At 37.5% G+C, this 57,671-nt stretch carries 47 protein-coding genes and 1 tRNA gene (2 of these 48 running past the window's edge); 21 read left to right on the plus strand and 27 right to left on the minus strand.

The features are described from left to right. Positions 1–864, minus strand: the 5' portion of a protein-coding gene (locus AAGF08_RS02685) for an efflux RND transporter periplasmic adaptor subunit (RefSeq protein ID WP_343509397.1). Its footprint begins 252 nt before the window's first position; the window shows 864 of its 1,116 coding nt (coding positions 1–864); its start codon is at positions 862–864; the stop codon falls past the left edge of the window. 155 nt (positions 865–1,019) lie between these two features. On the opposite strand from AAGF08_RS02685, the gene AAGF08_RS02690 reads away from it, so the two are divergent. Continuing rightward, positions 1,020–1,910, plus strand: a complete 891-nt coding sequence (locus AAGF08_RS02690) for an alpha/beta hydrolase (RefSeq protein WP_343509398.1) — start codon at positions 1,020–1,022, stop codon at positions 1,908–1,910. On the opposite strand, the gene priA is transcribed toward AAGF08_RS02690, so the two are convergent. Genes priA through AAGF08_RS02705 form a run of 3 tightly spaced genes read right to left on the minus strand, consistent with a single transcriptional unit; the run spans position 1,907 to position 7,460 of the window. Then, entirely contained in the window at positions 1,907–4,429 is a 2,523-nt protein-coding gene (priA, locus tag AAGF08_RS02695; protein ID WP_343509399.1) for a primosomal protein N', read from the minus strand. The genes AAGF08_RS02690 and priA overlap by 4 nt on opposite strands. A gap of 4 nt (positions 4,430–4,433) precedes the next feature. Next, positions 4,434–6,470 (minus strand): thioredoxin domain-containing protein, encoded by a 2,037-nt coding sequence (locus AAGF08_RS02700; protein ID WP_343509400.1) that lies wholly within the window; start codon positions 6,468–6,470, stop codon positions 4,434–4,436. Between the two features lie 9 nt (positions 6,471–6,479). Further along, positions 6,480–7,460 (minus strand): GSCFA domain-containing protein, encoded by a 981-nt coding sequence (locus AAGF08_RS02705; protein WP_343509401.1) that lies wholly within the window; start codon positions 7,458–7,460, stop codon positions 6,480–6,482. Positions 7,461–7,617: 157 nt separating this feature from the next. Here AAGF08_RS02705 and AAGF08_RS02710 point away from each other — a divergent pair, with 157 nt between their 5' ends. Next, on the plus strand, positions 7,618–8,124 hold the full coding sequence (locus tag AAGF08_RS02710; protein WP_343509403.1) for a sigma-70 family RNA polymerase sigma factor: 507 nt from the start codon (positions 7,618–7,620) through the stop codon (positions 8,122–8,124). Next, positions 8,115–8,708, plus strand: coding sequence for a hypothetical protein (locus AAGF08_RS02715; RefSeq protein ID WP_343509404.1), 594 nt, complete (start codon positions 8,115–8,117; stop codon positions 8,706–8,708). The genes AAGF08_RS02710 and AAGF08_RS02715 overlap by 10 nt, the downstream gene beginning before the upstream one ends. Before the next feature lie 12 nt (positions 8,709–8,720). On the opposite strand, the gene AAGF08_RS02720 is transcribed toward AAGF08_RS02715, so the two are convergent. After that, positions 8,721–9,467: a DUF1835 domain-containing protein gene (locus AAGF08_RS02720; protein ID WP_343509406.1), complete on the minus strand. Its 747-nt coding sequence runs from the start codon at positions 9,465–9,467 to the stop codon at positions 8,721–8,723. Between the two features lie 253 nt (positions 9,468–9,720). Next, positions 9,721–9,894, minus strand: a complete 174-nt coding sequence (locus tag AAGF08_RS02725) for a hypothetical protein (protein WP_343509407.1) — start codon at positions 9,892–9,894, stop codon at positions 9,721–9,723. Positions 9,895–10,322: 428 nt separating this feature from the next. On the opposite strand from AAGF08_RS02725, the gene AAGF08_RS02730 reads away from it, so the two are divergent. Further along, complete coding sequence (locus AAGF08_RS02730; protein WP_343509408.1) at positions 10,323–13,460, plus strand: TonB-dependent receptor; 3,138 nt, start codon at positions 10,323–10,325, stop codon at positions 13,458–13,460. A 12-nt stretch (positions 13,461–13,472) separates the two neighbouring features. Then, the gene (locus AAGF08_RS02735; protein ID WP_343509409.1) at positions 13,473–14,966 is read left to right on the plus strand and encodes a RagB/SusD family nutrient uptake outer membrane protein; all 1,494 of its coding nucleotides are present in this window, start codon (positions 13,473–13,475) and stop codon (positions 14,964–14,966) included. Positions 14,967–15,016: 50 nt separating this feature from the next. On the opposite strand, the gene AAGF08_RS02740 is transcribed toward AAGF08_RS02735, so the two are convergent. The 5 genes from AAGF08_RS02740 to AAGF08_RS02760 all read right to left on the minus strand — a co-directional run bounded on the left by AAGF08_RS02740 (position 15,017) and on the right by AAGF08_RS02760 (position 22,329). Further along, positions 15,017–15,403: a VOC family protein gene (locus tag AAGF08_RS02740; RefSeq protein ID WP_343509410.1), complete on the minus strand. Its 387-nt coding sequence runs from the start codon at positions 15,401–15,403 to the stop codon at positions 15,017–15,019. Next, positions 15,404–17,401 (minus strand): prolyl oligopeptidase family serine peptidase, encoded by a 1,998-nt coding sequence (locus AAGF08_RS02745; RefSeq protein ID WP_343509411.1) that lies wholly within the window; start codon positions 17,399–17,401, stop codon positions 15,404–15,406. Between the two features lie 124 nt (positions 17,402–17,525). Continuing rightward, a complete protein-coding gene (locus AAGF08_RS02750) occupies positions 17,526–18,833 on the minus strand; it encodes a D-alanyl-D-alanine carboxypeptidase (RefSeq protein WP_343509412.1) in 1,308 nt (435 codons plus the stop codon). 191 nt (positions 18,834–19,024) lie between these two features. After that, entirely contained in the window at positions 19,025–21,232 is a 2,208-nt protein-coding gene (locus AAGF08_RS02755) for a sodium-translocating pyrophosphatase (RefSeq protein WP_343509413.1), read from the minus strand. Positions 21,233–21,459: 227 nt separating this feature from the next. Next, entirely contained in the window at positions 21,460–22,329 is an 870-nt protein-coding gene (locus AAGF08_RS02760) for an SdiA-regulated domain-containing protein (protein WP_343509414.1), read from the minus strand. Positions 22,330–22,386: 57 nt separating this feature from the next. Between AAGF08_RS02760 and AAGF08_RS02765 the strand changes: the two genes are divergently transcribed. From AAGF08_RS02765 to AAGF08_RS02780, 4 genes are all read left to right on the plus strand, one after another. Continuing rightward, positions 22,387–23,010: a hypothetical protein gene (locus AAGF08_RS02765; protein WP_343509415.1), complete on the plus strand. Its 624-nt coding sequence runs from the start codon at positions 22,387–22,389 to the stop codon at positions 23,008–23,010. 432 nt (positions 23,011–23,442) lie between these two features. Continuing rightward, on the plus strand, positions 23,443–23,736 hold the full coding sequence (locus tag AAGF08_RS02770; RefSeq protein WP_343509416.1) for a hypothetical protein: 294 nt from the start codon (positions 23,443–23,445) through the stop codon (positions 23,734–23,736). 157 nt (positions 23,737–23,893) lie between these two features. Next, complete coding sequence (locus tag AAGF08_RS02775; RefSeq protein ID WP_343509417.1) at positions 23,894–24,118, plus strand: hypothetical protein; 225 nt, start codon at positions 23,894–23,896, stop codon at positions 24,116–24,118. A 69-nt stretch (positions 24,119–24,187) separates the two neighbouring features. Further along, a tRNA-Pro gene (locus AAGF08_RS02780) sits at positions 24,188–24,262 on the plus strand. Between the two features lie 153 nt (positions 24,263–24,415). Here AAGF08_RS02780 and AAGF08_RS02785 read toward each other — a convergent pair. Genes AAGF08_RS02785 through AAGF08_RS02795 form a run of 3 tightly spaced genes read right to left on the minus strand, consistent with a single transcriptional unit; the run spans position 24,416 to position 28,796 of the window. Continuing rightward, a complete protein-coding gene (locus AAGF08_RS02785) occupies positions 24,416–25,690 on the minus strand; it encodes a cation:proton antiporter (protein ID WP_343509418.1) in 1,275 nt (424 codons plus the stop codon). A gap of 2 nt (positions 25,691–25,692) precedes the next feature. Beyond that, positions 25,693–26,403 (minus strand): hypothetical protein, encoded by a 711-nt coding sequence (locus tag AAGF08_RS02790; RefSeq protein ID WP_343509419.1) that lies wholly within the window; start codon positions 26,401–26,403, stop codon positions 25,693–25,695. A 2-nt stretch (positions 26,404–26,405) separates the two neighbouring features. Next, positions 26,406–28,796, minus strand: a complete 2,391-nt coding sequence (locus AAGF08_RS02795; RefSeq protein WP_343509420.1) for an ATP-binding protein — start codon at positions 28,794–28,796, stop codon at positions 26,406–26,408. Between the two features lie 484 nt (positions 28,797–29,280). Here AAGF08_RS02795 and AAGF08_RS02800 point away from each other — a divergent pair, with 484 nt between their 5' ends. The 6 genes from AAGF08_RS02800 (at position 29,281) to AAGF08_RS02825 (ending at position 37,909) form a co-directional block, all read left to right on the plus strand. Then, positions 29,281–31,071: a DUF1080 domain-containing protein gene (locus AAGF08_RS02800; protein WP_343509421.1), complete on the plus strand. Its 1,791-nt coding sequence runs from the start codon at positions 29,281–29,283 to the stop codon at positions 31,069–31,071. Between the two features lie 16 nt (positions 31,072–31,087). Beyond that, complete coding sequence (locus AAGF08_RS02805; protein WP_343509767.1) at positions 31,088–32,995, plus strand: c-type cytochrome; 1,908 nt, start codon at positions 31,088–31,090, stop codon at positions 32,993–32,995. Between the two features lie 147 nt (positions 32,996–33,142). Further along, positions 33,143–34,633 carry a sulfatase gene (locus AAGF08_RS02810; RefSeq protein WP_343509422.1) on the plus strand — a complete coding sequence of 497 codons (1,491 nt, stop codon included), beginning with the start codon at positions 33,143–33,145 and terminating at the stop codon, positions 34,631–34,633. A gap of 512 nt (positions 34,634–35,145) precedes the next feature. Further along, on the plus strand, positions 35,146–35,775 hold the full coding sequence (locus AAGF08_RS02815) for a hypothetical protein (RefSeq protein WP_343509423.1): 630 nt from the start codon (positions 35,146–35,148) through the stop codon (positions 35,773–35,775). Positions 35,776–35,831: 56 nt separating this feature from the next. Beyond that, positions 35,832–36,143, plus strand: coding sequence for a hypothetical protein (locus AAGF08_RS02820; RefSeq protein WP_343509424.1), 312 nt, complete (start codon positions 35,832–35,834; stop codon positions 36,141–36,143). Positions 36,144–36,238: 95 nt separating this feature from the next. Continuing rightward, positions 36,239–37,909, plus strand: a complete 1,671-nt coding sequence (locus AAGF08_RS02825; RefSeq protein ID WP_343509425.1) for an FAD-dependent oxidoreductase — start codon at positions 36,239–36,241, stop codon at positions 37,907–37,909. Here the strand turns inward: AAGF08_RS02825 and AAGF08_RS02830 are convergent, their stop codons facing one another. The 6 genes from AAGF08_RS02830 to AAGF08_RS02855 form a co-directional block, all read right to left on the minus strand. Next, positions 37,910–38,497 (minus strand): hypothetical protein, encoded by a 588-nt coding sequence (locus tag AAGF08_RS02830; RefSeq protein WP_343509426.1) that lies wholly within the window; start codon positions 38,495–38,497, stop codon positions 37,910–37,912. It lies immediately after the preceding gene. A gap of 68 nt (positions 38,498–38,565) precedes the next feature. Further along, positions 38,566–39,543, minus strand: coding sequence for a hypothetical protein (locus AAGF08_RS02835; protein ID WP_343509427.1), 978 nt, complete (start codon positions 39,541–39,543; stop codon positions 38,566–38,568). 10 nt (positions 39,544–39,553) lie between these two features. After that, positions 39,554–39,925, minus strand: coding sequence for a hypothetical protein (locus AAGF08_RS02840; RefSeq protein WP_343509428.1), 372 nt, complete (start codon positions 39,923–39,925; stop codon positions 39,554–39,556). Between the two features lie 425 nt (positions 39,926–40,350). Then, on the minus strand, positions 40,351–40,491 hold the full coding sequence (locus AAGF08_RS02845) for a hypothetical protein (protein ID WP_343509429.1): 141 nt from the start codon (positions 40,489–40,491) through the stop codon (positions 40,351–40,353). Between the two features lie 136 nt (positions 40,492–40,627). Beyond that, the gene (locus AAGF08_RS02850) at positions 40,628–42,964 is read right to left on the minus strand and encodes a glycoside hydrolase family 95 protein (protein ID WP_343509430.1); all 2,337 of its coding nucleotides are present in this window, start codon (positions 42,962–42,964) and stop codon (positions 40,628–40,630) included. Positions 42,965–43,051: 87 nt separating this feature from the next. After that, complete coding sequence (locus AAGF08_RS02855) at positions 43,052–43,624, minus strand: TlpA disulfide reductase family protein (protein ID WP_343509431.1); 573 nt, start codon at positions 43,622–43,624, stop codon at positions 43,052–43,054. A gap of 204 nt (positions 43,625–43,828) precedes the next feature. Here AAGF08_RS02855 and AAGF08_RS02860 point away from each other — a divergent pair, with 204 nt between their 5' ends. Then, positions 43,829–46,075 (plus strand): Tex family protein, encoded by a 2,247-nt coding sequence (locus AAGF08_RS02860; protein WP_343509433.1) that lies wholly within the window; start codon positions 43,829–43,831, stop codon positions 46,073–46,075. A gap of 33 nt (positions 46,076–46,108) precedes the next feature. On the opposite strand, the gene AAGF08_RS02865 is transcribed toward AAGF08_RS02860, so the two are convergent. Then, entirely contained in the window at positions 46,109–47,095 is a 987-nt protein-coding gene (locus AAGF08_RS02865; RefSeq protein ID WP_343509435.1) for an LLM class flavin-dependent oxidoreductase, read from the minus strand. A 306-nt stretch (positions 47,096–47,401) separates the two neighbouring features. Here AAGF08_RS02865 and AAGF08_RS02870 point away from each other — a divergent pair, with 306 nt between their 5' ends. After that, positions 47,402–47,725: a hypothetical protein gene (locus tag AAGF08_RS02870; protein WP_343509437.1), complete on the plus strand. Its 324-nt coding sequence runs from the start codon at positions 47,402–47,404 to the stop codon at positions 47,723–47,725. A gap of 49 nt (positions 47,726–47,774) precedes the next feature. Here AAGF08_RS02870 and AAGF08_RS02875 read toward each other — a convergent pair whose 3' ends face one another. After that, positions 47,775–50,558 carry an outer membrane beta-barrel protein gene (locus tag AAGF08_RS02875; protein ID WP_343509438.1) on the minus strand — a complete coding sequence of 928 codons (2,784 nt, stop codon included), beginning with the start codon at positions 50,556–50,558 and terminating at the stop codon, positions 47,775–47,777. A 333-nt stretch (positions 50,559–50,891) separates the two neighbouring features. On the opposite strand from AAGF08_RS02875, the gene AAGF08_RS02880 reads away from it, so the two are divergent. Together AAGF08_RS02880 and AAGF08_RS02885 are read left to right on the plus strand one after the other, a co-directional pair. Next, entirely contained in the window at positions 50,892–51,149 is a 258-nt protein-coding gene (locus tag AAGF08_RS02880; RefSeq protein WP_343509440.1) for a hypothetical protein, read from the plus strand. After that, positions 51,146–51,919 carry a LexA family transcriptional regulator gene (locus AAGF08_RS02885; RefSeq protein WP_343509441.1) on the plus strand — a complete coding sequence of 258 codons (774 nt, stop codon included), beginning with the start codon at positions 51,146–51,148 and terminating at the stop codon, positions 51,917–51,919. Before AAGF08_RS02880 ends, AAGF08_RS02885 begins: the two co-directional genes overlap by 4 nt. Here AAGF08_RS02885 and AAGF08_RS02890 read toward each other — a convergent pair. Together AAGF08_RS02890 and AAGF08_RS02895 are read right to left on the minus strand one after the other, a co-directional pair. Beyond that, positions 51,909–53,009 carry a toll/interleukin-1 receptor domain-containing protein gene (locus tag AAGF08_RS02890; protein ID WP_343509442.1) on the minus strand — a complete coding sequence of 367 codons (1,101 nt, stop codon included), beginning with the start codon at positions 53,007–53,009 and terminating at the stop codon, positions 51,909–51,911. The two genes, AAGF08_RS02885 and AAGF08_RS02890, sit on opposite strands and share 11 nt — an antisense overlap. Before the next feature lie 70 nt (positions 53,010–53,079). Then, a complete protein-coding gene (locus AAGF08_RS02895) occupies positions 53,080–53,838 on the minus strand; it encodes a hypothetical protein (protein ID WP_343509443.1) in 759 nt (252 codons plus the stop codon). 73 nt (positions 53,839–53,911) lie between these two features. Between AAGF08_RS02895 and AAGF08_RS02900 the strand changes: the two genes are divergently transcribed. Continuing rightward, positions 53,912–54,523 carry a 2OG-Fe(II) oxygenase gene (locus AAGF08_RS02900; protein ID WP_343509444.1) on the plus strand — a complete coding sequence of 204 codons (612 nt, stop codon included), beginning with the start codon at positions 53,912–53,914 and terminating at the stop codon, positions 54,521–54,523. Here the strand turns inward: AAGF08_RS02900 and AAGF08_RS02905 are convergent. Beyond that, the gene (locus AAGF08_RS02905; protein WP_343509446.1) at positions 54,520–54,882 is read right to left on the minus strand and encodes a DUF2141 domain-containing protein; all 363 of its coding nucleotides are present in this window, start codon (positions 54,880–54,882) and stop codon (positions 54,520–54,522) included. The genes AAGF08_RS02900 and AAGF08_RS02905 overlap by 4 nt on opposite strands. A 59-nt stretch (positions 54,883–54,941) precedes the next feature. Beyond that, positions 54,942–56,009 carry an AMP-binding protein gene (locus AAGF08_RS02910; protein ID WP_343509447.1) on the minus strand — a complete coding sequence of 356 codons (1,068 nt, stop codon included), beginning with the start codon at positions 56,007–56,009 and terminating at the stop codon, positions 54,942–54,944. 105 nt (positions 56,010–56,114) lie between these two features. Here AAGF08_RS02910 and AAGF08_RS02915 point away from each other — a divergent pair, with 105 nt between their 5' ends. Further along, positions 56,115–56,948, plus strand: coding sequence for a 1,4-dihydroxy-2-naphthoyl-CoA synthase (locus tag AAGF08_RS02915; protein ID WP_343509448.1), 834 nt, complete (start codon positions 56,115–56,117; stop codon positions 56,946–56,948). Between the two features lie 68 nt (positions 56,949–57,016). Here the strand turns inward: AAGF08_RS02915 and AAGF08_RS02920 are convergent, their stop codons facing one another. Next, a protein-coding gene (locus AAGF08_RS02920; RefSeq protein WP_343509449.1) for a serine hydrolase domain-containing protein crosses the window boundary here: on the minus strand, positions 57,017–57,671 show its 3' portion. The gene runs 569 nt beyond the window's last position; only the last 655 of its 1,224 coding nucleotides appear in the window; the start codon falls outside the window, past its right edge; it ends in the stop codon at positions 57,017–57,019.

The following is a 57,671-nucleotide window of genomic DNA, read 5'->3' on the forward strand; positions in this document are numbered from 1 at the left end:
GCTTTTGGTTTGGGTATCCATGATAGGGTAGACTTTGGTCACAACAGCCTTAAAAACCTCCCCCTTATAACTGTCCATGGATACGGATACTTCTTGCCCAACTTTTACTTTGGCGATATCATATTCGTCAACCTGAAGCTCCAATAGGAATTTATCAGCACTTCCGAGGACCGCCAATACTACCTGCGGTGTCACCATTTCTCCTCTTTCTTTTAATAATGCATAGACTTTCCCGTTGATTTTGCTTTTTAGGACATAATCACTCTCCAGAACTTTGCTGATGGCCAAATTTTTGGAAGCGCTATTGGAATTGAATTCGATTTCACGCTTGAGGTCATTGTATCGGATCAAGGCAGATTCATAGGCAGTTTTAGAATTTTCCCAATTCAATTTCCTCTGTTCAAATTCTACTTCTGTACCGATATTCTGATCGTGAAGGGCTTTCTGGCGAACGTAGAGTAGCGAGTCATTCTGCATTTTGCTTTTATTGACATCGATTGTGAGTTGCAAATCCCTAAGTCTGGACTGGTTTGCCTGTAAGCCTGCATAAGCTTTTGCAATTTCCGCATTTTCCCGACTAAGCTTTTCCCGTTCACTAAAGACTGCTAGAAGGGGTGTTCCAATGGAAACGGAATCACCTTCCTGAACAAAAATTTCCTGAATTGGGCCGCTTGCATTGGTGAATGCATCATACTGATCTACCGCCTTGATGTTTCCAGAAGCATAAACTGATTCTGTAATTGATTTTATTTCAGGCTTGATTGATTCATCGGAGTCTGATCCGCAGCTAAACATACTGAGACAGAAAACTGTTGAATAAAAAATCAGAAAATAATTTGAGTGCTCAGGAAAGCGTTTGTTCATACCGTTGTTTTGAGTGTATTCGGGTTTTGTTTCTTTGAAAATAAGGACAATTACTAGATAAGTCCAGTTTAATTGATCTTTGCTGTCATTTTATTCCAATTTGTATCGAATTGAACTAACTTAGTTGACCGATTAATTATCTATTTCATTCGCTAATGAGAAGTATCTTTTTGAAGTTCAGCGTTTTTTTAGGATTTGTGCTGATTTTAAATTCTTGTGCATTTAAAGGGATTCATCGAGATAAGGGATTGATTTTTACAGATTCTGGCATTAATCCTTCCATTCCAAGTAAGGAATTGAATGTTTTCTCTCCCAAGAAATCCAAAAAGAATCTACCGGTATTGGTCTTTTTATATGGAGGAAGCTGGGAAAGTGGTAGAAAGGAAATCTATGATTTTTTGGGGAGTAGGATGGCAAGGAGGGAGGTAGTAACAGTCATAGCAGATTACCCGCTTTCTCCGGAATTTCAAATAGAAGATATGGTGGAAACTGCCGCTCAGGCAGTTCTCTGGACAAAAAATAATATTGAAAACTATGGTGGAAATCCGGATCAGATATTTATTTCTGGACATTCTGCAGGAGCCCATCTGGCAGCAGTATTAGCTACCAATAATGAGTATTTTGAAGAAATGGGCATTGGAAATCCGATTCAAGGCGGGATTCTAATTGATCCAGCGGGATTGGATATGAACTGGTTTTTGAGCGATTACCCAAAGGAAGGAGAAAAATATATAAAAACGTTTACTAAGGATCCGGAAGTTTGGAAAGCTTATTCACCCATCTATTTTCTAGAAAGTCAAAAAATCCCATTACTTATTTTAGAAGGTGAAAGAACCTATCCAAGTATTGAAGTAAGCATAGATCGATTTTTAGCGAAAGCACAAGAGGAAAATGTGGAGGTAGACTATGAATTTTATCGGCATAAAAAGCATATTCCTATGATCACTCAATTTTTCTGGACGGGAAGTAAGGGATATGATGATGTGCTTGGGTTCATTAAAAAGGAGGTAGGCGAGGCTAGAAAATCAACCAGTTTAAAACCTTAATTAGGATCTACATCCACAATAAATCGAACCGATCGGAATTCCTGATTGGCTTTGATCGTTTCCTGAATGCTGGCTAATTGATTCTTAAAGTCAGTTTGCGACGCCCCGGATTTTTCAAGTTTGATCAAACTCTCGAATTGATATTGATTTTTTATCCTGCCGATGATCGCTTTTTCAGGTCCAAGTACAATTTTCTTTACCGCAATTTTTGACATATGTTGGTGGAGCGCCAAAGCTGCTTTTTCTGCTGTTTTAAAATCCGTGTGACGGGTGGTGATTTTGATCAGTTTTACAAATGGGGGATAATAAAATTGCCTCCGCTCATGCATTTCCTGTTTATAAAACTCAAAATAATCTCCTTTAATAACCTGATTGTAAATTGCCTCATCAGGTTTTCGGGTTTGGATGATTACATTTCCCTTCGCTTCTCTTCTTCCAGCTCTTCCGGCTACTTGGGTGATTTGCTGATAGGCTCTTTCACCAGACCGGAAGTCGGGAAAGTTTAAAATCCTGTCTCCGTCCCAAACCCCGACTACAGTCACATTTCCAAAATCGAGTCCTTTGGTGATCATTTGAGTTCCGACCAGAATATCAATATGTCTTGCACCAAATTCATCCAGAAGTTTTTGATAGCCATATTTACTTCGGGTGGTATCAAGATCCATTCTTCCGATCCGAGCTTCAGGAAAAAGCAAACCTAGGGACTCCTCAATCCGCTCTGTTCCCATTCCCATGGTCGCCAATTGGGTACTTCCGCAGGCAGGACAAGAGGAGGGGACTTTTTCCTTGTATCCACAATAGTGGCATCGCAACTCTTCCGAAAATTGATGGTAGGTCAGACTTACATCGCATTGGATACATTGTCCTGTCCAACCGCAATCTTCACATTGTATATAGGGTGAATAGCCTCTTCTATTTTGAAAAATCAAAACTTGCTCCTGCTTTCCTAATGCATCTTGAATTTTCTCCCGCATCATACGTGTAGTGTCGACTTTCAGTAGGTTTTTTCTTTTGTCCGCACTTAGGTCAGCCAAATGAAATTCAGGAAGATTGGAATTCCCATAGCGCTCCGGTAGTTCGACCAAACCGTATTTATCAGTTTCAGTCGCATTGAAGTAGGACTCAAAAGAAGGTGTCGCTGAACCTAACAACGTTTTTGCCTGGTGAAAATAAGCAAGCATGATTGCAGAATCCCGCGCCTGAAATCTGGGAGCCGGATCAAATTGTTTAAAGCTTGATTCATGCTCCTCATCTACTATTATCATTCCCAAACTATCAAAAGGCAAAAAGATAGAGGAACGCACACCTACTACAAATGGGAATCTTCCTGAAATCACCCCATTCCAGACTTCCACCCGTTCGCTATCCGAGTATTTAGAATGATAAACGCCCATTTGGCTTCCAAAAACCTGCTTCAGTCTCGCTACAATCTGCGTGGTCAAAGCGATTTCGGGTAATAACATCAGCACTTGAGAGCCCGATTCTAAAACTTCTTGGATCAGCTGAATATAGATCTCGGTTTTCCCACTACCTGTGATTCCATGTAATAAGACTGTCTGTTTGGATTCGAAATGTTGTTTGATTTCAGAAACAGCGACCTCTTGCTTATCTGAAAGAATTAATTCTCCAGCAGTAACCTCAGTCTCATCAATTCGGTTGACTACTTGTTTAAAGGATTCAAAAACACCGTTTTTGATCAACGTTTTTAGAGAGCTTTCAGAATCACCTTCTTCCAATAGTTTTGCTTTATCCAGCCCTTTTTCATTCAAAGCAGGGTTATTAAAAACCGGAATGTCCCTTAGATATTTAAGTAGAATTGATTCTTGTTTAGCTTTCCCGGATAATTCCGAAAAAAGAGCCTCTAATGCTTTCTTATCCTGAGCTAATTCGTTTTTGAGCTTGATTCTGGTTTCAACTTTGGGATTATATTTTTCCTGAACCCTTTCAAATATCAAAATGGCCTCTTTGATGACCAAGCTTTTGAGAATCGGGTGGATAGTCTTGATTCCAAGAATTTTTTCGCAGTCATCATAGCTGAGTTCTGCTGAATTTTCCAGGGCATCAAGAATTTTTTCTTCCCGCTCATCAAGGGGGTAGGGACTCGTTTCAGGATTGAAATTGGGGTTTAACTGCACCTTACTTTCACTGCTTAGCCTTAGTCCCGAGGGTAAAGCTGCCAGCATGACTTCTCCAATGTGACAACAATAATATTCAGCCATCCAAACCCAAAAACGAATTTGGAGCGGATTTACTGTGGGCTGATCATCTAAAATATCTAGGATGGGTTTGGCTTCGTAAGCCTGTGGGGTTTTGTTATGTACTTTCCCAATAATTCCGGTCAATACTTTCTTTTTGCCAAATTGAACAATTACCCTTGCGCCAATCTGAACCTGATTTTCTAGGCTGTGGGGAATACGATAGGTAAACATGCGCGGGATAGGTACCGGCAGGATGATATCTGCAAAAGAATTACTTTCTTCTTCTGGGAATAAATCTTGATTACCAAACAAACTTTCCAAGGAATCAGCCTAAATAAGGGAGTTGAGAAATTGCTTCTTCATAAGCGCTGACAGGTTTTTGACAGGCATGATCAAAGCAAACATAAATTAAGGCATTTCCTTCGGAATCGGGAGTTTTTCCTTGAAGTATAGGGGCAGTTTCTGTCATTTCCTCAGAATAGGCGAGTAATAAATTCGGAAGGTAAGTTGCTTTAAATTTTTCAGCTAAAGCTTCAGCTCCTTTTCCCACGATTGCGATTTCTGCAGTCGGAACAAGATTTTCAAGATATAAATTTGCCCAATTACAAAGGAATCCAGGATCTTTAAGAATAAGATCCTTCATCCCACCAAGCATCTTTTTAGCTATCGAATCATATTTTTCATTATAGGTGAAAATAGAAAGCTGGTGCAGATTTCTTGCCATGATTGAGTTGGATGCAGGAATGACATTGTCAAATAGTTCCTTCTTATCGGCAATCAGTTTTTCAGCGTTTGGATTGTTGAAAAAGAAAAAGCCATCGCTTTCATCGAAAAACTCTTTGATACAGATTTCGGTAAGTTTTTCGGCAGCATTCAAATAGTCAGAATTTGCAGAGGCTTGAAAAAGCAACAAATCAGTTTTGATTATAGAAGCATAATCTTCCAAGAATGCAGGAGTGTAAGCCTTACCGTTTTTATAGGATCTGAAAAGTTTTCCAGATACAGTCATTTTTTCTTGAATAAATTTCCTGTTTGAAATAGCAAGATCTAATGCGGACTTATTCCCTGTTGCGAAGTAGGCTTGAATCAATCCAGAAGCCATTAAGCCATTCCAACCACTGAGTATTTTATCATCATTTCCAGGAAAGATCCTCTGATTTCTTACTTCGAGAAGCTTTCTCTTGATTTCAATTAGTTTCAGATTTAATTCTTTTTCAGTCATTCCGTGGCTTTCAGCAACTTCTTTATAACTATTTGTCTGAAATAGAATGTTGACTCCCTCTTCCCAATTTCCATTAGACTTTAGATTGTATAATTCTGTAATCCAGGATATGTCATTAGGGATTATTTTTTCAAGCTCTGCATAAGCCCAAGTATAAAATTTTCCTTCGACGCCTTCGCTATCGGCATCTTGAGCAGAATGGAATCCTCCTTCTTCCTGAAGCATTTCATCCTGAAGCCATCCGATAGTTTCCGTTACTTTTTCAAGGAAAAAATCATCTTTACTTATCTGATAAGCTTTCGAATAGAGTTCTAAAAGTTGCCCGTTATCGTAAAGCATCTTCTCAAAGTGTGGGGCAAACCATTCCCCATCCACAGAATATCTGGCAAATCCCCCTCGGATCTGATCATATATTCCCCCCATTCCGATTTTTCGAAGGGTGAAAAGGACTTTATCGATAAGGCTTTGACTTTTACTTAAAACAGCATAGTCTAAGACAAAACCCCAGATTGCAGGCATAGGGAATTTTGGAATTCTATTCATCCCTCCCCATTCTGGATCAAATTGGCTACTTAATTTAGCAATAGCTTCGGCAAGATCATCCGGATCCAATTCTGATTCTCCTGAACGGATGCCATATTTTTCAGTCTCTTTTTTTGAAATACTAATCCCAAAACTTGCAGCACTTTCAGCTAGCTGATCCTCATGCTTTGCAAATGCGTCTGCTATATTGGCCAAAAGATTTTTCCATTGGCTGTTTGGGAAATAAGTGCCCCCGTAAAATGGTTTTTGGTTTGGCATCAAAAAAACATTCAAGGGCCATCCTCCTTGTAGTCCCATGGCCTGCACCGCATCCATATATATATTATCTATATCCGGTCTTTCCTCTCGGTCGATCTTGATGCAGATAAAATTATCATTCATCAGATCAGCTGTGATTTGATCTTCAAAACTTTCCCGCTCCATCACATGACACCAATGGCATGCTGAATAGCCAATTGAAACGAGGATCGGTTTGTTCTCGATTTCAGCTCTTTTTAAGGCTTCAGGTCCCCAAGGATACCAGTCTACAGGATTATGCGCATGCTGAAGTAAATAAGGGCTTTGACTCGTGATCAGTCTATTGGTGGTTTGGCTCATGGTATGGATTCAAAAATTGGAAAGCTCGGTAGTTACTTTTTCCAGTTCACTTGAAAAATCAAATTGATCGTTTAATCGTTCCAGTTTTCCCTTTAAGTTTCTCAGGAATTTCTGATGTGCCTCGCTTTTAGGATTTAAGGGTCTATGCGCCAAGTCAAGATTAACGCTTTTTATTTGATCGAAAAGATTTTGGGTTTCTTTGGTAAAGAGAGAGGTTTTCCATTTTTCCCAGATATATTCTTCTGCCTGTTCAGTAGGGTGGATTAAATCAGGTTTATAAAATCGATAGTCCCGTAATTCATCCACCATGATTTCATAGGAAGGAAAATAATGGACTTGCTCAAACTGTTTTTCCAAATTACCACAAAGTACTCTCAGTAGACTTTTACTTAATTGGTTCTCAGGAACCCCATCTTTGATATGTCTCACCGGACTTACAGTTAGGATTAGTTTAAGGTGAGGGTTGATTTCGGATATTTCTGAAATTGTTGAGGTCAGTGCATCTGTCATTTCTTCTAAGCTAAGCAGACGCTTTTTAAACAAATTGCCAGGCTGTTTATGACAATTTGCTACTTGCTCACCCGATTCTACCAACTCATATATCCAGGCAGTTCCAAAAGTGAGGATCAGTAAATTTCCATTTTCCAGATAATCTTTTGTGAGGCTTAATTCGCCGCTTAGCTTTCCTCTTAATTCCTCTATTGAATATCCCATCACTTGCGAATGAGCTAAATAGTGGAAATGCATTGCTTCTCTTTCCAAATAAAGATTTTCTGGAAAAGAGGATGAATCCAGTGCCATTTTGAGGAGTCTTTGAATCGCAATTGGATTGAAAATTGTCCCAAAGGGATTGATGACGATGTCAAATTTAGAATCTTGCATTCGTTTGCCCATACTTTCTGCAAAGCAGGAACCCATACTTAGGATCTTATCCTCGTAAGAAACAAGATTAGGGTAGGAGGGAATTTCGAAACTTGTTGTCCATTGCATATTCGAAAATAAGCAATTGGTATCTTAGAAGGTAAGAAGCTTCCAAGAAGATGAGTGATTCCTTGTTTTTAGCAACATTTTATGGGGATTTGAAAATATTTTCGGAGGAACTGTGATTTTTTAGAAAAAGGAGAGACTAATAAAGAAAACCAAGTAAATGAGCAAAGAGGAGGAATTCATTCAATTGATCCAGGAGAATCAGGGGTTGATCTATAAGATCACGTTGATTTATTCCAAGGAAAAAGCTGAACAGGATGATCTGTATCAGGAAATAGTCTATCAGACTTGGAAGTCCTTCGATCATTTTAAAAAAGCTTCCAAACCTAGCACCTGGCTTTACCGGGTAGGTATGAACACAGCTATCACACATTTGAATAAGTCAAAAAAGAGGCCTTTGATGGTTTCCATGGATCAGACCTTGTTCAATTATTCTGAACCCATGGAAAGTGAAAAGGAGGAAAAAATCCAATGGCTCTATGCTCAGATTCGAAAATTAAGTCTCTTGGATAGGGGAATTATGTTTTTGTTCCTTGAAGGCAAAAACTACGAAGAGATTGGGCAGATAACGGGGATTACTACCAGTAATGTTGGCACTAGAATGTCCCGCATTAAACAAAAATTAAAGTCTGAAGCCACGCCTAAACCGACAAAAATATGGAACTAGAAGAAATGCAAACCCTTTGGGCTGATTTGACCCAGAAGATTGAAAAGCAGGATAAAATTCAAAAAGAACTATTAATGGAAATTACGAAACAAAAATTCAGAAAAAAGCTGGATGGTATCCGCTTACCCGAAATGATCGGATCCGTGGTATGTTATATCTATGCCATGTATTTACTATCGAAATTCCCAGATCTGGAAATATGGTACAATCAGATTTTCGCCATGATTACTATCCTGATCCTCACTTTACTTCCTCTGGCAAGTTTATCAGCTTTGAAAGGGATGCGAAATGTGAAAATTGAGGAAGATGCACCTGCTAAGATGCTCGAAAAATTCACGAAGAGCAAAATCAGATTTTTTAATGTACAGCGCTATGGGATGATCTTTGGAGGTCTTATGCTAATCACTATTTTACCTCCAATCTCGGAAATTCAAGGTAATACAAATCTTATTTCCAAACCGATTTTTTGGGCGATTTACTTGCCTGCTGGTATTTTGCTGATGTACTTTTTCAGTCGTTGGGCACTTGGGAAATATAGAAAAGTAATCGATTCCTCAGAGCAATTGCTTTCGGAATTAAAATAAAAAAAGAAGCTGCTAGACAGCTTCTTTTTTTACTTCGTCATAGAGTCTTTTGACTTGAAGGTCTCCAAATCCATAAATAGGAACTTGGTTTCGGAATTCTCGAAAGACTTTAGGAAAATCATCAGTACCTATTGTTTTTATGATTTCAATAATTGTGGCTTTTGGTTTTCCTGGATATTCCCCATGCGGAATGCTGTCTTTCCATGCTTGAACTGCAGGGAGAAGAAAAGGTAATTCAAAGACTACTTGTTTAGAAAGAGTCATTGCTTCATCGATATGATGCAATTGGTACATCTTCCAAAGATTTGCTAAAACTTCTCGTTGGTTTTTGGTCAGGAGCTTCGCATCTCTATAATGTTCTTCAATCTGGCGATCATTTAATTCTGCATATCCTAATCTAAGATCTGCTTTTTCCGGAAGGACCAGATAAATGTCACCTTTGTGCTTTTCCAAAAGGTGCATCACGAACCAGAAATTTACCTGGCAAAACAAGTCTAATTCAAACCAGCAGTAAACTTTAGTATTGGATGAGACCGTTAAAATTTTCTCAAATTCAGGGACTACTTTTTCAAAATAATTTTGGTCAGGGCTATTTCCGTATGCATTAGATAGAAATTCATCTCTCACTACCCATAATTCTTCCAGGGAATGTGCCTCCACAGGTCCATCGACTAAACATTCTCTTATAATAGCTCTGTCGCCGTGAATATCATTTGGGAATTTGTCAGCTAAGGAATCGCCATTGAGTATATGTAACATGCTAGGTTGATTTTTGGTCTTTTTTCAAGATATCGGTATAACATTCCCGAATCATTTGCCTAAGAACCGATTCATTTACTTCTATTAATCTTTTAATATTTAAATATCCCTTTGAAATTCGGGGTTTCCCAGGGATTTTTAATGAATTTCCAAATTCGGAAAAACTTTTCATCAAATAAAGACTTAAAGCTTTCTTTCTTGGAGAAAATCCCACGGGAAACCAGATTTCTTCACTACGGGATTTACACTTGTATTAAAATTTTCTAAAACCAATGATGCTTGGACCCCAGGGAACTGGTGTTTCATTGGTTTCTTTGGAGATTATTTTTAGAAGTCCAAAACCGTCTTTTTTCCTTTTGGGATTCTCGATCTCATTTAAAAAATCAATGGAGGAATCATTATAAGGTCCTGTTTTTAATTCTGCCATTTTTAAAAAAGATTATATTTTTTATCTAAAAAAAATAAAATAATTATATAAAATATCAATAATCATAAAATTTCAGATAAAGAACATTATATGTATATACATTGAAAGTTGTCTTAGTTCTACTAATTATTATCCGATCGTTATTATATTTTTATCAATTAAATTTCTAATTTTTGTTATATTATTTCTCTTAAAATAATTCAATTTTGACCGGACGTTCTATAACTGTCTCATAAACAGACACTTTATGATTTTGTCTGAAAACGATCTAAAATTCTTTTAAATTCATTTTTTACCGTTTTTATAAATTATTAATTCACTTTAAGATTATTATTTGTTTAATAAATTTAGTCATCTGTTATTGTTTGATTAATTTTGACATTCAGTTTACTGAGTCTTAAAATAATTGTAACTAACCAACAAAATTTATGAGAAAAGCATTACTAAGCCTACTCTTCGGTTTGTTGATTACTGTTTCAGCATTTGCGCAAAGTCGCACAATTACTGGAAGGGTAGTTTCTCCCGAAGAGCCCGAAGGACTCATTGGAGTCAACATTTTAGTAAAGGGAACCACAATAGGGGTGGTCACCGATCTTGACGGTAATTATGTTTTACAGGTTCCAGATGGAGCAACTACCTTGGTGTTTAGCTATATCGGGTATTTGGCCAAAGAAGAAGTCATTGGAAACCGAAGCACAATTAACGTAACCTTAAATCCTGATGCACAGAATCTGGAAGAGGTTGTAATCACTGCATACGGTGGTACAGTTGATAAAGGTAATTTTACCGGTTCAGCGGTAGCATTAAAGTCAGACAAAATTGCTAACAGACCGATTAACAACGTAGTAAATGCGATTGAAGGTCAGGCTCCAGGTGTAATTACTACTTCCGCTTCTGGTCAGCCAGGTTCTACTCCTGCTGTTCGTATTAGAGGTGTAGGTTCTGTAAACTCATCTTCAGCTCCTCTTTATGTAGTAGACGGGGTTCCTTATGATGGAGACCTTTCTAACCTTAACCCAGAGGATATCGCTGACATGACCATCTTAAAAGATGCATCTTCTTCTGCACTTTATGGGTCTAGAGCGGCAAATGGTGTGATTATGATTACTACAAAAACTGGTAAGAAAAATCAGCCATCATTTAATTTGAGAGTTCAGCAGGGTTTTTCTGGTAGAGCATTACCGGAATATGATCGTATCAGCGCTGAGCAGTACTATCCTGTAGTTTGGGAATCTCTAAAAAATAGCCAATTAGGTTCTGGTTCAACTGCTGCCGAGGCTGCTCTTTATGCCTCTGAAAATCTGATTGATATTCTTGGATACAATGTTTACAATGTTCCTGATGATCAAATTGTAGGAACCGACGGTACATTAAATTCAAATGCTGTGAATAACTTCCAAGGCCTAGATTGGTTTGATGAGTTACAGCGAATGGGTGACCGTAAAGAATATAACATGACGTATTCTGGAGGTTCAGATAAGACAGATTTCTATACTTCTTTCAACTATTTGAATGAAAAAGGATTTGTTATCAAATCTGATATCGAAAGATTCACTGGTCGTTTGAATGTAAATACCTCTCCAACAAAATGGATGAAGACTGGTATTAACCTTTCTGCTACTATGAGTGAAGGAAACAATGCGAGATCTGGTGGTAGCAATAGCTTTGTTAATCCATTCTTTACTGCAAGATCTATCGGACCAATCTATCCAGTTTATGCTCAAAACATGAATACAGGTGGATTTATCCTTGACGAATTTGGAGATAAAATTTATGACACGGGTGATTTAGTGGGATTAGGTCTTCCAAGAAGAGGTCCGGGTTCTTTCCCAGGACGTCATGTTGTACAGGAAACAAACTTGAACATTGACAGATTTGACAGTGATGTGATTTCTGCAAGAGCTTATGTTGAAGCTACTTTCTTGAAGAACTTCAACTTCAGATCTAATATTTCATCAGATGTGACTTCACTTCTTGATATTGGATACGATAACCAAATTGTAGGTGATGGAGCTCCAGCTGGTAGAACCAGAAGAGAGAATATCAGAACTAATTCCTTGACTTTTAACCAATTGCTTTCTTATACAAATACGTTTAGAGACAAGCACTTTGTAGAAGCATTATTTGGTCACGAGAATTATGATTTCCAGAGAAACCGTCAGTTTATCTCTAAGCAAGATCAAATCCTTGCTGGAAATATCGAGCCAGACAATTTTGTAACAATCAATACTGCTTCTGGAAGATTAGATAGAGATAGAATTGAGTCTTACTTCTCAAGATTGAATTATGTATATGATGACAAGTATTCCTTCTCTGCATCATGGAGAACTGATGGTTCTTCAAGATTCTACGAAGATGTAAGATGGGGTACTTTCTATTCAGTAGGTGCTGCTTGGACAATTGACAGAGAGAATTTCTTCAATTCATCATTCATTCAATTATTGAAATTGAGAGCTTCTTATGGTGAAGTTGGTAACAACAATGTTGGTGGATACTATCCATGGCAAGCACTTTATGATTTAGGTTTTAACAATGCTTCTGAGCCAGGAATTCTTCAGGCGTCTTTAGCAGCTAGAGACCTACAGTGGGAATCAAATAATACCTTCGATATTGGAGTTGATTTTGCCTTTGCAAACAGATTCTCTGGTACCATCGAATATTTCAATAGAGAGTCTCAAAACTTGCTTTTTGAAGTTCCTCTTTCTCTGACAACAGGTCTTTCTTCTAAGTTCCAGAACATTGGTACTATGGCAAATACTGGTATTGAATTCAGTATTGCAGGTGATGTTGTAAGATCAGGTGATTTCAAGTGGAATGTTGGTCTAAACGTTTCAACATTTAAAAATGAGTTCAAAGAACTTCCTTTTGATGAGCAAATCAACGGTACTAAAAAGTATGTAGTTGGTAGATCAATCTACGATTTCTGGTTGAGAGACTGGTATGGTGTAGATCCAGAAACTGGAGAAGGTTTGTTTAGAGCAGATGAATATGATGCTGGCGATGAAGATATTAAAATCGTTGGTACAGATACCTTGACTACTGATTTTGGAAACGCGAGATATCACTTTGCTGGTAATGCAATTCCTGACTTCTTTGGTGGTATCACCAATACGTTCACTTACAAAGGATTCTCTTTAAATGTATTGATGAGTTTTGCAGTAGGTGGAGATATTTATGATGGTATCTACGCTGGTTTGATGTCTGCTGATCCTGATGGAGGTGCTTTGCATACAGATATCATGAATAGATGGACACAGCCAGGAGATGTTACTGATGTTCCTAAGATGGATGTGACAGGAGCTGCTAGTACAAATGTGGCTTCAGATCGCTGGTTGACTTCGGCTTCCTATTTGAATCTCAGGTCCGTAAATTTATCTTATACCTTCCCACGAGCAATGCTTGAAAGAGTTAAGATGAGAGGTGCTACGGTTTATCTAGCTGGTGAAAACTTAGGCTGGTTATCATCTAGAAGTGGAATGTATGTTTCAGGAACTTTCAACGGAACTACTTCCAATACTTTCACTCCAGCAAGAACGTTTACGCTGGGTATTAATGTGAACCTGTAATTGAAAATGACGATGAAAAATATAATAAGTAAACTATTTATCGCAGGCGCACTATTCATAACTACTAGTTGTGCTGATGATTATTTGGATACCGTTCCAACGGATGCAGTATCTGAAGAGTCGGTATTTACTACCACTCAAAATGCAATGACTGCCTTGAATGGTATTCACAGAATGATGTTTATCCGTTTTGATAGCCAAGGTCAACCTGCAGAAGGTAGTGTTATGATCATGCGTGAAGTAATGGCTGAAGACGTGGTAATGACTACTACTGGTAACGGTTGGTTTGTTTCTATTTCAAGATGGTTGAACCATATCAATGAATCTAGTGGTGATGTACGCTTTGTGTGGAGGTTCTATTACAAAGTGATCGGTAATGCCAATATGATCATTGCGAATATTGATAATGCTGATGGTCCTCAGGTTGAAAAGGATGAGATTAAAGGTCAGGCTTTAGCTTATAGAGCTTGGGCACATTTCAACTTGGTTCAGCTTTTTGCAAAGCGTTATGATGCAGGTGGAGATAACTCAGGGATGGGTGTTCCAATTGTAACAGAACCAATTACTGAAGGTGGAGCAAGAAACTCTATTGCTGAGGTTTATGCTCAGGTGAATGCTGATATTGATGCTGCCATTGGTTTGTTGACAACTAGCAGAAACGCAAAGTCTCACTTAAACATAAATGTAGCAAAAGGGATCAAGGCTAGAATTGCATTGGTTCAGGAGAACTATAGTGTTGCTGCGCAAATGGCAAGAGAAGCAAGAGAAGGTTTCTCTTTGATGAGCACTGACCAATTATACGAAGGTTTCAATAATGTTGATAACCCAGAGTGGATTTGGGGTAGCCGTCAGGTAGACGATCAGCAAACATTCTTTGCATCTTTCTTTGCATATATGTCTTTGAACTTCAGTTCTACAAACATCAGAAACAACCCTAAGGCAATTAATAGCATGCTTTATGATATGATTCCTGATACAGATGCAAGAAAAGGTCTTTGGGATCCAAATGCTTCTGATCCAGAATTGAGAGATCCATTTATCGACGAACTTACATTAAGTAGCTTTGCGAAGATTGATTATATGAACCGTAAGTTTCTTGCTCAGGGAAATGCTTCCTCTGTAGGTGATGTACCTTACATGAGAGCGGCAGAAATGTACCTCCTTGAAGCTGAGGCTTTGGCAAGATCAGGTAATGACGCGCAAGCTGCGGAAGTTCTTTTTGAACTGGTATCTACAAGAGATTCAGCTTATACACTTTCTTCAAATACCGGTACTGAATTGATCGATGAGATCATGATCCAAAGAAGGATTGAATTATGGGGTGAAGGATTCAGATGGTATGACTTGAAGCGCCTAAACCTTCCATTGGATAGGACAGGTGCAAACCACGTTGAATCAGTAATTAACTCTAAATTCACTGAACCAGCAGGTACTAACAACTGGCAGTTTAGAATTCCAAGAGATGAGTTGAACGCCAACGAATTAATGGAGCAAAATCCTTCTTAAGGATAGGCAATAAATACGAAAGCCCGTGGATTTATATCCTCGGGCTTTTTTTATGCTTCATAAAATTCTATTGGCAAATCATCTGGATCAGCAATGAAGGTAAATCTTTTACCCGTGGATTCATCTGTTCTGATAGGTTCTGGGGAAATTTGATGTCTAATTAATTCAGCCACACAGGAATCTAAATCGGGAACAGAAAAAGCTATATGCCTTAGACCAGCAGCTTCGGGCCTAGAAGTTCTTTTTGGTGGATTGGGAAAGGAAAAAAGCTCGATCACATATTCGCCATTTAGGGCTAAGTCCAGCTTAAAAGAGTCTCGTTCCCTTCTATAAATTTCTTGGATAATCTCAAGTCCCAAAATCTCGGCATAGAATTTCTTGGACTTTTCGTAATCAGAGCAAATTATTGCAATGTGATGTATTCCGGATAGCCTCATTTAATTCATCAAATGTTTTTGGAGAAAATCAGCTGTAGCTTGATCTACCTTGATCATATTTGACCATTTCATCCAATGATGCGTATCGCCTGGGATTAAAATGGATTCGTATGGTTTTCCTAATTCTTCGAATCTTCTGATTAAATCTACAGTTTGCCGGACAGGAACATTCCGATCATCATCTGCATGAATAAACAAGACCGGCGAAGTCCAAGTTGAGAGGTCAGAGATAGGAGAGGATTCCCAAGCAATCTTTCTTGCTTGGTCAAGGTCAGGAGCTTGTTCATAATTTGGTGAAAGATCATAGCGTCCATCTAAGTCATGTACACCGTGAATATCGACCCCAACTTTAAAAAGTTCAGAGTCTCTGGCCAAAGCTAAGGCAGTTAAATATCCACCATAAGATCCACCATAAATCCCTATTTTCTCTTTATTTACCTGCGGTAAAGCAGCCAAATATTCACCAGCAGCTTTTACATCTTGGTATTCTACAGCTCCTTGGTAATAAGCGCCGGATGGTCTGTGGAACTCATATCCATATCCGATTCCTAAGCGATAATTAACAGATAAAACTACAAACCCTAAATTGGCTAAATACTGATTGATGGAATAGGTATTGGAATAATAATCCATATAACTCCATCCTAAAAGCATTTGCCTTTGAGGCCCACCATGGACAAAAACTACCGCAGGTTTTTTAGCTGGACCGCCTTCCTTTTCAAAAAGTTGACCATAAACGGTTGTTCCATCTGGAGCGGTAAATTTCACTTGCTTTGGAGTGACCAAAAGGGATTGAGGGAAATCAGTAGGAATCAGATCTTCTCCCAATAAATTGACATCATTACCAGTTTTTATAGCCACTAAATGAGATCGCTGTGCCGTAGCACTAAAATAGGCTAGTGCTTCATTTCCAATCCATACCGGGTATGCTTCAATCCCTTTTCCTGAAGTTTCCCAGGTTAAATTTCCACTTGAGATCTCCACGGTTCCGATATGTCGTCTATCTAAATCTTCTGGTTCAGCCCCTGTATTTGCAGAAAAAGCAAGTTTCTTTCCGTCTGGACTCTGCTTGATCTGTTCGATCATATAGTCGCCCGGAGTTAAAAGTTTCGAAGTTTTTGTGTTGATATTTAAAGAATATAAGTGCTGCCAACCATCTTCGTAAGAGAGATAGGCGAGGTGGTCGTTTCCTGAAAATGCAAAGAAAGGATAGGTATAGGAGCCTGCTAATGTTTTTGGAGCCTCCCACAATTTTTCTGCAATTCCGGTGTCTGCTTTCGCAACCCAGATCTCCCAGGAATTATGTCTGGGTTCTAATACTGGCATGTCTGCACCACTGCCTCCTGGGCGCCTCACAAAACCAATTTTACTACCATCTGGTGACCATGTGATATTTGAATCCCTATGAAATGAAGGAGAGATCCATTGGATAGGCGTGTTAGCAGCTTCATAAATTCCGATTATAGAATGTGTGCCTCGATTTACCACAAAAGCCAACTCTTTTCCATTTGGTGAATAAGCCACTTCATTGACATTTCCTTTAATTTCAAAAAGCTGCCTAGGCTTCTCCGAGCTAGCTAAATCTGTCGTCCAGACTTGACCACCCTTAAGATATAAAAGTTGGTGATCTCCACCGATGGAAGGATTATCAGCTTCCACTATCGTTTCAACTTTCCCACTTTCAAGGTTGATTTTCCATATCTCTACTTTTGGGAGGGTAGGTAAATTTTGGGCGTTGACAGTGGAGGAAGCGTTGCCGCCACCATGGTCACCACCACGAACAAATACCAGGTAATTTCCATCTGGAGAAAATTGTAAGCTGCTGATTTCCTGTCCATCATCTTCATTGAATTGCGTAATCTTTTTTGGAGTGAAATCTGGAGCAACAGCATAATAAACATTCCTTTTCCCTTGCTCATTCATAGCCCAGGCTATTTTTTGACCTGTTTCCGAACTTGTCAACTCAGAAGGGAAAGAGAATTTCCCTACCTGTTCCATGGTAAAGGACTGGCCAAATAAAAGGTTTGAAAAAAAACAAAAGAGCAGGGTAAGGAGGACTGTATGTTTCATGGCGGGAATGTGCAAAAGTTTAATTAAATGGTTCTATCGCTATAGCTGGAAATCAGTATTTATCATGAATTAGGTAGAGTGTTTTTTCGAGCTCTCGTTTTAATTGAGAAGAGGGTAGGGCATAATTGTTAAGAATGCAGGAAAAGTGTAAAATTTTTCCGCTTTTGGTGATTAGAAAACCACTCAATGCATTACTCATGCTGAGTGTTCCTGTTTTAGCATAGATATAGGCAGATTGGCCTTCATCTGCTTTGTACCAATTTCTAATGGTTCCTGATTCACCTCCTGCCGGAAAATAAGCTTTGATTTTTTCTAAGGGTACTTCTGCTCTTATTTTTCCAAGCAAAGCAACAATAGATCTTGGAGTGAACATATTCTTGGCAGAAAGTCCTGATCCGTCTACCCATAAGAGCTCATCCGGAAGATCAGCTAAGAGGTTTTCTTTGGCATATTCAATGGCATCCGATGTACTCAATTTGTTACTTAATTGATCAGAGACAAGAAGCATTAACTGTTCAGCTAAAAAATTGTCACTGATTTTCATCATTTGAGCATAAATACTGTCGGCAGGCGTCGCTTGAAGTTTTTTAGGATCTAACTTGAGGTAATTCTCATTCTGGATTAAAGTTACTCCTTTACCAGTTTCCTCACTTAATGATTGGGCTGTGAACGCAGCTGAAGTCACAAATGGAATATCCGTCTCGAAAGGTTCGACTTTGACTTTATCCCCCAATTGATAGCTAAAAAGATTGGTATACCTATCTCTTTTAAATCGGTATCCTTTCCAGTCATCAGTTTTTTCAGCAGCAAGAAAATTGGTGAATCTCTTTGGATTGATTGTAAATCTATTTTGTCCTTCCTCTAATTTGAACCTTACCACATTACCATAAATTGGTAAAGCGGAGCGTTCTGTGGCATAGTAATAATTATACCAATCCCACGACCAACCAGGTCCAAAGGCGTCTACCCGATCGAAATTATCCAAGAGGTATAAATCCTTAGTAGATTGTTTTAAAAAGTTTAATGCAACCTCATTTTTTAAGTCTGGATGTAAAAAACCTGGATCTCCTGTACCCCAAAAAATTAAGGAATCTCCACGCTCAAGATAATTCAAGCCATTGACCAATTCATCACCCAATACCGAATAGGAGGTATAAAAGGTGAATAACTTTGTGTTTGAAGCAGGTATAAAATATTTATCCGAATTGATATCTACCAAAACTTTATTTTGTTCAGGATCCAACAGCATAAAGCCCATATGACCCTGATTTAAAATTTCTGATTTTGTTAGAGATTTATTTATTTTTTGAACCGTACAGGAGCTAACAAGTAGTACTAATCCGAGTAGAATTTTTTTCATGAGGTGAATATTTCTATCAAAAGATAAATAAAAAAAGTCTCCTACCGAATTGATAGGAGACTTTGTTGTGAGTTCATGAAGTTTGAGGGATCAACAGATGCAAACTAAAAGCAAAACATAAGTTCTTTAACCTTTTTGAACATAAAAAACCTCTTCATCTGAAGAGGTTTTTAATAATTGTATTTTGAATTTTACTTAGTCACTTTTTTAAATTCAGTAACCAACTTTTTACCATTTTCATATTTGATTTCTTTTTTGATTTCGATTTTTTCGGCCATTTCAGAACCATGAGTACCTTCACTGATATGTGGTGCTATTACTAAAGCTACGATTGACATAAGTTTGATTAGAATGTTCATTGAAGGACCAGAAGTATCTTTAAATGGGTCTCCTACAGTATCACCTGTTACTGAAGCTTTGTGCGGCTCAGATTTTTTATAATACATTTCTCCGTCTATTTCAACACCCTTCTCGAAGGATTTCTTAGCGTTATCCCAAGCTCCACCTGCATTTGATTGAAACATCCCCATCAAAACACCAGAAACTGTCACACCAGCTAATAGCCCTCCTAAAACTTCTGGGCCGAAGATAAAACCTACAATAATTGGAGTTATTAAAGCGATAGCTCCAGGGGCAATCATCTCCCTTATAGAGGCTTTGGTAGATATTTCTACGCATTTATCATACTCAGGCTTGGCTTTATATTCCATGATTCCTGGTATTTCTCTAAACTGGCGTCTCACTTCATTCACCATATCCATTGCTGCTCTACCTACCGCTGCGATTGCCAAGGAAGAGAATATAAATGGGATCATACCTCCTACAAATAAACCTGCCAGTACATTAGCCTTAAAAATATCTATTGAATCAATTCCTGCGATGCCAACAAATGCTGCAAATAATGCTAAAGAAGTCAATGCTGCAGAAGCAATTGCAAATCCTTTTCCTGTTGCTGCAGTAGTATTTCCTACAGCATCCAAAATATCTGTTCTACCTCTTACTTCTTCTGGAAGCTGACTCATTTCTGCAATACCACCTGCGTTATCAGCAATTGGTCCAAAAGCATCAATTGCTAATTGCATGGCAGTAGTAGCCATCATTCCTGCTGCTGCAATTGCTACTCCATATAAACCTGCAAATTCATAAGCGCCATAAATCCCACCCGCTAAAACTAAAGTTGGAAGAACTGTAGATTCCATACCTACAGATAGACCTCCAATGATATTTGTAGCATGTCCAGTTGCGGATTGTTTGATGATAGACATCACTGGTCTTTTGCCCATTGCTGTGTAATATTCTGTTATGATACTCATCAAAGTACCGACTACAAGGCCAAGAATTATCGCATACCAAATATCCATGTTTGAAAACTCATATCCTCTAATAGAAAGAGTTTCTGGCATCATATATTGAACTACAAAGTAGGAGGCAATACCCGTGAAAATAATAGAAGACCAATTTCCCATATTTAGGGCCTTCTGCACATCTCCTTTTTCGTCTTTTATAGTGACAAATGCCATTCCCATGATAGAGAAGACAATACCTAAACCGGCAAGGATCATCGGTAATAAAATCGGGGCGATTCCTCCGAAGGTATCTTCAGAAACAATTTCTCTTCCCAATACCATCGTGGCTAAAATGGTTGCAACATAGGATCCAAAAAGATCCGCTCCCATTCCTGCTACATCTCCAACGTTGTCACCTACATTATCGGCGATTGTTGCTGGGTTTCTAACATCATCTTCAGGAATTCCTGCTTCCACTTTACCAACAAGGTCAGCTCCTACGTCAGCAGCTTTGGTATAAATTCCTCCACCAACTCTAGCGAATAAAGCGATGGATTCTGCACCTAATGAAAATCCAGCTAATACTTCAAGTGCTTTTTCCATTTCAACACCATTTACTCCAGCTCCAACACTTTGAACATAAAAATGGTAAAAGAAAATAAATAAAGAACCTAAGCCAAGAACTGCAAGACCTGCAACACCTAGACCCATTACTGAACCACCAGTAAAGGAAACCTTAAGCGCTTGTTTCAAACTAGTTCTTGCAGCCTGAGTGGTTCTCACATTTGCTTTAGTTGCAATGCGCATTCCTATAAACCCGGCAAATGCAGAGAAAAAAGCTCCGATTAAAAATGAAATAGCAATGACTGGACTGGAAGTTTCTACCATCGTTCCTGACCAGGCAAGGAGGATTACAGCAATAACAGCAAAGTATCCAAGTACTTTCCATTCTGCTCGTAAGAAAGCCATGGCACCGTCGGCAATATAGCCGGCTAGTTCCATCATAGTTTTGTCTCCTGTTTCCTGTTTCGTTACCCATGCAGATTTTATTGCCATCGCTATCAGGCCTAAAATCCCTAGTGCCGGGACCAAATAAATAAGCGCGTTTTCCATATAGATTCTAAATACTTAATAGGGTTTTTTTATAATCAACTCGGCAAATATAGAATTTCTCCCGAAGCCACCAACCACTAACAAATGAGTATGTCTGTTTTAAAAAGACATTTTGTTAATGATTTTACAAAAAGACCCTATAACTGGTATGTTTTGAAGGGTAATTGTTTCATATTTCTAATAATTACCTAAATCCACTTATTAAAAAATCCTTTTGGGAAGGATAGTTAATCCTTTATCATACTGGGAGTATATGGGAAGGAAAGTAGTGTTGGTTTACCACCTCTAGCCTCATTTGAAATGAATAGCGTTCCATCCGGACTGAATGTGATTCCTTCCGCTTGCTTGAAAATTGCCGGATCAAGTTTATAAAACTCTTTGGGAGTAAGCTGCTGATCCAAAACCATTAACCAATTGTCACTTGATGATAATAGATAAAAATGGTGTTCTATTGGGTGATAGGCAATGGCCGAAGGTTTAATTCTTATGTTTTTAAGCTCCTTCTCATTAAGAATTGACTTTAAATCTGTGGCATTTAAGACTTTTTTTGGTTTATTATCAAAACTCATTGATTCTAAATTGAAAGAATAAACTGAAGCAACCTCATTACCTTTATCTGAGTTACAGTCTTTGCAAAAGATCCATATATTAGGGCCTGTGTTTGATTTTATCATTGCTTCAAAATCATTTTTCCCTTTCCCTGGAAAATTATACATAATTGATTTCATGGAATCTCTAAAAGGATTACTGATTTGATAAATGTCCCCATTACTTTTGAGGGCCCAAGCATCATTATTATAAACCATAATCTCTTCGATGTCTGCATTTTTGGCAAACTTTTGCGTTGTCGTTATCTCTGCGGTATTTGGGTTTAGCACATAAATGACTGAGGATTCGTCTTCAATAGCCCAAAGTTTATTTTCACTTATCCATTCGATTCCAGAAATTTCTTCTAGTTTTTTTGGAAGGTTCACTTTTTCCATTTCTTCCAATGAATATCTATCTGGGAAAGAATAAGAAAATGAGCCTTCTGTTTTGGGATAACATTGGCTTAAAACGAAAAAAGAGAAAAGTGAAATAATAGAAATATGATTCATTGTTCCTTGAAAACTAATATTTTTTTATCTTAGGAGTTATAAATTAGAATATTGGCTTTGAATAATCAATTATTAGTAAAGTTTGAATCCTGGATGATGGAAATGTTTGCAAATATGCAAATGCCTGAGGTATGTTACCATAATTTGGATCATACCTTACTGATTGTTGATACAGTAAATGTTTTGGGAAAGTACTTTGGCTTAGCAGAACAGGATTTAGAGGACTTGTTTTATGCGGGATGGCTTCATGACGTAGGATATTGGGACGGAGTTGCTGAAGGGCATGAGCAACAAGGAGCAAATCTTGCACAAACTTGTTTAATGGAATTAGGACTTCCCGAAGATAGAATTCGCCGAATTCAATCTGCAATTTTGGCGACAAAGGTCCCGCAGCAGCCCAAAGATCTTTTTGAGGCTATTATTTGTGATTCGGATTTGAGTCAGTTAGGTTCTGATTTATTTTACCACCACACATTACTTTTGAAAAAAGAAAAAGAGAGTTCCACAGGAAAAGAAATTTCACTTTTAGATTGGCTTAAGGGAACAAGAGAATTTTTGAAATCTCACCACTATCATTCTAAATATGCCTTGAGATTTTTTCAGCCGGGCAAAGAAAAAAACATGCTTCTATTGGATGAGAAAATACGTGAAACCGAATTGATGCTGGTAGGGAAAGCGTGAAGTAGTTCCATAATTCACCTGAGATTTAAATAGTCATTACCCAAGTATATTTAGTAGTAACTCAGCTTTCATTTTCGGTTTCTTTGATACAGAATACCAGTTGTATTCTTCTTATCTAACATTTAAAAATAGTACTCCCAATCTGGGTTTAATTACAATTCCCTGCTTACTAGCTTAATTGACGTCAAAGTGAAATAGAGAAGTTGAACAATCCGCATTATAATTATTTAGAAAAGACCCATAACTTTTAATCATTGTCTAAGGAGCAATTATATATGTCCTAAATTGAAGAGTGAAATTAGTTTTTTCATGATTCAATTTTTTTTGTCTAACAAAGAATTGGACTTAGTATATCAGGAAAAAATCACATAAGAATTAAGTTTTGTCGCTAAAATGATCTTGTTTTGAAATAGAAACCAGTTTTTAAAAAATATGGAAAAGTTAAAAATCGACCGCTTTTTAAACCTCAATGAGCCATTGTCAACCTTCTCTCCAGAACTGAAAGCACTGTATTATGATGGTAAAGGTGATTGGAAAACATCTCATAATATGGTGGACCAGTTACCAGGAAAAAGTGCGGCTCGAGTTCACGCTTATTTACATAGAAAAGAAGGAGATCAGTGGAATGCTGATTATTGGTATCGGAGAGCAGGAGAGCCCCGACCCACTGTTTCCCTTGACGAGGAATGGGCTATTTTGTTGGAAAGGTATTGGGTTGATTTTTAATTTTTTTAATAATTAGCCCGGCATTTTGATTTAGGATTTTCAAAATTTGGAGACTCATATGAAGTCAATACTCTGATTTTATGCTTGAAAATACCCAATATTGGGTATTTTTTGAGCCTTCTCTAAATTGTACTTTTGGGTCAAATGATGTTTATTTATGAAATTCTTTTATTTATCGTCAAATCCAAATGATGAAGGGAAATATGAGATCCACGAAAGGGAGTGTGAATTAATTCCTGATATTCTGGATCGGGAATATTTAGGTCCTTTTAATAATGGAAAAGAGGCAATGAGGAAAGCTGTGGATTTAAATCCAAAAGCTAGTACCTGCAAGCAATGCTGTAATACCACATTCCAAGCAGTCTTTTTTAAAAATAATTGAAATTAGGTTCGTATAATTTTATTCAGGTACTGGATAAAACCATTCATTATATTAATTTCGCCTAAGTATCGGGGTGTGGCGCAGTCCGGTTAGCGTACACGTCTGGGGGGCGTGGGGTCGTGGGTTCAAATCCCGCCACCCCGACAAAGGCAGTTCTATTAAGAGCTGCCTTTTTTTTATATCAGAAAAGCCCCAATATTATAAAAAATAAATCTTTATAAAGGGAAAGAGTAGATTAGGATCGAATTCCCCCATTTCAGAAAACAATCAATTAGTCATAAGTTAATTTGTAGAGCCTCACTTTTTCTCTTCTTGGTCAATCACTGAAGGAACCTTCCATTTTACACTGCTCACCTTTCTGCTGCTGGCTTGCTCTATAGCTTTATTGCTACGCTTTTTGTCATAAATCATCGCAAAGGTCATGATCACACTCGTCCCGATAATTACAAAAAGTAAGATTCCAGGCTCGAATCCTTCGATCTGTACTTCAACTGGAATAGCATAAAAAAGGAGAACGGTAATCAATCCTCTTGGCGCGATAAAGAGCTGTGGAAGCATATCTTTTCCTTCAAAAACCATCAAAATTAAAAACCGAATGAGGTAGATGGATAAAATAATGAGAGAACTGATAATAGCGACCTGTAAGTCAAAAAGGGATGCAACCGTAATTGTAAGTCCGAAAATCACAAAGAAAAATGTTCGGACCACAAAGGCTGTTTCTGCAGTTATCGTATGTAATTCATGATAAATCTGATGGGCTTTTTCAAAATGTAACCATTTTGAAAGTCTGCCTCTGAAAAAGAGTTTCATATTGGCAATAACTAACCCGAAGATCAAAATAATGATCAAAGAGGAGAGATGCATTTTCTTGCCGATGGCGTAGAGAAGAAGGAGAAGAGCAATCAACAAAAAGAGCTTAACCTGACTTTTAATGTTCTGGAAAATCAGAATAATTCCATAACTGGCAATTAATGAAATTGCTATTGTCAAAAGTAAATTTCCACCGAATCCTACGACTCCAGAATCCTGAGCCGGGTTTAACTTTCCCGTAAGGAAATAAAACATCATGATCCCAAGAATATCGGAGAAAGTGCCTTCATAAATATGGAATTCCCGCTTTTTGTAATTAAGCGTTCCAACACTTGGAATTATTATAGCAGAAGAAAGAATAGAAAGTGGAGTTGCATAAAGCCATGCGGACTCAGTAGTCATGTCAGGCACGAAAGTCATCAAAATCCAAACTGCTGCCCAAGCGGACCCTAAAAGTCCAATCAATGCCACAGCGAATGATTTGAGGATAGGTAAAAGCTTCTCTTGTTTTAATTCCAGTTCAAGAGCAGCCTCCAAAACAATCATGATCAATCCAACGATACCTAAGACTTCTAAAATCGGAAAAAAATCAAAGGTTTCATTTGTAAAGCTTTGTAATAAATATTGCAGTAAAATCCCCAGTCCGATAAGCATCAGGACAGCAGGAATATTGGTTCGCTTTGAGATCCCATTGAATAGAAATGAGAGGATCAAAATAACAGAGAACTCAATGATAAGATTATAGGAGGAAATGATTTCCATAGTTACTCAAAGTTTTCAGTTAGACTGCTGGATATGCTATTATCGCTCAAAAAATTGGTCAAATCTTCAGTTTTAGCACCTTTTTCAAGAGTGTATTGCAATACATAAAGATTTTCCTTTTTCGTAGCTCTTAAGTCAATAGGTTTACTAAATGCCAAGATGGGTTGGTCAAAAAGTAAATCTAAGATCTGTTTTTGCGAGAGTTGAGAATGTAAATAAATTAATTGCAATCGGGTAGTAGATTTAGGAGGGATCACTGAAAATCCAGATTGCTCAAATTCCCCATGCCAGATAAAATGCTCCCCTGTTGAAGTTCCCAAAACGAGACCCAATGCTCCAATCTTGTGAATGAGCCCTCTTAGCTTTTTTCCTTGAACAACGGCTCCTATTTGAATCATTGGGTTTTCACGTAGGAAAAGTCCACTAATATAATGTTTGAGATAAGGAAAAGTAAGGATAAAGCCAGCGCCGACCAAGAGGCCGTGGCGAATGTAATCAATGGAAATGAAGGCAACCAATAAAATACCCCAGGCGATCGGCACGTAAAAAAGACTCAGTCTTTTCATTATTCTTGTGATTCTCTTTCCTGATTTATTTTGCCGGAGATATCGTTTGGCAAGCCAATGGCAAGCTTTAAGAATGGCGTAGATACAAAGAAGTATTAAGCCTAAAGCTAGGAGGTTGTTCCAATGATATAGATTATCCTGATCCATTTTTATAAGAAAACTTCTCTGTCATTTAGTAACATATGAATTTCTTGTTTTAAACTGTCTTTTACTACAAGAAATCCTGCTTCATTTCTGCCCAAAATATTTATAGTTAATAGTTTACGAATCGATGGCTTAATATAATTTTCAAACCTTGTAGTAAAAAATTCTTTCAGTTCCAGTTCTGACCCATATCCGTAAAGAAGGCAATATTTCAGGATCAAAACTTCCTCATCGGAAAGAAAATCATTCAGTTGAATATCTCTATCAACAAATCGAACCTGGTCAGTATCGAGAATATCGGTGCAATAGGTCCATGCTTGAAGGACAGCCCCCAAATTGTAATCATACATCTTGGTCAATGAGAGAATTTTTTTCTCCAATTGTCGATCTGTAAGCGGTTTCTTTTCCTGTTCCAAAACGTCTTTATGTGAGGCTCCATGTCGAAGCATAATTGCCTTGAAAATTTCTTCATTTGTGGACTTGGATACAGAATGAAGTTTGGTGAAGGTTATCGAAAAAGGAATTCTACTATCCAGATGCTTCAAAAGGATTGAAGAAATTGTAGCACAAATTAAAACTCGTTGTGATTGATTGGAAATAAAATCCATAAGAGCCTTCATGTTTTCCAACAAGGAATACTCTTGATCTCTCCATTGATGAAGATCATCTAAAATTACCAGGGGAGCAGAATTACTTACCGATCGTTTGATAAAATCCAGCGCCTCTTTTAAATTCTTTGAAGTTCTGAATTTCCTTCCTTCCACAATGATATCTGAATTAGGATTCAAAGTAATTGTACGCTTTGCAAAGTAATGCTTTGAAATATATTCGGCTAAGGTTGTTTTTCCAGAAAATGAATCTCCGCTTAACAAAATAGAGCGACCACTTCCTTGATTCCACTGTCTTACAGTTTCTTCCAGCTGGTTTTCAATTCCAGTACGTGAAACGAGAAATAAATCGCCTACAAAATTTTTGGTTAGGAAAAGGGCATGGTAATGATCAGTATTGGGTTTGGTTGATCTAGTTTCTATGATTTTTAAGGCTTTTTCTAGTTCCTGATGCGGTGTTTTTTCTTTGGCTTCTTCGTATTGGCGACTGATTTTAGACCAAAGAGTTTTAATTGCTAAACTTATTTTCTTTTCAAACCCATGATTGTTACTTCCAAGCCTGGTGAAAGAAGTCTGTAAAGGAACCTTTAGATACTCAGATTCTATATATAGTTGAGTCACCGCAAAATCCTTTTTCATCAACTCATCTATATGCGACAGGAGCTCTAAGCTTCTTTTTTTATTTTTTCGTTCTTCTGCAAGTAGTTTTTCAAGGGTTTCCTTTTCAACCCTGAAATCACTTAGAGATTCTGTTTTGATTAGAATTGATAAACTACCTCTCAAGGAAGAAAGCACATGTTTCACTCGGGTAGTTAGTGATTCCTGGTCCTCCCATAGCTCCATGACATCTTGCAGAATATAATAATCTAGCCATTTCGTAGTGGTCTTCTTGAAATCAATTGACTTTTCTAGTAAGAGTCCATCTTCTGTTCCCACTGGAATGGTAAATGATTTGAGGCTTTCAACCCAATCTTCAAGCGTCCTGATTTGATTTTCTTTTTTTTCATTATACTTCATGAGATCCTCCAACAGGTTCTCAATCCAATTAAGCCCTTCTTTCAGTTTTTGTTGGCTATCGATTTGACTTAAAAGCTCTAAGCTTTCTGTTGTTTTTAATAGAAAAAAATCATTTTCATTTCGGATTTCAACCCCCATTCTTTCTAGGTTAGATCTAATCAATGTAAAACTGACAATAGTTTCCTTCACTAAACCTTTGGAGCTATGAATGATGTTAATGTGTTCTTGAATCGTGTTTAGTTGTTCAGAATAAACACTCCAAGGATTTTTAAGATGTTGTATGGATTCCAGTTTTCTTCCCAAAGCACCTTCTTTTTCAAGAAGTAATTTGTCCATACCCTCGATATCGTTGTAAAGGGCGTTGATTTCAGTTAGTAATAATTCTTTAGAAGCTTGAAAATGCTTTTCAACACCTTCTTTAGTCACTCTATGTTCTTTTACTCGGTTTTGGGCAATTGAAAGCTGTAAAAGAGTATCACGAATTAGCAAAGAAATATTTTTGAACTTTTCAGGGGAAAAATAATGCCAGAGGTACACTTCATGAGATGATAAGAGTTCTTGTTTTTCATCTGAAGGAATCAAAGACTTGCCAAATGATAAGAAAGATTCAAGGAGTTTTGGGTATTTCTGGATAATCAAATCATAGAGAGATTCGGATCCAGTCTGAGATTTTACCTGATTATAAAATTCAGTTAATTGATCCAAAAAGTCTTGGGTTTTTATTGGATCAATATCAGATAATTGCCTACTCTGTTCTTTTATTTCCGCCATTTGACATTTGTTTCTTACCAAAGAAAGTGTTTTTAACTGAATTTTAAATCTTCAATCGATGATAATATTTCCTGTAGATAAGTGCTCTTATCGAAAAAGAATAAGGTTTTGAAGAAGTTAATTTTAAGATATTCTTAAAACCTCATATCGATATTTAAACTATGAGATACGTAAAAGAGCTGAATTAGATCGGATCAAAATTTATCCTAATAAATAAAAATAAGTAAAGGTTAGAAAGCAAGATTTTTCCTTTTCTACCATGGATTTAGATAATTCTAAGTCAATTATCGAATAATCTAGTCATTGCTATAATTCTATTGAAAACTCTCGAAGAAGAATCAATGAAGTGGAATTTCAAGCGTATATTTAGGGTTATAAAATTCGCAGGAACTTTCTTTTTTTAACATTCGACTCGTTTTAATTTTAAAAAGGGGGAGAAGGATTAAAACAGTATTTATATTAAAATCAATCAATTATTAAACCTATGCTTTTGAAACCAAGATTGCTTGGGCTAGGAATAGCTTTGACTATTGCTGCGCTAACTTTCACCTCACAGGCTCAAACGGTATCTAAACTTACGCTAGACTCTTTTACAAACAATAAAGGAAGCTGGACGGAAGTAGGGGAAGTTTGGTCCGAACTTTCTCCAAAAGATCATATTCTAATTGCCGATGGGGAAGGAACTATTTTATTTAATGCTCCCGCAAAAAGAAAACCAGGTTCTGATATTATTTCTTCCGAAAAATTCGGGGATGTCGAACTTACAATGGTCTATATGATGGCTGAGGGCTCTAATTCAGGTTTATACCTTCAAGGTCAATACGAAGTGCAATTATTGGACAGTTGGATGGAAACCAATCCAAAGTCCGGAAGTAATGGAGGTGTCTATGAGCGTTGGGATGAATCAAAACCTGACGGACAAAAAGGCTATCAAGGGTATGCCCCAAGGCAAAATGCCAGTAAAGCTCCCGGGATTTGGCAAAAATTGGAAGTGGCTTTTCAGGCACCCAGATTCTCTGCGAATGGTGAAAAAATTCAGAATGCTAAATTTAGATACATTCGATTAAACGGGGTTACAATTCATGAGAACCTAGAGGTTTTTGGCCCTACTCGCGGAGCATTATTTGAGGAGGAAGTAGCTGAAGGACCTATTCGGATTCAGGGAGATCATGGTTCTGTAGCAATCAAATCCCTTGAGGTGAAAAGATTGGATTTAAGTGCTCCTGAAATTAAGAATATAAATTTTTCGGTCTATTCTGGTTCTTTTTCTGAATTCCCTAAATCTGATTTACAAGCAATAAAAACAGGAAGTCTGGAATCCTTTGATGATTTTAATTCAGGTGTCACCGGATCAACATTGACCAAGTTTACAGGTGTTTTGGATATTAAGGAAAGTGGGAATTATACTTTTGATCTGGATGTCCCAAGGGGGTTGGGAGCAATGGTTTTAGGAGATAATTCTGCCTCCGCGGAACTAAGAGAGGGCAGAGTAAGAGTTGAGAAAGCATTGGATTCTGGTGAGATCCCTTATTCGATTTGGATCTCCAAACCAATGGATTGGACAGTTCAAGGCTTTAATTTTACTGTTAGTGCAGATGGGCTCTGGCCAATCGCATTGAGCGAGTCTGTAATGTCTTACAATAATTCAGTAGATCCAATTTGGGTGAAAACTGAAGAAACTCCTGTTTTAAGAAGTTTTGCAGAGCTACCTAACAGAACTAAGCTCTCCCATGCTGTTTCAGTATCCTCCAACTTTGGGACTCATTTTACATATGACTTGGAAACAAATCAATTGATCAGAGTTTGGAGAGGGGGATTTTTGGATGCGACGCCTATGTGGCACAGTAGAGGGAATGGTGTTTCAAGACCTTTAGGTGCTATAACTGAATTGAGTCTTGATACTCCATTATTACTTACTAACTCTTACCAAGCTTCAGACATTGCTTTGAAGGGAACAGGATATCAAATCTTGGGTAATGGAGATGTGGAATTTGGTGCAAAATTGGAATCAGGTGCCATTTTAAAAGATCATATCAAGTTAATGGAAACAGGAAAAGGAATTTTTAGGGAGTTGGAGATTTCTGGAGCTCCTCAAGGATATCAAGTGAAAATTGCGCCGGGTAATACCTTAAAAAAAGTTTCTAAAACACTGTATCTCATAGAAGATACCGGAGTGTATCTGGAAGTGCTGACAGAGGATGCGGAACCTAAAATAGGGACTGAAGGTATTTATCTTCCATTTAATTCAAAGTTGAGCTATGTTTTATTGTTTTAATCCAAGCCTGATGAAAATGAAAAAAATGACTATCAAAAAATTGTTTCTGGGGGTATTGTGCTATGGATTAGCTTACACCTCATTTGCTCAGGAATCGCCTAAGGAAGAAGATTATTTTAAGATTACCCGAGTACCCACACCAGAGGGTTTGCTTTTGGAAGTAGGTGGATTAACCATGTTACCTAACGGAAATTTAGGAATCTCGACAAGAAGAGGTGATGTGTTTGTGGTAGAAAACCCAACATCAACTAGACCATATTTCAAGAAATTTGCCTCTGGATTACATGAAGCTTTAGGCTTGCATTATGAAGATGGAGCTTTTTATGCTGTACAGCGAGGAGAATTGACGAAAATGGTTGATTTTAATGGAGATGGTGTTGCTGATTTATATGAAACTGTTGCTTCTTGGCCGCTTTCTGCTCATTACCATGAATATAGCTTTGGTCCAAAAATAGCAAAAGATGGATCCTTTGTAGTAACTACTAATTTGGCTTTTGGTAACCAGGAATGGTGGAGAGGTGAAAGCCGAGTTCCTTTTAGAGGATGGACTTTGAAAGTTCACAGAGATGGAACTTTAGAACCTTATGCTTCTGGGATGAGATCTCCTGCAGGAGTAGGAGTAATAAATGGTGATATTTTTTATACAGAAAATCAAGGTGATTATCAGGGATCTGGTGGCTTATGGCATTTAGAGAAGGGTGATTTCTCCGGACATCCAGCTGGCTTAAGGTGGTCTGGTTTACCAAATTCTCCAATTAATATCACCTCCGAGCAATTTGATCAGGTGGTGGATCCACAGAATGTTAAGGATGAAAATGGCAGGTTTATCAAGCCTGAGAATGTCGTGGATGATAATTATGTAACTCTATATGAGGCTAAAAAATCACTACCTGCTATTAAACTCCCAGCCATCTGGTTCCCTTATGGAGTACAGGGTATTTCTACTTCAGAGCCAATTGTGATTCCAGATGGGTTTTTAGGTCCATTTGCAGGCCAAATCCTTGTCGGGGATCAAGGTCAGAGCAAAATCATGAGAGTTGTTTTGGAAAAAGTAAAGGGCGAATATCAGGGTGCTTCGATCGATTTCAGAAATGGATTTCAATCCGGTGTGCTTCGAATGGTATTTGCAGATGACCAATCCATGTTTGTAGGGGAGACCAACAGAGGTTGGGGTTCTGCAGGGGATGCGAATGAAGGATTGCAACGATTGGTTTGGAATAGAGAGCTTCCTTTTGAAATGAGGACCGTGAAAGCAAAAGTGGATGGGTTTGAAATTGAATTTACCAAACCTGTTAACAAAGAGTCGGCTGAGGACTTGAGCTCTTACATGGTGGACAGTTACACGTATAAGTATCACCCTGTTTATGGTAGCCCTCCAGTTAGAAATATGGAGCATGAAATTTTAGGTGTGGAGGTTTCTGAAGATGGTATGAAAGTAAGAATTGCAGTGAAGGACTTAAAGCAATACCATGTTCATAAGATTAGTCTTCCAGGAATTAGAGAAGCGAGTCAATCGCATGAATTGATTCATCCGGATGCATATTATACCTTGAATAATATTCCTGACGGTACCAAAATGTATATTAATCCAAAACCAGTACCTGTTGTGGAAGAGAAACCAAATACCAAACCAAATGCTGAAAAAGTAATAGCTTCTAATGCAATTCCATCTGAAGCAGAGATTAAAACATTACTTGCAAAGAATACCTGTATTGCTTGCCATGCTCCCAATAAAAAAGTGGTGGGCCCAGGGTTTAATGAGATCGCTAAAAGAAAATATTCTCCAGAAAAAATTGTAGAATTGATTTACAACCCTAAACCAGAAAATTGGCCTGAATATGCTACTCCAATGGCACCAATGCCACAAATTAAAAGGGAAGATGCCTTAAAGATTGCTCGATGGATCAATTCTTTGGACAATTAGAAAAAAATAGAGGCTATAAATCCTCAAAAAGCCGTCACTAGCTATTGGCGGCTTTTTTTGTTTTAGATTAGTACTGGTTAGGGCAGGATAGGTAGGACGTTGGAAATTTTAATATTAAGACTTATATCCAAAATTAAACCTTAAAAGATGCGAGCTTCAAGCGTAATTATAGGATGGGTTTTCACTATTTGTCTTATGATAAATTTGAAAGCTGAAAGTTTAGACTCTCTTTCAAATGTAGATCAAACTAAACCAAATGTGGTTTTTATCCTTGCTGACCAATGGCGTGCCCAGGAATTGGGTTATGCAGGCAGTGAAAATGTTATAACTCCTAATCTCGACGCTTTGGCGGAGGAGAGTTTGGTTTTTCATAATGCAGTTTCAGTAAGTCCGGTTTGTACCCCATGGAGAGCTAGTTTTTTGACAGGTCAATACCCTTTGACAAATGGTATTTTTTATAATGATAAGCCTTTGCCAACTGATGCTGTGACAGCGGGAAAAATCTATAAAAATGCAGGATATGCTACAGGTTACATAGGGAAGTGGCATTTGAATGGGCATGCACGTGGAGAAGATGCATTTGCTGCCCGGGAACTTCCGGTTCCTAAAGAGAGAAGGCAAGGGTTTGATTATTGGAAAGTAAGAGAGGTTACTCATAATTATAACAATAGCTTCTATTTTGATGAGGAAAATGTAAAACATACTTGGGAGGGATATGATGTTTTTCCTCAGACAGATAGTGCGATTAGCTTTATAAACAAGAACACGAAAAAACCCTTTTTCTTAATGTTGTCTTATGGTCCCCCGCACGACCCATATTTTTCTGCTCCTGAAGAGTTTAAGAAACTTTATAATGAAAAGGATATTAAGCTAAGGCCAAATGTTCCAGTCGAGTTACAGGATAGTGCCCGCCATGTGTTAGCAGGCTATTATGCACATTGCACCGCGATCGATAAAGCCATTGGTGATTTATTGAAAGCTTTGGATAATGCTGGCCTGAAGGACAATACGATTATTGTTTTTTCTTCTGAACATGGAGACATGCTCTTGTCAAAAGGGGTTTTGAAGAAACAAAGACCTTGGGATGAATCAATTAAAGTTCCTCTATTAATTCGCTATCCAGAAATTTATGGTCAAGACCGGAAGGATTTTTATGACCCGATTAATACCCCGGATTTACTACCGACTTTACTCGGAATGAGTAATATAAAAAAGCCAAAAACAATAGAGGGAAAAGACTTTTCAAAAAAAATGATTTCGGCAAAGGACTTAGAAAATGAGGCCGCACTGGTGATGCTCCCGGTTCCATTTCATGAATGGAAATTTATGAATGGGGGTAGAGAATATAGGGCTATCCGAACTAAAAGATACACCTATGTGGAGGACCTGCTTGGCCCATGGTTATTGTATGATAATGAAAAAGACCCTTATCAAATGAATAATTTGGTTGGAAAAGAGGAGGCCAAGTCACTTCAGGAAGAAATGAAGAAGATTCTTCAGGCTAAATTGAAAAAGACAAATGATAAATTTTTACCTGCTGATGAGTATATGAAAATGTGGAACTACCTCTATGATAGCCCAGGAGGAAGGAGTGACAGCTTACGCTTAGAAAATTATCTCGAGATAAATAGAAACTAATTTGTTAGATTATGTGACTTGAAAGCTTTTAAATAAATTGGAATAGATTCAAATTTAATTCCTTGTCTTTTGCCTTTCATCTAACGCATGATTTTATGATCTCTAGATTTTATTTAACCTGTCTGATTTTTTGTGTTTTTTCCTGTTCTTTTAAAGATTCGGAAAAAATAAACTCCAATACTTATGCCGCTGATGTAATTATCTACGGGGGAATTTCAGTAGCAATCATTGCGTCTGTTTAGGGTAGGAAACTCTGTAATACCAGCACTTTTATTTTTCATATTCAAAAGGATCAAAAGTCAATTAGCATTTCACCCATTTCCTATAATATCAAAGAGATTGAGCAGATGAAGTAGCCAATTTTCAGCTTATTTCTTTATTATCAATGATAGCTGAATCTAAACCAAATTTCAGAAGATAATTTTCTGATATTAATCAGCTCATCAGTTATTGACTAAAAATGAATACTTAACTAACTTGATCTTCTAGCAAAGCAGAAATGCAAAAAGAAAATGAAGGTAAATTCACTCCAAAATAGATCAATTAGTATCTACCTTACTTTTTTTCTTATTCTTTTTGGATTTCTTTCCTGTGAAGAAAAGAAGCCTCGACTGCCCGAAATGGCCATTCATTATTTTCCCATTTTAAGAAATAATTCATGGACCTATGAGGTAAAAATGGTTAGAGATAATGGGGAGGTTACAAGTTCTTACCTTGAAACCTGGACCATGGGAGATGGCCGTATTAATATTACAAGTGATTCTCCCAATATTGGTGGGTATTGGATTATATACATAGGTGGTGATACAAATATCTACAATAATGTCGGAGAGTTTTTGACGACTCGATATATTCAGGAGCCACCTTCAGAAAGCTTTGTTTTGGATTATAGAGAGGGGCTTTCACCTCGGTGGCATTGGATGATTGGTGGAAAAAAAAGAATCAATGGTCGGGAATATCTTATCGCAAAGGACTCTATAGTCTATTATCCCAGCGAAAGTTTCGTTCTGATCTATACTTTTCAGAAGGGAGTGGGCATATCTGAAAAACGAAAACTTTTCTATAAAATTGATCAAAATGGAGTAGTGAAGAAGGAGGATTATGAGCTTGTACATACCTTGAAAAGTTATCAACTTCGATAAAGCAAAAGGAGTATTTATTCAATTAGCTGCACTGGTGATGCTTCCTGTTCCATTTCATGAATGGAGGTAGGGAGTATAGGGCTATTCGTACCAAACGATACACCTATGTGGAGGACTTGCTTGGCCCATGGTTATTGTATGATAATGAAAAAGACCCTTATCAAATGAATAATTTGGTTGGAAAAGAGGAGGCTAGGTCGCTTCAGGAAGAAATGAAGGGGATTCTTCAAGCTAAATTAAAGAAGACAAATGATAAATTTTTACCTGCCGATGAGTATATGAAAATGTGGAACTACCTCTATGATAGTCCAGGTGGAAGGAGTGACAGCTTACGCTTAGAAAATTATCTTGAGATAAATAGAAACTAGCCTTTTCGATTATGTGACTTGAAAGGTTTTGAATAAATTGGAATTCGTTCTCATTTATTTCCCTGTCTTTTACTTGTCATCTAAAGCATGATTTTATGATCTCTAGATTTTATTTAACCTGTCTGATTTTTCTTATTTTTTCCTGTTCTTTTAAAGATTCGGAAAAAGTAAACCCCAATACATATACCGCTGATGTTATTATCTACGGGGGAACCTCAGCAGCAATCATTGCGGCTGTTCAGGTGAAGAAAATGGGTAAATCCGTATTTGTTGTTTCGCCAGAGAAGCATTTGGGGGGACTTTCTTCAGGTGGACTTGGATATACTGATACAGGAGATAAATCTGTGATAGGAGGATTAGCAAGAGATTTTTATGGAAGGGTATATTCCCATTATCAACAGGATTCTGCATGGAAATGGCAAGACCGAGAGGAATATGGTAATAAAGGTCAGGGGACGCCTGCCATTGATGGAGATGCAAGAACCATGTGGATTTTTGAACCTCATGTGGCAGAACAAATTTTCGAGGACTATGTCAGCGAATTCAAAATTGAGGTTTTTCGAGATGAATGGTTGGATAGAGATTCTGGTGTCTCTAAGGAAAATGGGGAGATTGTCAAAATCCGTACTCTTTCGGGAAAATTATTTGAAGGAAAGGTTTTTATCGATGCGACCTATGAAGGGGATTTAATGGCTTCTTCAGGTGTATCTTATCATATAGGGAGAGAATCCAATGAGGTTTACGGGGAAAAATGGAATGGTGTGCAGGTAGGAGTCTATCAGCATCGGCATTATTTTAAAGATTCTATCAGTGCTTACAATACTCCCGGAGACCCTTCCAGTGGGCTGGTTGCTGAAGTATCGGATGCACCTCCTGGTAATAATGGGACTGGCGATACACGTCTTCAAGCCTATAATTACCGAATGTGTTTGAGTAGACATCCTGAAAACCGAATGCCGTTTGAAAAACCACCTGGCTATGACCCTGCAAGGTATGAACTGTTGGTTAGAGTGTATGAAGCTGGTTGGGATGAAACCTTTGATAAATTTGACCCCATTCCCAATTTAAAAACAGACACCAATAATCATGGGCCCTTCAGTACGGACTACATAGGTAAAAATTACACGTACCCAGAGGCAAGTTACGAGGAAAGGAAAGCTTTGTTAGAGGAGCATACCAACTACCAAAAAGGGCTAATGTACTTTTTGCAGAATGATCAAAGAGTGCCAACAAAAGTTAGGGAGAAGATGGCTCAATGGGGTTTGGCTAAAGATGAATTTACCGATAATGGGAATTGGCCGCACCAGATCTATGTGAGAGAAGCTAGAAGAATGATTGGTGACTATGTGATGACAGAACATGAAGTTTTGGGAGATCGAGAGGTTCCAAAGCCAATTGGTATGGGTTCTTACTCTTTGGACTCACATAATGTGCAACGATTCGTTACTCCAGGTGGATATGTACAAAATGAAGGTGATATAGGAGTACACCCAAAAAACCCCTATAGCATTTCATATGGAACCTTGATCCCTAAGAAATCGGAATGTAAAAACTTACTGGTTCCAGTTTGTGTCTCTAGTTCTCATACAGCTTTCGGCTCCATTCGGATGGAACCAGTTTTTATGATATTAGGTCAATCAGCGGCCGCTGCAGCTGTCCTTGCGATAAATTCGGCTTCTGCAGTTCAAGACTTGGATTATACCGAACTCAAAGAAGTCCTATCGAATGAGAAGCAAGTTTTAGACTTGGCTGGTAGATTGCAATAATCAATTTCTTGGAGGAGTGATCATAATATGCGCTCGATGAGTTCCTGGATCCATGATCCAAGGCATACCTGGAGCGCTTGGCTTTAGTGGTAAACCGGTGCTTTCGGCCGTAGCCCAAGGTAAATAAACCACGTATCTGAGATAAGTATCAGATACTTCTCCAGTTGAAGGATCATAATTTTCAGCATCTGCGGTTAAAACAAACAGGGTCGCACCCTCATCAGGCATTTTAAGCTTACCGCTTTTTGCTTCAGCTTCTCTGGTATCAAAAATTTCCTGAAAAGACTTGCCTTCTTTCTTAAGTTCCCGGCCTCTTTCCATGAAGGGTTCTAACCCTTTTTGATAACTTGAAACACTAAAACCCGGTGAATTCGGGTCATCTGTTATACAGACCATCTCATTTGTTCCGTTTCGAAGGACAACAAAATTCCCATTAGAATCATAGCCATAAACCATAGCACCATCTTTCTTTTCGTCAGGAGCTGCCATCAAGGCGGTTTTAATTTGAACTTCTTTTGATGGGATGGTTTGAGAAAAACAAAAATTTGAAATCAATAAAAAACCAAAAACGGATATATAAGTTTTCATAGAATAATAATTTGGGTTTCTTGAATTTACACTTTATTTCTGAAATCACTTTTTGAAAGATTAAAAAACTAATATTCGATAATATCTGCTTCATAAAACTCTCGTGAGGTTTCACCATTTCTGAGTTTGTATTGGATTTGCCTGGTTTTTCCTGAAGGAACCCAATTTCCATCTTCCAATTTAAAGACTGGAAATCTTTGGATTAGGGTAGTTTCCACAATTGCAAAATCGTCTTGTCCTTGGAATCCAACCGAAGCCTCGGCACTCATTTCAGGCATACTGATTCTACTCATTGATTTACCATTATTTACAGAGTAGCCAATTAGCGATGCTTTCATTTCCAATCCATAAGAGTTGAAAAATATCAGTATCTCTGGCCATCCATCACTATTTAAATCTTCGATTTCTGATTCGATATATCCTCCATCTATTTTATGAAAAATCGGATCAGTGTCGACTTCTAATCCATCTGTTTCTATGGAGAGAGTCGTATAAGGATTTTGTTCAGTTGCCTTAATATCAAAGCTTACTCCTTGTAATTCATGTTTTTGCTCAAATGTGAAATTGCTAATTTGAGTGGTGTCCAAAGGTTCATTTAGTTTAACATAGCTGTTTTCTAAGCTTCCCCCACCACTGCAGAAAAAGTAAAGGATCTCTCCGGCTTCGGTATTTTCACCTTTGATAAATAAACTATCTTCTTCCAATTCAAAATGTATGATTTTATCCATAAAGCTAGTGGAAAGAGTACGTTCATTTTCAATAGATAGATTGGTTTTCCATGAACACGTCGGCCTTTTGAGATCAGATCTGGAACTTATTTCCGATACTAATTCACCTTGTTCATTCTTGAAAATTCGTACAACAGTCCAATCATATCCTTCTTCTCTTTTGTAATATCCTTCTGTTACATAATCACCCGAAAAATCAGTCACTTTATTTTCAATAGCTGAATTGGTGTTCTCTCTTTCTTTATCCTTTTCTGAGGATGAGCAAGCTAAAAGTGTAATGATTAAAACAGTAAAAACGAAGTATGAAATGCTTTTCATTTTCTTAGTGTTATATAAGATCTTCTTGAGAATAAATTTGAATCCCCTTTTTAATCATGATTTTTATTTCTGTTTGGAGCTCTTCGGTTAACTTTTTAAAATGAAAACAACTTTTGCCTTTGAGACATTTTCGAAGTTCTGGAGAAATAAAATCAAAGAGGGCAGGGTTGGTGTAAATAGGAAAAAAATAGAGCCTGGTATCTTTGGGCTTCGAGACAACACTTGCAAAATAAAAACCATCGACTAACTGTTTTCCTTGCATTGCTTTTTTTGTCCCTGATACTTCAAAAACCTCTTCATTATTTTTTTTAATACGAAGTGGGGGAGTATGCTCTATTAATGAATCCGTTAAAAATTCTCTTATTTCTTTTATGGAATTCATAACTAATAATTTTGAAAATAATGGCGAAACCCATTAGATGAGTATGCTAAAAATAAAATTAAACTTATTATTTGAAAATTATTATTCTTGATCTGTCCCTATTACCTAATAGTTCAATGACCATATTCCAGCTTTTTCCACAGGACTTATCTGAAAAATTGAGTCATTGTATCTGATCAACGGCTAGCCATCTGAGCCAAGTTTCCAAAATTCTCCTCTTAAAAAACATTAAAATTAAGGATTTGATCTGACCCACAGGAGAGGTTTTCCAAGGAGTATTTAGACCATATCTCATTTTGAACAATTTTTGACATTGACTCAGAAATAAACTTCAATTCTGAGGGATTAGGGTACAATTCAAATATGGGTTTTCCGATTATTTTTCTATCAGGTCCAAAGACAAAAGAAACAATTTTTAGATCTTTTTAATTCTCCACAAATAATTCACAATTGGAAGCATAAGGGTCTGGAAGTATAATGGATCCGAAAAAAATGTGGGAGCCTGTTTCTTTTGCCAAATCACTAAAAGTATTAAAATAAACTGAAGCAATTGCTTTTGATTTCATCCGCAATATGGTCGAAATAGACTTCACTTCTTCATTACCGGTTTTTAATGTATCCTAGAAAATAATCAAACATTTTGCTAAGTAAAAAACTACTAATAGCCTTTTTTTGCCCTTATACCTTTTTTAACTGGAGGTTTTAATCAAACTCAAAACCAAATCTTTCCCCTTTTTTGAGCATTATCGTAGTTTCAGAACCACTATATGCTATTGTAATTGATTGACTTTCACCGGGTAGAAGTGAAAGGTAAGTCACTTCTCCATTTTCCCAAGCCATATCCACGGTAATATCCCCTCTTGCTCTAATTCCTTTTACTTCACCTTTCGACCATGCTTTTGGTATGGCTGGAAGTAATCGTAAAAGTCCTGGTTCATGGGATTGAATAAGCATTTCCGCGACACCGGCTGTATAACCGAAATTCCCATCAATCTGGAAAGGAGGATGCCCGTCCAATAAATTAATGAAAATAGATTGTGTGAGTAACTTCCGAATATGTTCGTGAGCCATTTCTCCATCCAATAATCTGGCGGAGAAATTAATTAGCCAAGCTCTTGACCAGCCTGGTCCTGCCCCTCCGTTTTCCAATCTGAAATCTAGCGTTTTCCTTACCGCTGCAAATGCTTCTGGAGTTTCATTTTTTGTAATAGCATTTCCAGGATGAAAAGCATACAAATGAGACATATGCCGGTGCCCTTTTTCCGTTTCCTCATACGGTTGATCCCATTCTAATATTCTTCCATCTTCTCCAATCTGAACTCCAGGCCTTAACTGTTCAAGTTGATCCTCTACTTTATTTCTAAGTCTAGATTCAGAATTAAGGATTTTTGAAGCTTCCAAAAAGGAGGTAAATACATCGGCTATGATTTGCTGGTCCATAGCAGCTCCCATGGTAGTGGCAACGGATTTCCCTTTCCCATTTATAAATCGGTTTTCCGGTGAAGTTGATGGTGCAGAGACTAAGGTGTTTTCTCCTGGATATTCAACTAACCAAGCTGAATAGAACGCAGCAACAGAAGCTATGGCTGGAAACGCTCTATCCCTTAAGAATCTTTCATCTCCTGTGAATAAATAATGATCCCAATAATGTCTTGCCATCCAGCCTCCTGCACCTACCCATCCACCCCAATATGCAGTGGCGGCGCGCATAAAAGGAACTTGCCAAAGGTCTGTTGCATGAGGTAAAAATGAGCCTGGCATATCGAAATTTTTCTGAGCTACCTCTTGGCCTTTGTAAATTGCGCCATCTATAAAATCGAAAAGTGGTTGATTTAATTTACTTAAATTGGTGACATCAGCAGGCCAATAATTCATTTGCAAATTGATATTCAAATGATAATCAGCGTTCCAGGGAGCATTGATGTGCTCATTCCAAATCCCTTGAAGATTGGCTGGATTGGTTCCCGGTCTACTGGACGAAATCAAAAGATACCTACCATAATCAAATAGGAGTTTTTCTAAATAGAGATCGGTTCCTCCTGCTTTTACATTTTCAATTCTTACATCGGTAGGAATTTCACTCACAGATTGATTTCCTAGGGATAATTGCATCCTGTTAAACCACTCAGAATAATCTGTAATATGACTTTTTAATGTTTCGTCCCATGACTTGCCTTTTATTGATTCCAGGTCTCTTTCCGCTCCTTCCTGATAGTTTTTGTTATAAAAACTTGTCTCAGTTACCAGTTTGAGAATTACATCTTTGGTGCCATTTAATTCCAAATAGTCAGCACCAGTTATGATGTTTTCCTCATCAGTATCTGCGAAGATCAATGTTCTAAATTTGACACCTTCTAATATTGGGAATGGCTTGGAATCGATTTGCCCTTTTCTTTGGGTTGCCATTCCAGACATTTCAAGTGTGTTCTTTCCAACTGATTTTGATTTAGCGGTAGCGAAACCCTCGTCTTCAGGTCTATCCAACCTAATTTTTCCAACAAATCCGTTTGGATGATCTGTTGATAGTTTTATAAAAATAGCATCATCTGGGGCACTTGATATCACTAACTGATTTACAGAATATCCTTCACTCTTAAAACTTGAGGAGGCTATAGCTCTATTGAGATCGAGACTTCTTTTGTAGTCAGTTATTTCTTTAAACTCAAAATCCAACCATAATTCTCCTAAGGTTTGATGCGATCTGGTGATTCCTTTTCTGGAAAAAGCATCAACCAAAAGTGAGTCAGCTTTTTCATTTTCACCAGCTCTTAAATAGGCTCTGATTTGATCCAAATCCTGTCTTCTTCCCTTAGCAATTCCCCATTCATCATAGGAGCCTGCCCACATGGAATCTTCATTTAATTGAATTCGTTCCATGCTTGTTTTTCCAAAGACCATAGCTCCTAATCTTCCGTTTCCTACAGGTAAGGCTTCCTCCCATTTTTCTGCCGATTGATTATACCAAAGAATTGATTTTTGAGAATAACAATAGGAACAAAAAGTAAAAAACAGGGCTATTAGCGCAATTAGGCTTTTCATATATTTTGGGTTTGGGTTTAAGATTACAAAAAACCCCAACTTCAGCCAATAGAAAAGCCTTAAAAATCCAAATAAGGAAAGATTTCTTTATTGAGAGACCAAAAACTCTTTAAATTCTGGTGTATTGAAATTGCTCATCCCTTCCTGATAAAAGACGATTTTTCCTTCTGGATTTACAACAAGTGTTGTTGGGATTGATCCACTTTGCAAACTTCTGTTCAAGCCATAACTTGCATGAGCTGTAGGAAAACTCCAGCTTTTTCCATCTAAGAATTTCCTGCTTTTTTCAATGTCATTATCCAAGCCAATCATTAGGAATTCTACTTCTGGATCACTTTTAACTGATTTATAAAGCTCTGAAATATGAGGCATTTCGGCCCGGCAAGGTCCACACCAAGATGCCCAAAGATTGATAAAAAGAGTTTTTCCTTTATAATCATTTAGGTTAATAATATTCCCCTCAAAATCTACAAACTGACCTCGGTAGTCAAAGTCTTTTTCTTTCAGTTCTAATGATTCTATGTTTGGTTTAATCAATCCGGTGGAGAGCAAAACAGATTGTATGCCACCTATGACCACCGGAAGTAGTCCAGTGAAATATAGGAAGGCAACGATTGCAGCCATAACTAACCAACTTTTTGCTTCTTTTTTCCAATCCATTACAAAGTATTATTTAAGAATCATAAAACATGAGGTTTTGGTGCCTCATACTTTTTAAGAAATTCTCTATTGTTCTATTTTTTCAGTTACAATTTTACTGTCTTGTAACCAGACTATTAGTGACAAGTCTCACATTTCTTTCTTTTTGTGTCAAAAAGGAGACTTAACTTGGGGCTTGAACAAAGAGGAAAATTTCCATTTCTTATGAATTACGAAGTACAAATAGCTGCAGAACTACAAGTAAAACCATCTCAGGTAAATGCCACTATTCAATTATTGGATGAAGGTGGAACGGTTCCTTTTATTTCCCGATATAGAAAAGAGGCAACTGGAGAGTTGGATGAGGTGCACGTGACAGCTATACGTGATCGGGTTCTACAACTTCGGGAGCTTGCTAAGAGAAAAGAGGCAGTGCTGAAATCCATTGAGGAGCAAGGGAAATTGACTCCGGAATTGAAACAAAAAGTAGAAGGAGCAGAGACGATGTCCAAGCTGGAGGATATCTATTTGCCTTATAAACCAAAGCGCAGAACCAAAGCGACAATAGCGAGAGAAAAAGGGCTAGAGCCGCTGGCTGAATTGATTTTTACCCAGAAATCAATGGATTTGGAAGCAGAAGCTGATAAATTTATTGATTCTGAAAAAGAAGTGAATTCCATCGAAGATGCCCTACAAGGTGCTCGTGATATCATGGCTGAGTGGATCAATGAAAACGCGGAGTTGAGGGAAAAAATGAGGAAGCTGTTTTTGGAAGAGGGAGTCTTTGCTTCGAAAGTTCTTCCAGGAAAAGAGCAAGAAGCCATTAAATACAAAGACTATTTTGATTGGTCTGAGCCGATAAAAACAGCGCCTTCCCATCGGGTTTTGGCCATGAGAAGAGGAGAGAAAGAGTTATTTCTTATGCTTGATTCTGTGCCTGAAGAAGCTTCTGCTATTTTTCTGATGGAGAAAATGATTCTTGCTGATGCTGCCAATTCTTCTGTGGAACAAGTGAAATTGGCAATCAAGGATTGTTATAAAAGATTGCTGAAGCCGAGTATGGAAACTGAAGTTCGATTGCTGACCAAACGTAAAGCTGATGAAGAAGCGATCAAGGTTTTTACAGAGAATCTGAAACAGTTGCTTCTTGGAGCACCATTGGGGCAGAAGTCAGTAATGGCGATTGATCCAGGTTTTAGGACAGGTTGTAAGTTAGTTTGCTTGGGACCGCAAGGTCAGTTTTTGCATTATGAGGCTATTTATCCTCATGAACCTCAAAGAAGAGCTGCAGAAGCAGGGATGACGGTAAAAGGCTTGGTGGAGAAGTTTGAAATTCAGGCAATTGCAATAGGAAATGGAACAGCAGGGCGTGAGACAGAAGCATTTGTTAAAAGTCTGGGATTACCAAAATCGGTCATCATGACGATGGTGAATGAATCTGGAGCATCAATTTATTCTGCATCTGATGTCGCTAGAGAGGAATTTCCGGATCTGGATTTGACAGTGCGGGGTGCAGTTTCTATCGGACGTCGATTGATGGATCCGCTTGCCGAACTGGTGAAAATTGATCCTAAATCAATTGGAGTTGGTCAATATCAGCATGATGTGGATCAAAACGCCTTGAAAAATGCGTTAGATGATACAGTGATGTCTGCAGTGAACGGAGTAGGAGTAGAGGTAAATACTGCTTCTAAACAGTTACTGACTTACGTTTCAGGCTTGGGGCCAACTTTGGCTCAGAATATTGTGGATTTCAGAAATGAAAATGGCCCATTCAAAAGCAGATCACAGCTAAAGAAAGTGCCAAGATTAGGTGATAAAGCATTTGAGCAAGCCGCTGGTTTCTTGAGAATCAGTCAGGCAAAACATCCTTTGGATTCTTCCGCTGTACATCCTGAGCGATATGCTTTGGTGGAGCAAATGGCAAAAGACCTCAATGCTTCAGTATCCGATTTGATGAGCTCAGAAGAGCTTAGAAAGAGGATTGTCTTAAAAAATTATGTTTCTGAATCGGTGGGTATACCGACACTTAAGGATATTTTGGAGGAACTTGCCAAGCCGGGACGTGACCCGCGTGAGAGCTTCGAAGTGTTTGCTTTCGAAGAATCAGTAAATAGCATTGGAGATTTAAAAACTGGAATGAAGCTTCCAGGTGTAGTGACCAATATTACTGCCTTTGGGGCCTTTGTAGATGTGGGAGTTCATCAGGATGGATTGGTGCATTTGAGTCATTTGGCGGACCGATTTGTAAAAGATCCAAATGAGATTGTTTCAGTAAATCAAAAAGTTCAGGTGACGGTCATGGAAGTAGATATTCCTCGAAAGAGAATCGGCCTTAGCATGAAGTCAGATCCTTTTGCTGAACGAGGAAAAAAGATGGATAAACGACCTTCTTCTAAGCCAAAGCGTCAAGAGTCTGAAGGGACCATGGCTGATAAATTAGCGGCTTTGAAAAAGCAATTTGGAGGATAAAAAAATTCCCGAGTACAACACTCGGAGATTTATTTATTGAAATAATTCTGCTGTAATCTCTAGGGATCTCAATCGCTTATCAGGCTCATAAATATTGGTAGACACCATCAATTCATCGACCTCCACTTGTTTGAAGAAGCTTTCAAATTGAAGTTTTAAAGTCTCTTTACTTCCAATAAATGTACATGCCATCATGTTTTGGATTGCAGAAGCTTCATGCTCCGTCCAGATTCCCACCATGCTGGAGACCGGTTTTTTCATTGGGTAGGATTTTCCACGAATTATTCCCAAAGCTGTTTGATAAAAAGAGGTAGCTAAATAATGAGCTTCCTCATCTGTATCTGCAGCGATGACATTGACGCAGGAAATAAAATACGGCTTTTCTAAGGCTTCAGAAGCTTGGAAATTTTCCCGGTAGTATCTAGAAGCATTAATCAAATAGCCTGGAGCAAAGTGACTGGCAAATGCATATGGTAGGCCTTTTTGAGAAGCTGATACTGCACTGCTCATACTTGATCCAAGAAGATAAATAGGGACTTCCAATCCTTCAGCAGGAAATGCACGGACTTTTTGATTTGCATTCTCTACTGAAAAATATCGCTGTAAATCATCCAGATCATTTGGGAAATCCTGAACAGATTCCATTCTTCCTCTTCTCAGGATGTTGGCAGTTGTTTGATCAGTGCCGGGGGCGCGACCCAAACCCAAATCAATCCTATTAGGATACAAAGTGGCAAGTGTCCCAAATTGTTCAGCAATAATCAATGGGCTATGATTTGGGAGCATGATTCCGCCTGAACCCAAACGGATTTTTGACGTGCCATTGGCCAAATAACCAATTAAAATTTGAGGTGCCGAGCTACCGACATTTGCCATATTATGATGTTCAGCCAGCCACATTCTAGTATAGCCTAGTTGCTCTGCAAGACACGCAAGCTGCAGACTTCTTTCGTAAGCATCTTTGGCATCAAAATCTTCTCTAATTATCGAAAGATCGAGAATAGAATAGGGTACTGACATAGTTGGATTCTTTTTCAAATAGAATATCTCATTAAATCTTCAAGCAAATTCGCTAATTCTTTTATGCTTTGAAAAGTTTCTTTTTCTCCTTTTTTCTTTGACCATCTTTTCTATAAACAGTACATGATTAACTCATAAAATTCACTCAAAAAGTTGGGATGAATTTAAAATTTTTTGAGTTTAACTGTCTGATATATAGTTTTTAAGGTTTTTAGATATAGGGCTGGATATTAGTTTTAATTTTGACTATTTTAAAGATAAAAAAAACTTGTATTCAGAGTTTTGCTATCATTAAACCCAAGTATTATGAGCGAGATAATCCAGCTTAAAAGCAATCTTATTGATTCTTGTGCCCAAGCTATGGAAGATTGCATGAAATGCGCAGAAAGCTGCCAAAAAATATTGGGAATGGAGTCTTGCGTTAAAGTCTGCGTAAGATGTATTGATGCCTGTAAAGACTGTATCTATGCTTTTGAAACGGGTGCTGAAAATAGAGGCAAAATGTTGGTTAAATGTAAAAAGGCTTGTGAGGCATGCGTGGAATTATGCGGTAGTCACCGAGCTGACTATTGTCAGAAATGTGCAAGATCCTGTAGGATCTGTCTAGAAGAATGTGAAAATATGATGTAAAAAAAATCCCCCAACTTTAGAATAATAAGTTGGGGGATAATTCTTTGATTTAAATCGTTCCAGGCCCTCGTCGTCTTCTGTCATTTCCATCGCTATTTACCAGATCGTTGTAATCATCCATATCCATACCCTTGCTAAACCTTCTGATGTTAAATGAGAAGGTCAGCATAAAATATCGCTGGAGAACATTATTTTGAATGTCCTCAATATAAACATCTGTGACATTTCTTCTAACACTCGTATTTTGTCCTAGTAAATCATAAACATTTAAAGAGATCTCACCTCGCTGGTTCTTGAACACTTTTTTACCAAGACTCATATTCATCAATAGGAAGTTATTGTCAAAACCTTCTGATAAACCTGAATTAATCTGATGGTTTAGATCAAGTCTATAAATAAATCCTTCCCAAATAATCCAACTGAAATTTAATCTTGTTCTTTGGTTGAAATACTTGTTATCCAAATTTGGATTCAGAGTATTTTCTACATTATTAAAAGAAACTCGAGTAGAGATATTAAAATCTACTTGGTCACTGATATTACTGCTGATAGAAATCCCCGTGCTTAACCTGCTTGAATTGTTGAAGCTTAATTCATTATTTACCTGACCTGGTCTTTTGCTATAGCTAAAACCTCCATTAATGTTCAGATTAGATTTGATAAATCCAAAGGGCATTCCATAACTTACCCAAGATCTAAAATCTTGGTATCCATCTAAGTTTACCGGTCTGAATAATTGGGAACCTTTTTCAAGAATAACTCCTCCTGGAAGCTCGGTGGTTTCATCTGCTATGAAAGAGCTATTTGCAATGGAATTCGCTACTATTCTGGATTGAGCGAATACAAACCATGATTTATCCGTATCTGGGTTTCTGCTTCTAAATCTCAACCTAATTCTATTGGAATAGGATTGGTCTAAATCGGGGTTTCCAGTTCTTAGTTGTAGGGGATTAGAATTATCAATAACACCCTGAAGTTGCTGTACAGAAGGCGCATCAGTATTTGTGTCATAATCCAATTCCATATTTGTGTTATCCGAGAACTTATAATCAAACCGGATGGTAGGTAAAAAGGCATCAAATGATCTCTCTAAATTAAATGGTGCAGGAAATCCCTGATTATTTTGAAGTTGGGCATTTTGGTATTGACCCTCTATTTGAAACTGCATTTTTTCGAGTCGATATTGATAACCAAACTCGACTTCTTGTGTTAGATATTTGCTCTCAAAAGTGTTACTAAGTGCTGTATCTAATTCTAAATCCAAACCAGAAGGGTCTTCACTAACTATATCAAACGTTAATTGGTCGGAATCATCTGCGCGATTTCCTATTTCGTACTCCAATTCCATTTGCCCATTCTTTCCTATAGGCTCTGTATAAGAGACGCTTGTTTCCCAGTTCGTTCCAGTTCTATCTCTCGAGATTCTTTGGTTAATTATTTCTGATCTTTCATCTGGTTGGAAAAATGTGTTTTCAGCTCTTCTAAAAGCAAGGTCCTTATCCCAATGATATCCAGCATTCAATCTTACAGTAAGTGATCTTCCTTCCTTATTGAATTTATGGCCGTAATAAAGTCTATTATCAAAATCGAATTCTTTATTTTCTGCTGTACGAACATTCTCGGTTTTGTTTAATGGGCCGTCTAGATTGGTCGATTCTCCTAAGAATCCGGAGTTTTCTTTATCATTTTCTGCTGAAAGTCTCGGACGATAAACAATTCTATTTTTTTCATCGATGTTGTATTCAAGTCTCATATCAAACCGGTGATCCTGATTGGTTCTAGTGTTTCTACTGTTTTCAGTATACGTTTGACCATTATTGGAATCCGTCACATAATCTCGGAAGAGAGAAGAAATCCCGTTATTCTCCCTGGTTCTAAATAAATAACTGCCACTTACTTTTATTTTTTCACCCCATAAGTCAGAATAATTTAAACCTAGTATATTGGTTTTGATAATTCCGTTTTGGGGTCTATTGTTACCCTGCGTATTTGGGTCAGAAGAGTAGTCCAAAACGTTGATATTATTGCTTAGACCGGTAAATGTAATTCGCTGGTCTTCATTGAATGCATTGATACTTGCTCCTAGAAGATATCTATCATCAGTTCCATACCCGGCAGATGTCTTACCAAATTGCCCCTTTCGTCTATTTGGCTTTGTTATAATATTGATGGTTTTCATTCTTTCCCCATCATCAAATCCACTTAACTGAGCTTTTTCACTTTTTTGATCAAAAATTTCTATTCCCTGAATTACTTCTGCTGGAAGGTTTTGCAAAGCAGTTTGTACATCACCGCCAAAAAACGGTTTACCATCAACAAGGATTTGTGTAATGTTTTCTCCTTGAGCCTGTAAAGCACCATCCATCATAGTTACTCCGGGGAGTTTTTCAACCAGGGTTTGTGCACTGGCATCCTTCATGGTCTTAAAAGCATCAGCATTATAGAGTGTTGTATCGCTTTTATTAATGCCTGTTGATCTGCGGGCACTAATGGTAACTTCGCTTAACTCGGTAGCAGTTTCTCTTAAAAGTAAATTTCCCAAATCCACATCCCGGTTTACCTGAATTTTTCTGAATAAGTCCTGGTATCCTAGGTATTGAACTTTGAGTAAAAATTCTCCTTCTTTTATTTCTTGCAGATCAAAGTTTCCATCCAAATCTGAGATCATTCCATCTATTTGAACAGAATCTGTAACAGTCATTAATAAAATCGTAGCATTTGGAATACTTTGCTCCGAACCCGCATCAATAATTTTTCCTTTGATTGAATAGGATTGTGAAAAAGAAAAAGAAATGACTCCCAAAAAAAATAAGAGCGTTAAATAATATTTCATGTAGTTGGTTTTAAAATTTCTCGTTATTTCTTGGAGAAATAAGGGATAGGTTAACAGGTTATTGGTTTAATTAACACAAAGTAAATAGGAATGGCTGTGGATTGATAGGCATTATTGTCTAAGCGGTAAAATGATGAATTAAACTGTGTTTTTTAATAATGTTTCTTGAAATTCCAATTTGGAAAAATGGGTTGTTAGTAGCTGAAAATGAAATCTTTGGAAGATTTAAAGATGTTCTGACAATATTTGTCATAGAATAATGTTTATTTTTATATCATTAATATGTTTATTAAAGTAACATTTATAACTTAGCTGATGTTAAACTATTCAGGTATGGGAAATCAAGATAAAATCAGCATTACTACTAAGACTCTTGCATCGGGAAATCGTCAGGTTAAGTTTTTTATTGAAGACGAAAGGAAACCACAATATGGATATCTGTTGGTAACTGAGCCAAAGCCAGTTGGCGAAATTATTGAAGAAATTAAGCTTCGATTGGAAAGGAGAAAGTCAACTGAAATGAATATGAATCCCTTTTTTCCTGTCAAGGCAAGTCCGGATGATCACAATTTTTACTTATTCTCGGCATGAGTTTCTTAGCTTCAAATCTTAGGTTTTTGAGAAAGCAGAAGGGGATAACTCAAAATGAATTAGCAGATCAATTGGATGTTCAGCGTACAATGATTTCTGCTTATGAAGACGGAAGGTCAGAGCCTAAATTACTGACCTTACAAAAACTTTGTGATATACTTGAAGTTGGTTTAGAGGAATTGTTGGATCATGATATCGAAAAAAACGGAAGGAAAGCGCTTCAAAAAAGAGGAGTTAATATTCTAACAATAGCTACTGACTCTGAGGATAATGAAAATATCACGATGGTTCCACAAAAGGCATCAGCTGGATATTTAAATGGATTTGCTGACCCGGAATATATGGAAAGCCTTCCTCAATTTAATTTGCCTAATCTTTCCAAAAATGCTACCTATAGAGCTTTTGAATTGGCAGGAGATAGTATGCTTCCTTTAATTCCTGGTACGATTGTGATTGGTTCATATGTAGATCAATTGAAAGACATCAAGAGTGGTAAAACCTATGTACTGGTTACTCAGACTGAAGGTGTTGTATACAAAAGAGTGTTTAATTACTTAAGCGAAAACGGGAAATTGTTTCTTGTGTCAGATAATGACCACTATAAGCCATTTGAGGTAAAAGGAGAGGATGTTTTGGAAGTTTGGGAATCAAAGGCATTTATTAGTACAGATTTTCCTAATCCCGGAGATAAAAAGAAACCCATCTCTTTGGAAGATTTGGGAGAGATGATAAAAGATATTCAATCAGACCTTAGAAAAATTAAGGGTTAATTCGTTGCAATTGAATATTAGTACTGGTTCCTAAACTTGGAAAAGTTACTGTTCCAGACCAGGTTTGACCATTTGTTGAAGTAGATAATTTTAAATTTCCGTTGATTTCTACTAATGAATTATAATAGCTAGCAGTAAGTTGATTTCCGTTTATCGAACCAGTTCCTTCCCCAATTTCCACATTGAATACATTGTATTCGATAAACTCAAAGTCTTCATTGTATTGGTTAAATACCAAGGTACTCGTATTTCCTTGATTATCGGACAGGAGCCAATAACCGCTAATGTCCTCAATTAAAGGTTGATTGGATTCTGATTCTGGAAGGGATAGATTATCATAGATTTCAGTCCCCTCAGGATTTGAATCTCTAATATTTTGTAATTCCTCAGTATTCGTCTTTGTTTGATCTTCCTCAACGGGATTTGAAAACTGATCATCTTGCTCAATGGTAGATTGATATGGTTCAAAACCAGTTTCATCATCCGGACTACTTATTAGGGAAATTAGAATGATGATTACTACAAAAATGCCAATAAGCCATAAATAATTTTTAGCTAACCAACTCTTTTGTTTAGGAGCAATTGGCTTGGGTTTTATAATATCAGGTTTAGGCTTTGGAGCCGGCTCTATTATTTTATCTAAGACAGCGACCAATTGATCACAATCATATTTCCATCGGGAACTACTTAATTCCTGGGCATGTCTTCTTGTAAGAGCTTGTAGGTCATCAGGCAACTGCTCCGGAGTTGGCATCACTGCGCCATTAACCAATACAGGGATGACCCGAATGTTTCTTTTTAAAGCTGCAGCAATTTCAATTCTTATAAAATCTCCCTCATGAAATAGCCTTGAATTACCTTCTGCGTCTTTCACATTAATCCAATGGGGACCAATCATCGCAATTAAGACTTTGCAGGAGTTTAATGCTTTATCTATTGCTTGAACAAAGTCCAGCCCAGCCTCCAGAGTTTCTACGTCAAGAAAAACACTCTCTTCTCCATAGACCTCCCGTAAATGGTCTACAAGCCTACCTGCTTCTCCAGAAGCGTCTTGTCTACGGTAGCTTACGAAAATTTTGTTATCAGCCATAAAAAAAGTCTCCGATTACTTGAGACTAATTTAACAAAAAAAGGGAAGTTCAATAGGAAAGATCAAATTGTTAATCATTCAATAAATCACTAAATATTTCTTTGATTCTCTTGACTACGTCATTTGAAGGGTCAATATTGACCACCCCCTTTCCTAGTTCATGCCAAAGTCCGTCGCCACATTCGATATATGCTCCTCTTTTTTTTCCGGGTTCTTCTTTGGCTAACTCATAATGATAGTCGGGAGTAAAGATCAGTTTCATCAACTGAACTGTGTATTCCCAATTGATTTTTCTAGTTTCATTTCCTTCTGTGAATATTACCTCTCTATCTGAAAATCGTATAGTGATGAAGCAATCTTTTATTGTTTCAGTATCCACTAGTCTGTAGTGAATTGTCAGAGGAGCTTCCTTCTTTGAAGTCTCATAAATAGCTTGAATGATATCTTGTCCAAAAACTATCCAATCTTCTTGGTCAGCAGGTACTTTGACTTTTCCTACATTTCCTGATTCAATTGGTTTAATAATTATTCCACCTTCTTCCAAAGATTTACCCGACCATTTCGTGTTTGCTAATTTTTCAGAAATAGCTTTGATCCAAGTGTTATTTAAAGGACCATCATAAGAATAATCATCATTGGGAGTGAACCCTTCATCTAATATTTCATTTTCACTGAGCTCTTCCCGATCAGTATAGTGCAAATCTAATTTTGCCTGTAACTCTCCTTTACTCCAATCAAGTGAAATTCTATAAACATGGCTGTATGGAGGAGGGATGAATCCCGAATCAAACTCGAGTTCAATACCAGTAAGTGTATCGTTTTGAGGCATTGTAAAATTTGCTTTCGGCAAAAGTAATTTTTTTCAATGAATTAGCGGTTATTTGCAAGGTTAAACACAAACTATGGAATCTATATATGAGAAAATTGCAGATGAGATTTATGATAAATCCTATGCAATAATTGATGATTTTATCAGTGAAAAGTTGAGGAGTTCCCTCTTGAAGGAACAATCCGATTTGTTAGATGCAGGAAAGTTTAGGCTTGCCGCTGTAGGGAAAGGTGAAAAAAAGCAAATCAAAACTGAAATAAGGAATGATCAGGTACTCTGGATGGATCCAGATGAATTAAGCAAATACGAAAAGATTTATTGGGAAGAAGTAAATAAAATTAGATTAGCTATAAACCGTCGGTGTTATTTAGGTCTGAAATCGTTTGAAGGACATTTTGCAAGGTTCCCGAAAGGGTCGTTTTATGTGAGACATATCGATCAGTTTCAACAGGTATTATATCGTTTGGTAACTGTAATAATATACCTAAATGATTCTTGGACTCCTGATGATGAAGGGGTATTTCGATTGTATTTACCTCAGGAAGATGGTTCAGAAAAGCTATTGGATGTTCTTCCAAAAGGTGGAAGGCTTGTCGTATTTATGAGTGGTGAAATACCTCATGAGGTTCTACCCCCTAATAAGGAAAGAATTAGTATAACTGGATGGCTTAGAGATATTGATTAGTGGAGCCTTATCTCAACTTTAACAGGTTTGTTTTTTACTTCAAAAGAGGCTTTAGAAAAGCTTGGCGGACCAAAAAGTAAAGTAGGGTTATTCGAAAATCCATATTTATCTATTGGGATGCCGATAGCATTGGTTTTGATTTTTCCGTCTTTATCATCATCATGGAAGACTGAAATTGCATATTTGCCCGGTTTTATCCCTTTAAGAATGATTTCAGCCTTTTTATTTTTAATAGGAAGGCTGATACTTTTTAATGCTTTTTCAGGATTAGAAGGGAAACCTTCTTTGTTATCAAATAATAAAACCTGAATCATTCCTTCATCATTTAGACTTTCCAGGATTGTTAGTTGAATTTCCACCTCAGTTTTAGATTGTATGGTTGAAAAAACTAATAGAAATATTGAGAGAAAAACCTGAATCACTTTAAATCAATTGTTTTTTGGCGGTTGATTTTGCCAGAATCTGTTCGGGTAAATTTTTTAATTAGGTAAACTTCTTTTGGAGATTCATATTTCTCCAAATTGGCTTTTAATTCTTCATGCAAATTTTTTGCCTTTTCTTTCTCTTCTGCATCTGATTCTATAAAAAGCACCAATCTTTGGCCCAAATATTCATCCGGAATACCGAATAGGAAAAAATCTGATTCTGGAAAATGAGTTGATATGATGGATTCCATTTTCGGCTCCAAAATCTCAGGATGAAGCTTAACTCCTCCTGAGTTGATGACAAAGTCGGCTCTGCCCAACCATTCAAAACTATTTTCTGAAACAAGTTTCACCAAATCATTTGTTTGAATAAGTTGTCCATTACTCATTGCAGACTTTGTCCAAATAGCGCCTCTTTTATCAAGGCCAAATTGCACTCCAGGGAGTATTTCATAAATTAACTTACCCTCTTGAATAGACGCCAATGCGATATGCGAAACAGTTTCCGTCATTCCGAAAGTTTGAAAAGCGTTTAGTTTATTTTCTAGAATCAAAGATTTTAATTTTTTGGAAATTGGAGCACCACCAATTAGCAAATAATCGATTTGTTTTAAATCTTCTGAATTTAACTTTAGGCTTTGTTCCACTTGCAATGGAGCCATGGCAACAAACCTTGGATTAAGGTTTTTTGGAAGCGTGGCAAAAGGATTTGAACTAGGTTCAACAAGTGTAATGGGTGATTCCCAAATCATGGCTCTCACGAGCATCATTTTTCCTGCAATATATTTCGCATTCATACAGCATAGGGATTTTATGCCTTTTTGAATATTAAAATATTCTTGGGTTGCCAATGCGCTTTCATGCATTTGTGATCTTTCTACTTTAATAATTTTTGGACTTCCGGTAGTCCCCGATGTTTTTAATTCGAAGAATTGTTGTCCGCTCAACCATTCTTTACAAAATGAAAACCCTTCCACAGCAAATTCAGGTAAATCACTCGGGATACGCTGAAAATCATTTAAAGAGGAGAATCTTTTTGATCCAATAATCAATTCAAACATGGAAAAGGAGATCTTTAATTAATGAAAGTACAAAAACAAACTAACAACAAATTTCGCCTAAGCCTGTTATCTTGCAACCAAAATTGACCTTTAAATTCGAAAATAATGGAGTGGATTACTGTCAAAGAATACGAAGATATCACTTATAAAAAGTGTAATGGCGTAGCTAGAATTGCATTTAATCGGCCAGAAGTAAGAAATGCTTTCCGACCAAAAACAACTTCTGAATTATATGATGCTTTTTATGATGCTCAAGAAGATACCTCAATTGGTGTGGTAATTTTGAGTGGAGAAGGCCCTTCAAAAAAAGATGGTGGATGGGCTTTTTGTTCTGGAGGTGATCAGAAGGCGAGGGGAGAGCAAGGTTACGTGGGAGAAGATGGATATCACAGGTTAAACATTCTTGAAGTTCAGAGACTGATTCGTTTTATGCCAAAAGTGGTCATTGCGGTAGTCCCTGGTTGGGCAGTAGGTGGAGGACATTCACTTCATGTGGTTTGTGATCTGACTTTGGCAAGTAAAGAACATGCTATTTTCAAACAAACAGATGCTGATGTTACCAGCTTTGACGGAGGATATGGCTCGGCGTATTTAGCAAAAATGGTTGGTCAGAAAAAAGCCAGAGAGATATTCTTCTTAGGTAGAAATTATTCAGCACAGGAGGCTTATGAAATGGGGATGGTAAATGCAGTTATTTCACATGAAGAATTGGAAACTACCGCTTACGAGTGGGCGCAGGAGATTTTGGCAAAGTCACCAACTTCTATCAAAATGCTAAAATTTGCTATGAATTTGACTGATGACGGGATGGTGGGCCAGCAGGTGTTTGCAGGAGAAGCGACCAGATTAGCCTATGGAACAGAAGAGGCCAAAGAAGGCAGAAATGCATTTTTGGAAAAGCGGAAACCTAATTTCGGTTCTAATAAGTGGATCCCTTAATAAGTCAGAAAGCTAAATTATGAAATCAAAAAAGGTTCGGGTTTTAATACTCGAGCCTTTCTTGTTTTCTATTCGATAGCCTGATAAACCATCTGTCGCATTTTTTGGTCATAATATCCACTAAAAGGAGCAGTTTGAGTCATCATTATAGAAATCAAATTTTCCTCCGGGTCGATAAAAAAGTAAGTACAGTAGGCACCACTCCAGTAATAAGTCCCTTCAGATCCCAGCGATTTTGAATCTGCTAAATCCTTCACGACTCCAAAGCCAAACCCGAAACCTTGTCCCGGAGCATTGTAAATTCCATTGGCCTGGTCCATCGTCATGATTTCAATAGTTTTAGGACTTACATACTGAATACCGTTCCATTCCCCACCATTGAGAAGCATTTGAGCAAATATTGCATAATCCTGTGCTGTTGAAAACAAGGCATTCGCTCCCGCAAATACTTTATTTCCTGAAACAGGTGTTTGCCTTTCAGCTTTAATAAGTTTTCCGGATTCATCATAAGCATGTAATGTGGCCATTCGTTTAGCTTGACTCTCACTAAGATTGTATCCAGTATCTTTCATCCCAAGTGGATCAAAGAGACGTTCTTGTAGAAATTGTGCTGTGGTCTGCCCGGAAAAAACTTCAATTAGTCTAGCCAAAATATCAGGGGAAGCTGAGTAATACCATTGTTCTCCAGGGTGACCTATTAACGGTAATTTTGCATAGGCACTT

The organism is Algoriphagus sp. SE2 (assembly GCF_039563885.1).
Taxonomy (GTDB): Bacteria; Bacteroidota; Bacteroidia; order Cytophagales; family Cyclobacteriaceae; genus Algoriphagus.

Coding starts and splice junctions, on each gene's coding strand:
- AAGF08_RS02745 (WP_343509411.1), bottom strand. CDS start 17,401: ATGGAACAGGTAGGGAAATTCTCTTTCCCTTCTGAGTTGACAAGTTCG.
- AAGF08_RS02715 (WP_343509404.1), top strand. CDS start 8,115: ATGGAACTAGAAGAAATGCAAACCCTTTGGGCTGATTTGACCCAGAAG.
- AAGF08_RS02915 (WP_343509448.1), top strand. CDS start 56,115: ATGGAGTGGATTACTGTCAAAGAATACGAAGATATCACTTATAAAAAG.
- AAGF08_RS02880 (WP_343509440.1), top strand. CDS start 50,892: ATGGGAAATCAAGATAAAATCAGCATTACTACTAAGACTCTTGCATCG.
- AAGF08_RS02815 (WP_343509423.1), top strand. CDS start 35,146: ATGAAGGTAAATTCACTCCAAAATAGATCAATTAGTATCTACCTTACT.
- AAGF08_RS02705 (WP_343509401.1), bottom strand. CDS start 7,460: ATGCAATGGACAACAAGTTTCGAAATTCCCTCCTACCCTAATCTTGTT.
- AAGF08_RS02720 (WP_343509406.1), bottom strand. CDS start 9,467: ATGTTACATATACTCAATGGCGATTCCTTAGCTGACAAATTCCCAAAT.
- AAGF08_RS02835 (WP_343509427.1), bottom strand. CDS start 39,543: ATGAAAAGCATTTCATACTTCGTTTTTACTGTTTTAATCATTACACTT.
- AAGF08_RS02760 (WP_343509414.1), bottom strand. CDS start 22,329: ATGAATCATATTTCTATTATTTCACTTTTCTCTTTTTTCGTTTTAAGC.
- AAGF08_RS02800 (WP_343509421.1), top strand. CDS start 29,281: ATGCTTTTGAAACCAAGATTGCTTGGGCTAGGAATAGCTTTGACTATT.
- AAGF08_RS02770 (WP_343509416.1), top strand. CDS start 23,443: ATGGAAAAGTTAAAAATCGACCGCTTTTTAAACCTCAATGAGCCATTG.
- AAGF08_RS02875 (WP_343509438.1), bottom strand. CDS start 50,558: ATGAAATATTATTTAACGCTCTTATTTTTTTTGGGAGTCATTTCTTTT.
- AAGF08_RS02855 (WP_343509431.1), bottom strand. CDS start 43,624: ATGGATTGGAAAAAAGAAGCAAAAAGTTGGTTAGTTATGGCTGCAATC.
- AAGF08_RS02730 (WP_343509408.1), top strand. CDS start 10,323: ATGAGAAAAGCATTACTAAGCCTACTCTTCGGTTTGTTGATTACTGTT.
- AAGF08_RS02710 (WP_343509403.1), top strand. CDS start 7,618: ATGAGCAAAGAGGAGGAATTCATTCAATTGATCCAGGAGAATCAGGGG.
- AAGF08_RS02750 (WP_343509412.1), bottom strand. CDS start 18,833: ATGAAAAAAATTCTACTCGGATTAGTACTACTTGTTAGCTCCTGTACG.
- AAGF08_RS02810 (WP_343509422.1), top strand. CDS start 33,143: ATGCGAGCTTCAAGCGTAATTATAGGATGGGTTTTCACTATTTGTCTT.
- AAGF08_RS02700 (WP_343509400.1), bottom strand. CDS start 6,470: ATGAGCCAAACCACCAATAGACTGATCACGAGTCAAAGCCCTTATTTA.
- AAGF08_RS02865 (WP_343509435.1), bottom strand. CDS start 47,095: ATGTCAGTACCCTATTCTATTCTCGATCTTTCGATAATTAGAGAAGAT.
- AAGF08_RS02805 (WP_343509767.1), top strand. CDS start 31,088: ATGAAAAAAATGACTATCAAAAAATTGTTTCTGGGGGTATTGTGCTAT.
- AAGF08_RS02840 (WP_343509428.1), bottom strand. CDS start 39,925: ATGAATTCCATAAAAGAAATAAGAGAATTTTTAACGGATTCATTAATA.
- AAGF08_RS02870 (WP_343509437.1), top strand. CDS start 47,402: ATGAGCGAGATAATCCAGCTTAAAAGCAATCTTATTGATTCTTGTGCC.
- AAGF08_RS02910 (WP_343509447.1), bottom strand. CDS start 56,009: ATGTTTGAATTGATTATTGGATCAAAAAGATTCTCCTCTTTAAATGAT.
- AAGF08_RS02900 (WP_343509444.1), top strand. CDS start 53,912: ATGGAATCTATATATGAGAAAATTGCAGATGAGATTTATGATAAATCC.
- AAGF08_RS02845 (WP_343509429.1), bottom strand. CDS start 40,491: ATGAAATCAAAAGCAATTGCTTCAGTTTATTTTAATACTTTTAGTGAT.
- AAGF08_RS02895 (WP_343509443.1), bottom strand. CDS start 53,838: ATGCCTCAAAACGATACACTTACTGGTATTGAACTCGAGTTTGATTCG.
- AAGF08_RS02790 (WP_343509419.1), bottom strand. CDS start 26,403: ATGGATCAGGATAATCTATATCATTGGAACAACCTCCTAGCTTTAGGC.
- AAGF08_RS02795 (WP_343509420.1), bottom strand. CDS start 28,796: ATGGCGGAAATAAAAGAACAGAGTAGGCAATTATCTGATATTGATCCA.
- AAGF08_RS02725 (WP_343509407.1), bottom strand. CDS start 9,894: ATGGCAGAATTAAAAACAGGACCTTATAATGATTCCTCCATTGATTTT.
- AAGF08_RS02885 (WP_343509441.1), top strand. CDS start 51,146: ATGAGTTTCTTAGCTTCAAATCTTAGGTTTTTGAGAAAGCAGAAGGGG.
- AAGF08_RS02890 (WP_343509442.1), bottom strand. CDS start 53,009: ATGGCTGATAACAAAATTTTCGTAAGCTACCGTAGACAAGACGCTTCT.
- AAGF08_RS02860 (WP_343509433.1), top strand. CDS start 43,829: ATGAATTACGAAGTACAAATAGCTGCAGAACTACAAGTAAAACCATCT.
- AAGF08_RS02830 (WP_343509426.1), bottom strand. CDS start 38,497: ATGAAAACTTATATATCCGTTTTTGGTTTTTTATTGATTTCAAATTTT.
- AAGF08_RS02785 (WP_343509418.1), bottom strand. CDS start 25,690: ATGGAAATCATTTCCTCCTATAATCTTATCATTGAGTTCTCTGTTATT.
- AAGF08_RS02820 (WP_343509424.1), top strand. CDS start 35,832: ATGAATGGAGGTAGGGAGTATAGGGCTATTCGTACCAAACGATACACC.
- AAGF08_RS02825 (WP_343509425.1), top strand. CDS start 36,239: ATGATCTCTAGATTTTATTTAACCTGTCTGATTTTTCTTATTTTTTCC.
- AAGF08_RS02850 (WP_343509430.1), bottom strand. CDS start 42,964: ATGAAAAGCCTAATTGCGCTAATAGCCCTGTTTTTTACTTTTTGTTCC.
- AAGF08_RS02755 (WP_343509413.1), bottom strand. CDS start 21,232: ATGGAAAACGCGCTTATTTATTTGGTCCCGGCACTAGGGATTTTAGGC.
- AAGF08_RS02775 (WP_343509417.1), top strand. CDS start 23,894: ATGAAATTCTTTTATTTATCGTCAAATCCAAATGATGAAGGGAAATAT.
- AAGF08_RS02735 (WP_343509409.1), top strand. CDS start 13,473: ATGAAAAATATAATAAGTAAACTATTTATCGCAGGCGCACTATTCATA.
- AAGF08_RS02690 (WP_343509398.1), top strand. CDS start 1,020: ATGAGAAGTATCTTTTTGAAGTTCAGCGTTTTTTTAGGATTTGTGCTG.
- AAGF08_RS02740 (WP_343509410.1), bottom strand. CDS start 15,403: ATGAGGCTATCCGGAATACATCACATTGCAATAATTTGCTCTGATTAC.